General features: G+C 43.5%; 48 protein-coding genes (1 of these 48 running past the window's edge). 17 read left to right on the top strand and 31 right to left on the bottom strand.

The window, feature by feature from the left end:
• On the bottom strand, positions 1-285 hold the 5' portion of the coding sequence (locus K5Q92_RS03825) for an efflux RND transporter periplasmic adaptor subunit (protein WP_220767731.1). The gene continues 1,059 nt to the left of window position 1, outside the view; the window shows 285 of its 1,344 coding nt (coding positions 1-285); it begins with the start codon at positions 283-285; its stop codon lies off the left edge, out of view.
• A 376-nt stretch (positions 286-661) separates the two neighbouring features.
• The gene (gene yqfB / locus K5Q92_RS03820; protein WP_220767730.1) at positions 662-976 is read right to left on the bottom strand and encodes a N(4)-acetylcytidine aminohydrolase; all 315 of its coding nucleotides are present in this window, start codon (positions 974-976) and stop codon (positions 662-664) included.
• A gap of 234 nt (positions 977-1,210) precedes the next feature.
• On the opposite strand from yqfB, the gene K5Q92_RS03815 reads away from it, so the two are divergent.
• A complete protein-coding gene (locus K5Q92_RS03815) occupies positions 1,211-1,447 on the top strand; it encodes a DUF2986 domain-containing protein (protein ID WP_220767729.1) in 237 nt (78 codons plus the stop codon).
• Between the two features lie 27 nt (positions 1,448-1,474).
• On the opposite strand, the gene K5Q92_RS03810 is transcribed toward K5Q92_RS03815, so the two are convergent.
• Both K5Q92_RS03810 and K5Q92_RS03805 read right to left on the bottom strand, forming a co-directional pair.
• Positions 1,475-2,986 carry an MATE family efflux transporter gene (locus K5Q92_RS03810; protein ID WP_220767728.1) on the bottom strand — a complete coding sequence of 504 codons (1,512 nt, stop codon included), beginning with the start codon at positions 2,984-2,986 and terminating at the stop codon, positions 1,475-1,477.
• Positions 2,987-3,029: 43 nt separating this feature from the next.
• Positions 3,030-3,863 (bottom strand): ion transporter, encoded by an 834-nt coding sequence (locus K5Q92_RS03805; protein ID WP_220767727.1) that lies wholly within the window; start codon positions 3,861-3,863, stop codon positions 3,030-3,032.
• Between the two features lie 244 nt (positions 3,864-4,107).
• Between K5Q92_RS03805 and K5Q92_RS03800 the strand changes: the two genes are divergently transcribed.
• Together K5Q92_RS03800 and K5Q92_RS03795 are read left to right on the top strand one after the other, a co-directional pair.
• Positions 4,108-4,590, top strand: coding sequence for a murein L,D-transpeptidase family protein (locus K5Q92_RS03800; RefSeq protein ID WP_259649481.1), 483 nt, complete (start codon positions 4,108-4,110; stop codon positions 4,588-4,590).
• Positions 4,591-4,670: 80 nt separating this feature from the next.
• Positions 4,671-5,231, top strand: coding sequence for a VOC family protein (locus K5Q92_RS03795; RefSeq protein WP_220767725.1), 561 nt, complete (start codon positions 4,671-4,673; stop codon positions 5,229-5,231).
• A 251-nt stretch (positions 5,232-5,482) separates the two neighbouring features.
• On the opposite strand, the gene K5Q92_RS03790 is transcribed toward K5Q92_RS03795, so the two are convergent.
• The gene (locus K5Q92_RS03790) at positions 5,483-5,788 is read right to left on the bottom strand and encodes a monooxygenase (protein WP_220767724.1); all 306 of its coding nucleotides are present in this window, start codon (positions 5,786-5,788) and stop codon (positions 5,483-5,485) included.
• A gap of 154 nt (positions 5,789-5,942) precedes the next feature.
• On the opposite strand from K5Q92_RS03790, the gene K5Q92_RS03785 reads away from it, so the two are divergent.
• Entirely contained in the window at positions 5,943-6,905 is a 963-nt protein-coding gene (locus K5Q92_RS03785) for a LysR family transcriptional regulator (protein WP_220767723.1), read from the top strand.
• A gap of 86 nt (positions 6,906-6,991) precedes the next feature.
• Here the strand turns inward: K5Q92_RS03785 and K5Q92_RS03780 are convergent, their stop codons facing one another.
• The 4 genes from K5Q92_RS03780 to K5Q92_RS03765 all read right to left on the bottom strand — a co-directional run bounded on the left by K5Q92_RS03780 (position 6,992) and on the right by K5Q92_RS03765 (position 10,454).
• Positions 6,992-8,050 (bottom strand): S9 family peptidase, encoded by a 1,059-nt coding sequence (locus K5Q92_RS03780; protein WP_259649477.1) that lies wholly within the window; start codon positions 8,048-8,050, stop codon positions 6,992-6,994.
• 42 nt (positions 8,051-8,092) lie between these two features.
• On the bottom strand, positions 8,093-8,560 hold the full coding sequence (locus tag K5Q92_RS03775) for a hypothetical protein (protein ID WP_220767722.1): 468 nt from the start codon (positions 8,558-8,560) through the stop codon (positions 8,093-8,095).
• A gap of 1 nt (position 8,561) precedes the next feature.
• The gene (locus K5Q92_RS03770; RefSeq protein WP_220767721.1) at positions 8,562-9,104 is read right to left on the bottom strand and encodes a TlpA disulfide reductase family protein; all 543 of its coding nucleotides are present in this window, start codon (positions 9,102-9,104) and stop codon (positions 8,562-8,564) included.
• 435 nt (positions 9,105-9,539) lie between these two features.
• A complete protein-coding gene (locus K5Q92_RS03765; RefSeq protein WP_220767720.1) occupies positions 9,540-10,454 on the bottom strand; it encodes a M14 family metallocarboxypeptidase in 915 nt (304 codons plus the stop codon).
• Positions 10,455-10,681: 227 nt separating this feature from the next.
• Between K5Q92_RS03765 and K5Q92_RS03760 the strand changes: the two genes are divergently transcribed.
• Positions 10,682-11,062, top strand: coding sequence for an STAS/SEC14 domain-containing protein (locus K5Q92_RS03760; protein ID WP_220767719.1), 381 nt, complete (start codon positions 10,682-10,684; stop codon positions 11,060-11,062).
• A gap of 72 nt (positions 11,063-11,134) precedes the next feature.
• Here the strand turns inward: K5Q92_RS03760 and lolE are convergent, their stop codons facing one another.
• The 3 genes from lolE to K5Q92_RS03745 all read right to left on the bottom strand — a co-directional run bounded on the left by lolE (position 11,135) and on the right by K5Q92_RS03745 (position 14,401).
• A complete protein-coding gene (lolE, locus tag K5Q92_RS03755) occupies positions 11,135-12,385 on the bottom strand; it encodes a lipoprotein-releasing ABC transporter permease subunit LolE (protein WP_220767718.1) in 1,251 nt (416 codons plus the stop codon).
• Complete coding sequence (gene lolD / locus K5Q92_RS03750; protein ID WP_220767717.1) at positions 12,382-13,080, bottom strand: lipoprotein-releasing ABC transporter ATP-binding protein LolD; 699 nt, start codon at positions 13,078-13,080, stop codon at positions 12,382-12,384. Before lolD ends, lolE begins: the two co-directional genes overlap by 4 nt.
• A 97-nt stretch (positions 13,081-13,177) precedes the next feature.
• Complete coding sequence (locus K5Q92_RS03745; protein ID WP_220767716.1) at positions 13,178-14,401, bottom strand: lipoprotein-releasing ABC transporter permease subunit; 1,224 nt, start codon at positions 14,399-14,401, stop codon at positions 13,178-13,180.
• Positions 14,402-14,631: 230 nt separating this feature from the next.
• Between K5Q92_RS03745 and K5Q92_RS03740 the strand changes: the two genes are divergently transcribed.
• The 3 genes from K5Q92_RS03740 to K5Q92_RS03730 all read left to right on the top strand — a co-directional run bounded on the left by K5Q92_RS03740 (position 14,632) and on the right by K5Q92_RS03730 (position 19,774).
• On the top strand, positions 14,632-15,216 hold the full coding sequence (locus K5Q92_RS03740) for a hypothetical protein (protein ID WP_220767715.1): 585 nt from the start codon (positions 14,632-14,634) through the stop codon (positions 15,214-15,216).
• Between the two features lie 89 nt (positions 15,217-15,305).
• Entirely contained in the window at positions 15,306-18,779 is a 3,474-nt protein-coding gene (gene mfd, locus K5Q92_RS03735; RefSeq protein ID WP_220767714.1) for a transcription-repair coupling factor, read from the top strand.
• Positions 18,780-18,781: 2 nt separating this feature from the next.
• Positions 18,782-19,774: a peptidoglycan binding protein CsiV gene (locus K5Q92_RS03730; protein WP_220767713.1), complete on the top strand. Its 993-nt coding sequence runs from the start codon at positions 18,782-18,784 to the stop codon at positions 19,772-19,774.
• On the opposite strand, the gene K5Q92_RS03725 is transcribed toward K5Q92_RS03730, so the two are convergent.
• The 3 genes from K5Q92_RS03725 to nagZ form a co-directional block, all read right to left on the bottom strand.
• Entirely contained in the window at positions 19,771-20,046 is a 276-nt protein-coding gene (locus K5Q92_RS03725; RefSeq protein ID WP_220767712.1) for an acylphosphatase, read from the bottom strand. The two genes, K5Q92_RS03730 and K5Q92_RS03725, sit on opposite strands and share 4 nt — an antisense overlap.
• Before the next feature lie 359 nt (positions 20,047-20,405).
• Positions 20,406-20,945: an alpha/beta hydrolase YcfP gene (ycfP, locus tag K5Q92_RS03720; protein ID WP_220767711.1), complete on the bottom strand. Its 540-nt coding sequence runs from the start codon at positions 20,943-20,945 to the stop codon at positions 20,406-20,408.
• A 73-nt stretch (positions 20,946-21,018) separates the two neighbouring features.
• Positions 21,019-22,026: a beta-N-acetylhexosaminidase gene (gene nagZ / locus K5Q92_RS03715; protein WP_220767710.1), complete on the bottom strand. Its 1,008-nt coding sequence runs from the start codon at positions 22,024-22,026 to the stop codon at positions 21,019-21,021.
• A gap of 391 nt (positions 22,027-22,417) precedes the next feature.
• On the opposite strand from nagZ, the gene K5Q92_RS03710 reads away from it, so the two are divergent.
• The gene (locus K5Q92_RS03710) at positions 22,418-23,794 is read left to right on the top strand and encodes an L-serine ammonia-lyase (RefSeq protein ID WP_220767709.1); all 1,377 of its coding nucleotides are present in this window, start codon (positions 22,418-22,420) and stop codon (positions 23,792-23,794) included.
• 85 nt (positions 23,795-23,879) lie between these two features.
• Here the strand turns inward: K5Q92_RS03710 and cysB are convergent, their stop codons facing one another.
• The gene (gene cysB, locus K5Q92_RS03705) at positions 23,880-24,854 is read right to left on the bottom strand and encodes an HTH-type transcriptional regulator CysB (RefSeq protein WP_220767708.1); all 975 of its coding nucleotides are present in this window, start codon (positions 24,852-24,854) and stop codon (positions 23,880-23,882) included.
• A gap of 226 nt (positions 24,855-25,080) precedes the next feature.
• On the opposite strand from cysB, the gene K5Q92_RS03700 reads away from it, so the two are divergent.
• Positions 25,081-25,857, top strand: coding sequence for a hypothetical protein (locus K5Q92_RS03700; RefSeq protein ID WP_220767707.1), 777 nt, complete (start codon positions 25,081-25,083; stop codon positions 25,855-25,857).
• A gap of 110 nt (positions 25,858-25,967) precedes the next feature.
• Here K5Q92_RS03700 and topA read toward each other — a convergent pair whose 3' ends face one another.
• Positions 25,968-28,670 (bottom strand): type I DNA topoisomerase, encoded by a 2,703-nt coding sequence (gene topA, locus K5Q92_RS03695; protein WP_220767706.1) that lies wholly within the window; start codon positions 28,668-28,670, stop codon positions 25,968-25,970.
• 337 nt (positions 28,671-29,007) lie between these two features.
• Between topA and astB the strand changes: the two genes are divergently transcribed.
• Positions 29,008-30,345, top strand: a complete 1,338-nt coding sequence (gene astB, locus K5Q92_RS03690; protein ID WP_220767705.1) for an N-succinylarginine dihydrolase — start codon at positions 29,008-29,010, stop codon at positions 30,343-30,345.
• 71 nt (positions 30,346-30,416) lie between these two features.
• Here the strand turns inward: astB and K5Q92_RS03685 are convergent, their stop codons facing one another.
• Positions 30,417-32,900 carry an Ig-like domain-containing protein gene (locus K5Q92_RS03685; protein WP_220767704.1) on the bottom strand — a complete coding sequence of 828 codons (2,484 nt, stop codon included), beginning with the start codon at positions 32,898-32,900 and terminating at the stop codon, positions 30,417-30,419.
• A 218-nt stretch (positions 32,901-33,118) separates the two neighbouring features.
• On the opposite strand from K5Q92_RS03685, the gene K5Q92_RS03680 reads away from it, so the two are divergent.
• Positions 33,119-34,444, top strand: a complete 1,326-nt coding sequence (locus K5Q92_RS03680; RefSeq protein ID WP_220767703.1) for a dicarboxylate/amino acid:cation symporter — start codon at positions 33,119-33,121, stop codon at positions 34,442-34,444.
• A gap of 155 nt (positions 34,445-34,599) precedes the next feature.
• Here the strand turns inward: K5Q92_RS03680 and K5Q92_RS03675 are convergent, their stop codons facing one another.
• The 9 genes from K5Q92_RS03675 to K5Q92_RS03635 form a co-directional block, all read right to left on the bottom strand.
• On the bottom strand, positions 34,600-35,154 hold the full coding sequence (locus K5Q92_RS03675) for a sugar O-acetyltransferase (protein ID WP_220767702.1): 555 nt from the start codon (positions 35,152-35,154) through the stop codon (positions 34,600-34,602).
• A gap of 112 nt (positions 35,155-35,266) precedes the next feature.
• A complete protein-coding gene (locus K5Q92_RS03670; RefSeq protein WP_220767701.1) occupies positions 35,267-36,571 on the bottom strand; it encodes an inosine/guanosine kinase in 1,305 nt (434 codons plus the stop codon).
• Positions 36,572-36,835: 264 nt separating this feature from the next.
• The gene (gene hemH, locus K5Q92_RS03665; protein WP_220767700.1) at positions 36,836-37,831 is read right to left on the bottom strand and encodes a ferrochelatase; all 996 of its coding nucleotides are present in this window, start codon (positions 37,829-37,831) and stop codon (positions 36,836-36,838) included.
• 151 nt (positions 37,832-37,982) lie between these two features.
• Positions 37,983-38,627, bottom strand: coding sequence for an adenylate kinase (adk, locus tag K5Q92_RS03660; RefSeq protein WP_220767699.1), 645 nt, complete (start codon positions 38,625-38,627; stop codon positions 37,983-37,985).
• 169 nt (positions 38,628-38,796) lie between these two features.
• The gene (locus K5Q92_RS03655; protein ID WP_220767698.1) at positions 38,797-39,642 is read right to left on the bottom strand and encodes a tetratricopeptide repeat protein; all 846 of its coding nucleotides are present in this window, start codon (positions 39,640-39,642) and stop codon (positions 38,797-38,799) included.
• Between the two features lie 74 nt (positions 39,643-39,716).
• Positions 39,717-41,633 (bottom strand): molecular chaperone HtpG, encoded by a 1,917-nt coding sequence (gene htpG / locus K5Q92_RS03650; protein WP_220767697.1) that lies wholly within the window; start codon positions 41,631-41,633, stop codon positions 39,717-39,719.
• A 165-nt stretch (positions 41,634-41,798) separates the two neighbouring features.
• Positions 41,799-42,398, bottom strand: a complete 600-nt coding sequence (gene recR, locus K5Q92_RS03645) for a recombination mediator RecR (RefSeq protein WP_220767696.1) — start codon at positions 42,396-42,398, stop codon at positions 41,799-41,801.
• A gap of 185 nt (positions 42,399-42,583) precedes the next feature.
• Positions 42,584-43,525 (bottom strand): hypothetical protein, encoded by a 942-nt coding sequence (locus tag K5Q92_RS03640; protein ID WP_220767695.1) that lies wholly within the window; start codon positions 43,523-43,525, stop codon positions 42,584-42,586.
• 2 nt (positions 43,526-43,527) lie between these two features.
• A complete protein-coding gene (locus K5Q92_RS03635; protein WP_220767694.1) occupies positions 43,528-44,208 on the bottom strand; it encodes a tetratricopeptide repeat protein in 681 nt (226 codons plus the stop codon).
• Between the two features lie 284 nt (positions 44,209-44,492).
• Between K5Q92_RS03635 and K5Q92_RS03630 the strand changes: the two genes are divergently transcribed.
• From K5Q92_RS03630 to nagB, 5 genes are all read left to right on the top strand, one after another.
• The gene (locus K5Q92_RS03630) at positions 44,493-45,200 is read left to right on the top strand and encodes a transcriptional regulator NanR (RefSeq protein ID WP_220767693.1); all 708 of its coding nucleotides are present in this window, start codon (positions 44,493-44,495) and stop codon (positions 45,198-45,200) included.
• 194 nt (positions 45,201-45,394) lie between these two features.
• Positions 45,395-48,052, top strand: a complete 2,658-nt coding sequence (locus tag K5Q92_RS03625; RefSeq protein WP_220767692.1) for a sodium:solute symporter — start codon at positions 45,395-45,397, stop codon at positions 48,050-48,052.
• A 41-nt stretch (positions 48,053-48,093) separates the two neighbouring features.
• Positions 48,094-48,807: an N-acetylmannosamine-6-phosphate 2-epimerase gene (locus K5Q92_RS03620; RefSeq protein WP_220767691.1), complete on the top strand. Its 714-nt coding sequence runs from the start codon at positions 48,094-48,096 to the stop codon at positions 48,805-48,807.
• A 1-nt stretch (position 48,808) separates the two neighbouring features.
• Complete coding sequence (locus K5Q92_RS03615; protein ID WP_220767690.1) at positions 48,809-49,696, top strand: ROK family protein; 888 nt, start codon at positions 48,809-48,811, stop codon at positions 49,694-49,696.
• Between the two features lie 10 nt (positions 49,697-49,706).
• Positions 49,707-50,516, top strand: coding sequence for a glucosamine-6-phosphate deaminase (gene nagB, locus K5Q92_RS03610; protein WP_220767689.1), 810 nt, complete (start codon positions 49,707-49,709; stop codon positions 50,514-50,516).
• A gap of 77 nt (positions 50,517-50,593) precedes the next feature.
• On the opposite strand, the gene K5Q92_RS03605 is transcribed toward nagB, so the two are convergent.
• The 4 genes from K5Q92_RS03605 to K5Q92_RS03590 form a co-directional block, all read right to left on the bottom strand.
• Complete coding sequence (locus K5Q92_RS03605; RefSeq protein ID WP_220767688.1) at positions 50,594-52,327, bottom strand: sulfatase; 1,734 nt, start codon at positions 52,325-52,327, stop codon at positions 50,594-50,596.
• 404 nt (positions 52,328-52,731) lie between these two features.
• Positions 52,732-53,631: a dihydrodipicolinate synthase family protein gene (locus K5Q92_RS03600; RefSeq protein ID WP_220767687.1), complete on the bottom strand. Its 900-nt coding sequence runs from the start codon at positions 53,629-53,631 to the stop codon at positions 52,732-52,734.
• An 8-nt stretch (positions 53,632-53,639) separates the two neighbouring features.
• Positions 53,640-54,782 carry an N-acetylglucosamine-6-phosphate deacetylase gene (nagA, locus tag K5Q92_RS03595; RefSeq protein ID WP_220767686.1) on the bottom strand — a complete coding sequence of 381 codons (1,143 nt, stop codon included), beginning with the start codon at positions 54,780-54,782 and terminating at the stop codon, positions 53,640-53,642.
• An 84-nt stretch (positions 54,783-54,866) separates the two neighbouring features.
• On the bottom strand, positions 54,867-57,671 hold a 2,805-nt coding region (locus K5Q92_RS03590; protein WP_220767685.1), incomplete at its 5' end, for a TonB-dependent siderophore receptor.

Here is a 57,671-nt window from a genome sequence, read left to right as displayed (position 1 = left end):
TTTTGCTAATATTTTACCAACGGCCAGATCTGGATGTTTATACACCACACGGCCACCGACCTCTGGCAGTAATTGCCACTGAATTTTGGGGCTAACGCGACCGAAGGCATCCACTTGTGCCACTACAGTGCTTTTCTCTAAAGAGATAACCTCAACTAATTTACTCGGCTCCGCCTGCAGCTCTAACGGCGGGTGACTGCGCATTTTGACGACTAACACCAACACCACAAAACCTACCGCGACCGCCGGAAAGAAATACCATCGTTTGCCCTTAAATGCCGACATTATTGCGTACCTCCCATAAAGTTCCTACGAGAGAAGTACAAGGTAATGCTTGGCCAATTGAGTATAAAATTCATCATTGAGTTAATAACCGTGCAGTTTTGCCATTGATAACGGCATGACAAAGGGAAACATCCGAGTTCATTAAGTGAAATAACGGGCAGGGAAAAACGGAACTGGGGTTATTAAGCATGACACCAAACCGCACTATTCACCTAAATAGCGCAGTCTACTGTTTACCCTGTTTTTTTGCATGAAGAATCGTTACTCAAAAACCAGAGTTTTGAATAACTGCACACTACGTTAATTTAACGGGTAAGTTTGTAAAATAATTTTGAACTAAAGCTAAGTTGTTGGATCCACTCGTCAAGAGTAAAAGCTAAACTAATGAGAAGCGGATCATATACATAGAGGTGATCCCTGGGTAAATCTGCCTAATTAAAACTTTAAGCTCCGCAAGACTCATATTCTCTTGTTCAGCGTGACTGTTATTGAGATCGTCATACGCCACTTGTTCAACCGATAGAATGTCTAACTCGCCGTAGCAACGACCATCTTCTAAATTGGATACCCTCACCCGCTGCCCCACCTGATAATAGGACTCTGACTCGTCACGTAGGGTAATGGTCTTCTTGCCCGCTAAAATACCGGCTTCGAAACGGCTAAAAAAAGTGATCTCATTCGGTGGATTCATAATACTTTAACTACTCAATTTAATGCATCGCGATTGATGCTTTTAAGCCATTTTAATTGTATGCGAAACATTGATACATATTTTTCGACGCCACATATTAAAATAGCTAACTGGAACCGACAAACACTATGGTAGCGATAGCCGCCTGTTTAAGGTAAAATTCGCCTCCGATTTCTAGCTTGGCGCAGAATGTGCCACAATTGTCATCATTAATAGGCATATCGTAGAGTAACCATGAACAGAAAACAGAAGATGATCAAAAAGACCGCAAAACGTGCCAAGGCTCGCCTAAACAAGCACACTGCGCCTACGATCAAAAAATACGTGTCTAAGGCTGAGCGTGCAGAGCAGCAGGCTAAACTTGAAGCCGAAGCGGCAGAGCAAGCAACTGCAGCAGTAGAAACAACAGATGCGGCAACTGACTCACCTGTTGTAGAAGCAAACGAAGAAAAAACAGTACCAGCTAACTAAAGAGCAGCCCTTTACGATTAATAGAGCTTATTTGCTAGCGGCGCCGTCCTCTTTAACGCCAATAAGCTCAGCCACTTCGTTGCTCCCCTCACAGTCCTGCTCCTCATTGACGATTGCCATGTTGGCACAAGAGGATGAGAGTGGGCTCTGACCGCTTAAGCTCAGCTCCTCGTCAAACTCAGTTTTATCCTCAGCTTCAACCACAGGCTTAACAGCCGCAGCCCTAACCTTATCAACCAGCCTATATGCCACTAGGACACCCAATACGCCGAAAAGTATCGAGCCAACAGCTTGCCCCATCAGCACACCATAAACCCCTCCAAACTGCGCACCAAAGTACACAAAAGGAATAGTGCCCACTGTCGCTTTACCCACATTAAACAAGGTCGAATACTTGGCCTTACCTAAATTATTGAAAGAGGCGTTGGCGACAAACAAAATACCGGAGAAGATAAAGAACACCGCAATATAGGAACAGAAAAATAAGATCAGCTCAGCCGCATCACCTTTCATATCAAATACGCTGACAATTTGGTTTCGAGTTAAAAATAGCAGCAGTGACACACTCACGACATAGACGGTGCAAAACTGGATAGCCCGAGTCAACGACTCTTTCACCCGCCCAAACTCCATCGCACCATAGTTTTGCCCAACAATGGGCCCAACGGCACCAGAGAGCGCGAAGATCATACCGAACGATACTGGGATAAGCCGTCCAAGCACCGCCCAACCGGCAACATAGCTATCACCAAAGTCTGCAATAGCTCGAGTCACCACCGCATTACCTATGGGCGTAGCCACATTAGTCAGCATCGCGGGGCCCGCAATGGCAAAAATAGGCTTAAGATCTTCCACAAAATGGTCGATGTTAAAGCGCCCAAATAAGTTATGCTTTACCACCACACCGCGAGCTGCAACCGCAAATACCGCAAAACGGGCCATTACCGAGGCAACTGCGGCACCTTCAATCCCCATGGCAAACATAAAGATAAATATCGGGTCGAAGATGGCGTTAACGCCACCACCAATCAAAGTCGATACCATAGACAACTTGGCATCGCCCACCGCCCTCAATGCGCTACCCAGCGCCATAGCAAGACAGATAAGCGGCAAGGACGGCACCAAAATATTGAGGTAGCCCTCGGCAAGCTCAGCCGTTTTGCCCGTAGCCCCCACTAGACTTAACAGCTCAGGAATAAACATATACACGCTAAAGGCGACAAAAAGACTCATCAATAGCGTCACCACTAAGCTGTTGAGTAGCAATCGCTTAGCCTTTTCAGTCTCTTTCGCGCCGATAGAGCGCGATACAAGCGCCCCCAGCGCTATGGATAGGCCAATACCGATTGAGGTGGTAAAAAACGAGATGGTGCCGGCGTAGCCCACCGCAGCTGCTAACTCCTGCTCCCCGAGTAAACTCAAGAAAAAGATATCCAGCAGATCGACCACAAACAACGCCGAAATCCCGACCGCAGCGGTAGAACTCATCACTAATATGTGACGTAGAATCGATCCCTGTACAAACTTGGCTACAGCCATAACACCTCTTTGTCTCTGACTAATCCGTTAACTTTGTCTATGTTTACAACTCGCTCTCTAATTCACTACCGCAATGATCGCAGTAAAGCGCATTATTTTCATGGCCTACTTTCAAGCAGTTACTACAACGCCTTAGGTCTCGCGTGCGGCCAATTTCTTGGGATATCTCCGCAGTTAAAATACCCGTTGGAATGGCAATAATTGAGTAACCCAACAGCATGGTAAATGCTGCAATAGCCTGCCCTAGTGGTGTGCCAGGGGTAATGTCGCCATAGCCCACAGTCGTGATGGTCACAATAGTCCAGTAAATCGACTTGGGAATAGAGGTGAAGCCATTATCCGGCCCTTCAACCACATACATTACGGCACTCAACACCACAACAATCAAACTGACCGAGAAAAAGAAGATAAATACCTTACGACTCGACTGCATCATGGCACGTAGCAGCAGATTACCTTCACTTAGATACCGCAGTAGCTTCAATACTCGGAAAATCCTGAATAGACGCAGGATCCTAATGACCATAGTGAAGCTTGCACCAGGGAAGAACAGCGCTAAATAGGTCGGTAATACCGACAACAAGTCCACTACACCATAAAAGCTTCTGGCGTAACTGAGCGTCTTGGCCGAGCAATAAAGCCTAAGCAGATACTCAATGGTGAAGATAATGGTAAAGCCCCACTCCAAGATGACAATGATGTCACCATACTGCTCATGAACTGAAGCCACGGTATCAAGAAAAACAAGCAACACACTCATCACGATACAGATCATTAAAGTGATATCGAAATAACGCCCCGCTGGAGTATCGGTTCCAAAAATAACTCGGCGTAATTTTAGTTTAAATAAACTTTCTGGCTCTTTCTCTGTTGCCATTGCTACAGCAATTCCTTACAAAAAGTGACGAAGAAATCATCGACTTAAACTGACGAATCAACGTTTTAAAATAGATAATATGAATAGTGTGACACGCATAGGGTAAGAGCTCAAAAATAATCTTTATCTTTGCCGTCAACACCCGTGCCATTTTAGGGTAAGATAAACTCTGTCATTCATCGATATTTAGCTCTTTCGCTCAAGGTTATCCATGCGCTTTATTGTTTTATCACTCAGTTTGTTGATGCTTATCTCTAGCACGCTTTTTTCTACCGCGTCCTTCGCAAGCGCGATGAGCAGCGGTAAAGCCGACCTTGTGGTCGTCACCAAGTCAGAAGCAAGCATGGCTCTATTACGCCAAGGAAAAGTGCTCAAGAAGTATCGTATTGCTATGGGTGATAATCCTATTGGACATAAACTGACAGAAGGCGATCAACGGACCCCCGAGGGCCGTTACCTATTGGACTATAAAAAGTCTGACAGTGCGTACTATCGCGCTATTCGTATCTCTTATCCCAACGATGAAGACCGCCTGCGCGCCGATGCACTCGGTATTAGCCCTGGTGGACAAATCATGATCCACGGTGAAAACCCCAACTCTAGCCTAAGCCCAGAAGAAGCCCAGATGTATAACTGGACCGATGGTTGTATTGCGGTCACCAATGCTGAAATGGATGAGCTTTGGCGAGCGATCGATGAAGGCACACCGATAGAGATCTGGCCCTAAACACTTTTACTCTGTTCCAATTTTACAACCTGATTTAGGGCCTCTTTTTATTAGAGGTTCATTTTGCTATAAGGCGTCCTATGACATACCAAGAATTAATCCGTAGCTGGCCTACATTTAGCCAGCGGATACAAGCATTTGTCCAAGAGTTAGGTCTGGACTCACTCGCGCTCGAATGTGATCACACCGCCCTTCGCGTCAATAGCACAGAGGCGGCTGATGAACTACGTTGTGGATTTGAAAGCACTGGGAAAGTCATTTCAGACAACATGATTAACGGCCGACCGATTTTGATTATCGAGTTACACCAGCCATTAATGATGGGTACAAGCACTATTGAGTGTGTCGAGCTGCCTTATCCAAGTGACAAAGTCTATCCGGTCGAAGGTTGGGAACATATTGAGCTAGTGCTAGATTGCGGCGCTAAAGATTGCGACACACTGAGCCAAGCTCTACTTGAACAAGCACCACAGCTAGCACCAGTGTTAGCCGGCGAGACAGATATAAAAGTTAAACTGAGCTCACCCAAAGGTGATAAAGAGCGTCTTCCAAATCCGACCATTGCCTTTAAGAAACAGGGAATTTGCGTCAAGGTACACGCTCACGGTATTAAAGCGGTTATTGCTTCGGAAACGGAATAAGACGTTAGGTTCTGGGTTCTGGGTTCTAGGTTCTAGGTTCTAGGTTCTAGGTTCTAGGTTCTAGGTTCTAGGTTCTAGGTTCTAGGTTCTAGGTTCTACAAAGTTTAAGTCAATAAAAAAGCGCAGCTATCGAAGCTACGCTTTTTGAGAAATCTAAACTTATTAAAATGCTGTTACCTGCCAACAATAGACTAAAGCAGACTCAAAAATGATTAATTGTACATCTCAGCCTGCCACAGCCTTTGTTTAGCCTAAATCAGGGGAGCTTGGTTAATTTTAGACAACGATTGATTAATATCGAAGATCTGGCCACGGACCTCATTGATGCCCATCTCTTTTAAACGAGCGCTATGCATAGCAAGGTAAGCCTTTGCAGTTTGTTCATCCTCAAATAAATATATGCCGCCACCGAGTTTGTTTGCCGCACTTTCAGTCCAAATCTTCCAGATCAATCCGGGCTCTTGATTAATAGATTGCGCCAGTCCTTGAAGCACCTGTGCCATCTCTTCTCCAAAAGGCCCATTAAACTCAAAATCAACTTGCAGTAACTTATTCATTTTAGCCATCCTATTTTTCCAACCATCTTGTTTATTTATCGAGAAAACACATGGCAAAGGTTCACCTATTTTCTCGGAATTAACGGCATGATACTCTCAATAAATAGACACTAAAGTTCATAATTTTGCGAATTACTGTAGATAGAATAGACCGATGAGACTTAAGACAACCTTAGAACAGTGGCTGACACTATCTGAAATCGATAAAGCAGGTAGCATACAAGCCGCGGCTGCAAGACTTAATAAAAGCCATACCACACTTATCTACGCCGTAAAGAAGCTAGAGGAACAGCTTAGTATCACACTTATCAAGGTTGTTGGGCGCCGCGCGGTACTCACCGACGAAGGCAAATCTCTACTGCGGCGCGCTCAATCTATGCTTGAACAAGCCAAAGCACTGGAGCAGCTTAGCTCTCAAATAGCTCAAGGAGTGGAGTCTCAATTAGTGGTAGCCATAGATCATCTATGCGATCGTGCATGGTTATATCGACCCATGGCCGAATTTTTTGAATTAAACAACGCGACCTCGATACAGATTGTAGAGACCTCACTGTCCAAAACCAGCAGTATGGTGACAGAAGAATTGGCAGATATCTCTATTATCACTCTGCCCATTACTAATTACCCATCAGAAAGCTTTGCCATGGTGGACATGTATCCGGTTGTGGCTAAAGGTCACGCCTTAGCCTCAATAACCAAACCCTGCTTAGCCGATCTCGCCGCAAACAGGCAAATTGTTATTCGCGATTTAGGCAATGATCTTTGCTCAAGCAAGTGTCCTGACTTCGAAACAGCACTCGAAGACGCTGGTAAAAATAGACTCAAGGAGAAAGTCAGCACAAAGCTGAATCAAGATGTCGGTTGGTTAAAATCGAATCAGCGCATCACAGTTGATAACTTTGACCATGCTTGGGACGCAGTAAAGCTAGGAGTGGGCTATAGCCGTTTACCCAAACACGTTATCGATAAGTACAATAATGAGGATGTGGTTATTCTTGATATTGAACATGCTCACAGCTACCAAGTCCCACTGCACCTGACATTACCCAAAGGTGTTAAAACAGGGCCTGCGGCTATGCAGCTGTATCAACTACTGTTAGGAAGTAGAGTGAGCTAACATATAGATAGCCAAGAAAATATAGGTAAATATTCACTAGTCTGAGCTCAGTAATTTTTTGCCACTCCTTGCTGTAACTATAGTCCTTACAAGTGTTGCTTAAACCAAGAAACTATCTCTTGGTTCGCTTGTTCTTTATTGTGGGTTAAGCCATGATCATCCCTATCATAAACCACCAGCTTATGGCTCAAGTTATGCTGTTTCAACTTATCGGCCAAGATGATTGAATGGCTGACATCGACTCGCCTATCATCGCTGCCATGTAGCAACAGGATCGGTACATTAGTGGGTAACTTATCTACCCATTTAATCACCGAGCGTTTTTCAAGTTCGCTAGTTTTATTTTGTTGATAGTTTGGAATACGCTTTTTATATACACGCTCCATATCAGGACGCTGGCTAAGACCAGCTAACAGATCAGAGTTCCCTGCTACCGTCACTACCGCTTTAATATTTTCAACCTGCTTTAACACCAAATAGCTTTGCATTCCCCCTCGGCTCCAACCAAACAGGCCAATACGTTTTGGATCAACCCCCACAATACTTGGGATGTAATCAATTAAACGAATCACATCTTGTATATCTTTACCACCAAACTCATCTTGAGGTTGCTTAGCATAATATCCTTGGAAGCCATATTTCGAGTCAATTTTATCGCTAAATGTGCCACGATATTGGCTACCGAAAATGACAAAACCTTGTTCAGCTATCGGAAATAAGGTCTTAAACATAGATAAAAAACGAACACCACCAAAATTCCCATTGCCACCTCGATTAAAAATAACAACGGGTAATGATCGGGGCATGTGTTTAGGCTTAATAACGTAGCCTTGCACCGGAACACCATCCACGTCATAGCTAAAGGTTCTGCAAGTTAGTTTTTTATAAGTATCGAACTTTTCTTTTGAATAGCGTGATTTAAACAAAGCGAGCGATTTATCAACTGCCGTTTCTGCATGATATGCCTGTTTAAACCGCTGTCGAGTATGCTCCACCCACAAGTCATACTCAGAATATGACTCATGAAAGCAGTCTTGCTCCTGTGTAACTAAGGGGTGCTGTATTAGCATAGAAGGATTTGTACTAAACGGAGCAAGAACAAATAGAGAAAATGTTAATGCTGTAGTTGTTAAAAATAAGCTCACTAAACATTCCTTTTTAGTTAGCGCACAACACAATATCAATGACTAGGAAAAATTCAAAGCACGCTTGTTTTTGCCAAAATAATTAACACTTTGCATCAAGGCATAAATAATCAGCACTGAAGAACAATTAATGATGCTAACCAAGGAGAGCACCACTTCAATTAGGGAAGCGAACTTCATTGAGAAACTATCAACTCGATAGGTTAAATAAATCATAGGTAACTGCATAAAAATCGCTGTCAGCCAATTAAAAGGAAAACGAGGCAATAAACGGCGATAAGCACTGACCACCAGCAATGCTGGTAGCAAAGCGATTAGATTATCTTGAACCAAGAGTAACAACCACTGAGGACTATTCTCAGTTAAGTTCTCAGTGGCAATTAAGAATTGCAAGGTAAATGATAAGCTTGCGGATAACTGAAAAATATAAAACGTGAGTATCGCTAATATCAGGCCAAATGCTAATGCGGGTATGTATTTCACCTGTAAACCCTTTAAGTCAGAAAGCAATTTAATACATACTCTTGATTTGCTCCAAAGAGTGTTCGTTTATCAGCAATGCAGCCCACTGGCTTTCTAAATCCACATTGTAACTAGCCTCAACTAATACGAGTTCTTCATCTAGTACCACCGTATATGGTAAGGCTTGATACGCATTGGCAAAAAAGCGTTCTTGCAAAGGCTTTTCTCCTTCAGTTGCTAGCCAAACAGCCCCTGTAAATCCCGCTCTTTCAATCATTGCCTGCACTGCTGATTTATCATTATCCAACGCTAAAGCAATTAGGTTAACTTTCACCTCATTATTAGCGCTCAACTCTTCTATTTTTTTCAATGAATCGAAACAGGGAGCACACCAAGAAGCAAAGAAATAAATAACCGTTTTTTGCTGTTTTAACTCATCGAAAGACCTGTCATTACCCGTTGAGTCAATCATTTCAATTTGTTGAATAGGCTTGCCTATATAAGCTAGCGAACTTGCAACCTTTTGTTCCCAGCTCTGCGCAGAAATATTACCACTAAGCAATATCAAAAAAATCAATATACAGTGTTTCATTTTTATCTTCCTTGATTGAATTTAAACTCTAAATAATGGCAAAGATAATAACAATGCTTTCCTATCGTGACAGTCTGAGCCTAAATACTAAAAGTTAAACAAACAGACTCACGCCCAAATAGCTTTATGGATAATGGCAGTCTATCTAGATAGTTTTAGTATTTACATTAGGTTTTCATGCCTAGGTAGAAGCTTATTCCGCCAATAACTAACATTATCAGTAAGATAAACTCACCTAAGAGGGTCGCATTGATGCTCATTTGCAAATTCCCTTTTGCCGTTTTTGTTATTATTGTCGTAAACAGGTTAACTGAAATTTGTCTTTGACTTCAAACATATTGTTTAATTACTAGCCAAGATACAGACAAAAAAGCCCCGTCTAAATGACGAGGCCTTGGTAATCGGGGTTTAAAAAATTAATATTCAAACTCGAAATTACAGCGTTAACAAGTAGTCCAATCCACCCGTTATCGCAGCGACCTGCGCCAAAATGCAGTTCTCATCGTCCACCAGCGGACTATCTGGATAAACTTCAGTGGTGGTGACATATTTGGCATCTGTCACGCCCGCGCAAAGGCCTAGCGCTTTGGTAGCATAATTAATCACGCCAAACTGCGCTAAGTCGACACCAATTAACTTACCGTTTTCATCGGCGGGGGCAATATGAGTTACCTGTTCTACCGATTTAATCATTGCCGTTTGAAACGCAGCTTGCGGGTTGATTGTGTCACCAACTAAGTAAAAACCATCTGGAATGTTCCAATTGGTGTGCTCCACTGCGTCACGCGCTGCCAATGCAGGCCTAAATTCGCTGTTATCGGTATCAGTAGTTTCATGCAGATCGATATGGGCAAAAAACTCAACTCCAAGCTTGGCTAATAGCGCCATCAAGGCTGCAGATTCTTCAGCAGGACTGTCTTGATAGAAAGAGCGATTTGGATCGACTGCTTTAGGGTTCCAACGGTTAATGGTCTCAAAGCCCCATGGACTGATACAAGGCGCTACTAAAATATTAAAATGATTTGCATATTCAGCCGCTTTGGTTTCAACGAAGCGAATCGCTCCCTGCACGCCACTGGTTTCGTAGCCATGAACGCCACCTGTAACGAGAATTGTTGGCTTAGTCATATCCCAATTTAGTGACTTAATCGCAAACAACGGATAACGCTCAACATCGTAGGAAAGTGCACCATACTGCTCAACCTCAAAACGCTCCTTTAGCGCGAGGATCTTAGCTACGACTAACTCTTGATAGGAGCGTTTGATCTCTTGAGCATCAAACCATTGGGCCTTTTCGGACTCGCCCCACTTTTGACCCTTTACACCAATTGAATATGCTTGCTGATCCATTATTATTCCTTTTGACTTGGTTTTCGCCCCAAGCTCTTCTATACCTAATAACTAATTATCAACTGCCATCTAACCTTATAGCTAAACAGGCGAAATTTAATTGCCCGAAAGCATAAACGTGATATTCATCGATATCAATGCAGTTGTCTGGATTAGTTTTCATGGCGTTCGTTTTATCAAATTTATAAATACGATATGACGCGCATTACCTAGCAAGGAGAGTTGGTATGACAGCCTTAAGACACGGATTTACCATCGGACTAGAGAGAATGAACGATGAATTCTTTCTCACCCTCAAAGCAAAAGGCAAACTCACCCATAGTGATTACCTCGCCATGACACCAGTAATCGACTCCGCGTTAGCGGAAGTCAAACACCCCAAGATTAAAGCACTTTTCGATGCGACTGAGCTTGAGGGGTGGGAGCTAAGCGCGGCATGGGATGACTTTAAGGTGGGATTAAAGCATGGAAATCAGTTCGTCAAGATTGCGCTTTATGGCAATAAGGGGTGGCAAGAACTTGCCGCAAAAATTGGTAATTGGTTTATCGCTGGGGAGACCCGCTACTTTGACGATGAGTCCAAAGCCCTAGCCTGGCTTAACCAGTAGCGAGGAATCAATCGCATTGAATCAATACCGCAGATAATAAAGCCAGCACCCGCCGGCTTTATTATCAGCAATTTACCGACCCGCTAGTGCTCTGGCTGGCGGGGTCTGGCTAGCTTTCCAAGCCGGATACAGGGTCGCGATAACGCTCATGACAAAGGCTAGCAATATCACAGTCATCACATCACCGCCTTTAAGCTGTGAAGGTAAAAAGTCTATAAAATAGACATCGGCCGATAACAACTGGATACCAAACAGCGACTCTATGCCGCGAGCAATGGCACTTAAATTCAGCGCAGTAATCGTGCCTAACACGCCGCCGATAGCGCAGCCCAACACGCCATTAAACGCTCCCTGAACAATAAAAATTAACATCACTGAGGCTTTTTTCATGCCCATGGTGAGCAAAATCGCGATTTCTGACTGCTTGTCTCTAACCGCCATCACTAAGGTTGAAACGATATTAAAGCAAGCCACGGCAATCACGAGAGCGAGCACTAAGTACATCACCATTCTGACCAACTGAATATCTTGATAAAGATGACCCTGAGTACGAGTCCAATCTGAGATATACACATATTGCTGCTGGCTATAACCTAAATCCCGAATAAGCCTTGGTGCGGCAAACACATCGTCCACTTTAATCCGCACGCCTGACACACTATCACCTAACTTCAAGGCCTTTGCGGCATATTGCATCGGGATATAGGCGGTGCTCATATCAAGCTCTCCCCCTAGCTCAAAAATCCCTGAGACCACAAAACGATAGCTCTTTGCCGCACCTATCTTACTCTGTGACTGGCTGATATTAGGCATATACAGGCTAAGGGACTGACCAACTTTTAAATCGAGACTCTTGGCTAAGCCTTTGCCTAAAACAATATTATTACTGTCTTGTTGAGCAAGGCTATGCCAACTATCAGCCGACATAAATTGCTTAATATTAGAGACTTCTTCCTCACTATCTACATCGACACCGAGTACGGTTATGCCTTGAAAGCCACCAACTTTTTGCACAAGCCCCTGCATACGCACAAATGGCGCTGCGGCTAAGATCCCTGGCACCTTGTTGGCATCATCTACGATAGATTGCCATTGCCGTATAGGTTCATTCACACCAATAAGTTCACCATGGGACACGACCCCTAATAGTCGCTGCTCTAACTCTTTCTCAAAACCGTTCATGGCCGACAGCACCACGATAAGTACCGCCACACCTAAGGCAATTCCTGCCGTTGAAGCGAAGGAGATAAAACTAATAAATCGATTCGATTGGCGGGCAAAATAAAAGCGCCAGCCTACCCACATCGCTAACAACGCTCTCATGCGTTAAGCTCCTCGGCTTGCACTAGACGACCATCTTTCATATGCAACTGCCTATCCATTCGCGCAGCTAAGCTTTGATCATGGGTAACCACCACAAATGCAGTACCAAGTTGAGCTGCAAGCTCGGTGATTAGCTCATAGACGGCTTCACCGCTATTCGCATCAAGGTTCCCCGTCGGCTCATCGGCTAACACCAACTTAGGATCGTTAATCAATGCTCTGGCAATCGCCACACGTTGACGCTCACCACCAGACATCTCTGCCGGAGTATGGCTCAACCTATGACCCAGTCCTACTCGCTCAAGCAGTGATTTGGCTTTAGCTTCTACCTGCTTACGTCGCTGACCTTGAATAAGTGCTGGCATAGAGACGTTTTCAAGGGCTGTAAATTCAGGCAACAAATGGTGAAACTGATAGATAAAGCCCAAGTGCTCATTTCGCACCTGCGCTTGACGCTGACTCGACAGCTTATAAAGATCTTCACCAAGCATAGTGACACTGCCGCTACTAGGGCTGTCTAGCGTCCCCATAATATGCAGTAATGTACTCTTACCTGAGCCAGAGCTGCCAACAATCGCCAACTGTTCGCCTTTAAAGACTTGCAGATCGACATCATTTAAGACCTGAGTATCGACCGAGCCTTCTTGGTAACGCTTGCTCACATGACTGACTTGCAGCAGTAATTCTTGATTCATTTTTAACTCGCTATTCGTATCTTGTTCCTGGCTTACTCATAAAGCCGCATTCTCGCAAAGCCGCTTGCTCGTATCCTTGCCTACTTAATAGAACCGCTTATTCATATCTAAGTGCGGTCGCAGGCTGCACATGGGCGGCTCTTATTGCTGGATAAATGGTGGCAAGCAATGTTATCACTAGCGTGCCGACAACAATCCACGTCAGCTGGCTCACTTCAAGCTGTACAGGTAAGTTTTGACCCGCTCCTAATATTGAGATCCCAAGTGCTTGAGTAATTGTGTTTAAGTTAAGGGTGAGTAAAGTACCAACCACCACACCGGAGATGAGACCGATAACGGCATTTAACGAACCTTGGATCATAAAAATACCCATCACATTCGCTGTCGTTAAGCCTTGGGTCTTAAGCACAGCAACATCTGTGGTCTTATCAACGACCATCATCACTAAGGCCGATACGATATTAAAAGCAGCAACGGCAATAATCAGGCTAAGCATTAAAGACATCATGTTCTTTTCCATCTTCACCGCACCAAAAAGATGCCCATAAGTATCGCGCCAGTCGGTAGTCGTCACAGGCATTGCAAATTGCGCCACCACTTCAGGAGCAATTTTGGCGGCATTAAAAGGATCGTCCAAATATAGACGTAGCTCTTTAACCTCTCCCGCCTTTTGGCGCATCAATCGCTGCGCATCATCATGGTGAACATAGGCCAGAGTCGCATCCACTTGTGAGCCCATCTCAAATACGCCAGCCACGGTGAACTTACGCTGACTCGGCACAGGGCCTAAAGGTGAATAAACTACGCCATCACCGCTGAGGACTCGAATTTTATCACCAGGAGCAACGTCGAGTTTGCGCGCGAGTTCGGCGCCTAAAATTATCCGATATTTACCCGACTCTAGTGCATCAAAGTTGCCTGAATAGACGCGTTTAGTGGTATTGAGCAGGGCTTTTTCTTGATCAGGATAGATACCATAGACTTGAGCAGCACCAATATTGCTCGGAGACTGCACCATAGCTTGGGTCGATATACTCGGCGTTGCACCTTGAACCCCAGGCAATAGGTTTAACTTGTCAACTTGCTTTGACCAATTATCGATTGGCGTTTGCGAATGCACGGTTAATTGTGGCACCGCACCTAAGATCCGCTGTTTAAGCTGACTCTCTAGGCCATTCATCACCGAACTAACAAGGATCAAGGCTGCCACACCGAGTAAAATACCAGAAACGGAAAAAAGAGTGATAAACGACGCAAATGCGTTAGCTTTACGGGAGCGCCAGTAGCGGTAACCAATATAAAACGATAATGAAAAATTCATTAAGAAACCCAAATAAAATCGACTTAAGCTGAGCGCAATAACGATTAATATAACGCCATCGAAGTCACTGCCCTCTCCTGCAAAAACAGGATAAGGATCCACTCAGCAGTTCACAAAAAAGCCTCAATTTCCTCTCGATACTAAGACATTTGTGTGTCTAACCTTGCTAAATCATAAAGATGCGCACGATAATAGGGGTATTAGCCCCCTAAAAACAAGAGGCAATACCCTTGTTAACTGACTCTACCGCCTATTTTAGTATTAATCACCCATTTGATGTCTACTTGAGTCCTTGGGACAGTGCTAAACCTCTGCCGTTAGTCGAGCAGCTCAGCCTTATGCTGCCGACAAGCTTACAGCTGATTAGTGATGTAAAGGCTCTCGAATCAGATTGCCTGTTACAATTGCGCCACCTCGATGACGATGCCAAAACCGTGGTGGAGTTTTTAAAACTGCAATCGCGCAAAATCGATATGGTGTTACAACACATCATGGCGAAAGAGGAGTATGAAGGTACTCACTACATCGGCAAACAGTTTGGTGGCAGTGGCATTACTCTTGTTAGCCCTACTCCCCTAGAGCTAGGACAGGTGTTTCAGGTGACACTGCATATTAAAGAGGAGCTTGTCGCCTTGCTCTGCTTTGCAAAAGTCATAAGTTGCTCACTACTCGAAGCTACGGATACACAATCAACTACGCAATACGCCGTGGAGCTGAGCTTTTGCGTTATCCAAGAGAACGACGTTGAGCAGTTAGTCAAAGCTAGCCTGACTCTACAGCAAAAGCAGCTAAAGCTACGACAGTTATCTCGCTAAGCCAAAAAGAATTTTCACTGGCATGAGCTGAAACAAGCCTCTACAATACTTAGCAAGTTTACTGCTATTGGACTTGTTTCCTCGCCTTAATGAATGCTTTCTCTGTATTGACTCCACCAGCGGTCAAGAGTGCCAAATTGGCACAAACGCTGTGTACACTCGGCGGCGCAGCCCAAGCGCTAACCATCGCAAATATTGCCAAGCAACATTTAGGTGTCACCTTAGTGGTGACAGCTGATACGCCCAGTGCAATCACTCTTGATGCAGAACTAAGTTACCTGCTCAGTGAGCAATCAATACCGATTTGGCTTTTTCCCGATAGAGAAACACTTCCTTACGACAGCTTCTCGCCACATCAAGATCTGGTCTCCCAGCGCTTAGAAGCGTTATCACGTATACCTCAGGCTCAACACGCAGTTGTCATTGTCCCAATCACCACCTTGATGGTGCGCCTACCACCACAATCGTTCCTGACGGGTAACGTATTGATGCTGGAGAAAGGCGATAAGTATCGTCTGTTAGATGTACGCGAGCAGTTAATTAACACAGGCTATCACGTGGTTGAGCAGGTCTATGAACACGGCGAGTTTGCCGTGCGAGGCTCAATTATCGATATTTTTCCTATGGGTTCGAGTCAGCCTTATCGCATCGAGTTATTCGATGATGAAGTCGAAACCATTCGTCATTTTGATCCAGAAACTCAGCGCTCTAGCAAAGAGATCAATGCTATTCGTCTGCTTCCAGCGAAAGAGTTCCCTACCGATGATGCCGCGATAGAAGGCTTTAGGCAAAGGTACCGCCGCCGTTTTGAGGTATTGGTTAAAGAACCTGGCTCGATTTATCAGATGGTCAGTAAGAAAACCATGCCTGCGGGAATTGAAAACTACTTGCCACTGTTTTTTGATGAAACCGCCACCCTTTTTGATTATCTCCCAGATAATACTCAGCTAATCACCTTAGGTGACATTGAAGCGGCCACTCACTCGCACCTTAATGAGGTTGAAGTTCGCTACGAAGACAGGCGCGTAGACCCATTAAGGCCACTACTCACGCCACAAGAATTATATCTACTGACAGAGCAAATCTTCGCATCTTTTAAAGGCTTGCCTCGCTTTGGACTTAAAGATGAAGCCTACACGGGTACAGCATCGCATGCCAAAGCCAGTAAACTGCCAGATCTCTGCGCCAACCATAAGCTCAAACAACCTTTGGTTGAGCTTGAGAAATACGCCACACTCGGCGAGCGTATGCTATTTAGTGCCGAATCTGAGGGGCGCCGAGAGGCGCTGCTAGAGCTGCTTGCTAAGATCAACCTCAAGCCTAAACAGTTTAGCCATTTCGATGAATTTGTCGCCAGCAAGGCAAAACTCGGCCTGATTGTTTCTCCGCTAGCCCATGGCTGCGTGATTGAAAAGAAAACCGGTGGCAAATTTGCTCTTATTTGTGAAACGGAACTATTTGGTCAACGCATCTCTCAACGTCGTCGCCGTGATAAACAGCGCCAGATCAGCTCCGATGCCTTAGTTAAGAACCTTGCCGAGCTAAAAGTAGGCCAACCCATAGTCCATCTAGATCATGGTGTGGCACGCTATCAGGGTCTAGAAACTTTAGACACAGGCGGCTTAGTGGCCGAGTATTTAGTCCTTGAATACTCAGGTGGCGATAAACTCTATGTGCCTGTTGGCTCACTGCATTTAATTAGCCGCTACAGCGTTGGCCCCGATGAGGAGGCAACCCTTAACAAGCTCGGAAATGAAAGCTGGGCCAAGGCGAAGAAAAAAGCGGTTGAGAAAATTCGAGATGTGGCCGCGGAGCTACTCGATGTCTATGCCCGCAGACAGGCTCGTCCCGGTGAGGCTTGTCGAATAGATCAGGAAGAGTACGCACTGTTTGCCAACAGTTTCCCCTATGAGGAAACCGTTGACCAAGAGACAGCCATTGAAGCAGTACTGGAAGATATGCGCTCGCCAACGGCGATGGATAGATTAGTTTGTGGAGATGTGGGCTTCGGTAAGACCGAAGTCGCCATGCGCGCCGCCTTTGTCGCCGTCAATGATGGCAGACAGGTCGCCATCTTAGTACCGACTACTCTGCTCGCTCAGCAGCATTACGAAAACTTTAAAGACCGCTTCGCAGACTGGCCATTTAAAATTGAGGTGATGTCTCGTTTCAAGACTGCGAAAGAACAGACTCAAGTGATGAAAGATCTGCTCGATGGTAAAGTCGATATCGTGATTGGTACCCACAAGCTGCTGCAATCGGAAGCCAAGTTCGAGAATCTCGGCTTGCTCATTATCGACGAAGAACACCGATTTGGCGTAAGACAGAAAGAGAAGATCAAAGCCCTCAGAGCCAATGTCGATATCTTAACCTTAACAGCAACGCCTATTCCGCGAACATTGAATATGGCAATGTCTGGCATGCGCGACCTGTCAATTATCGCCACCCCGCCAGCTAAGCGACTCGCAGTGAAGACCTTTGTCAGAGAGTACGATGAAGCAACCATTCGTGAGGCTTTGCTACGTGAAATATTAAGGGGGGGTCAAGTTTACTTTCTGCACAATAGTGTCGAAACTATAGAGAAGCGTGCAGCAGAGATCAGTGAGCTGCTACCAGAGGCACGCGTGGTGACCGCCCATGGGCAGATGCGTGAACGTGAACTTGAACGAGTGATGTCTGATTTTTATCATCAGCGCTTTAACGTATTAGTCTGTACTACCATCATCGAAACAGGTATCGACGTGCCATCGGCCAATACCATTGTCATTGAACGCGCTGATAACTTTGGTCTGGCTCAGCTACATCAGCTACGCGGCCGCGTGGGACGCTCTCATCACCAAGCCTACGCCTATTTGATGACCCCTCACCCCAAACGTATGACTAAAGATGCCCGTAAACGTCTAGAGGCGATCGGTGCATTAGAAGATCTTGGAGCCGGCTTTATGCTTGCTACCCAAGACTTGGAAATTCGCGGTGCCGGTGAGCTACTTGGCGATGAGCAGAGCGGTCATATCTCCAAGATTGGTTTTACCCTCTATATGGAGATGCTAGAAGATGCAGTGAAGTCGCTTAAGCAGGGAAAAGAGCCGTCGCTAAATCAGATGCTACGACATCAGTGTGAAATTGAACTACGCATTCCTGCGCTACTGCCTGAAGATTACGTTGGCGATGTGAATATTCGTCTCTCGCTGTATAAGCGGATCGCTAACTGTGAAACCGCAAAAGCACTCGATGAGATGAAGGTCGAGTTGATTGATCGCTTCGGTATGTTGCCCGATGCGACCAAAAACTTGATGGAAATGACACTTTATAAGCATTTGGCCACACAGTTAGGCTTAAGAAAAATCGAAATGCACGCTAAAGGTGGTAGTATAGAGTTCGGTGAAAACAATCAGGTTGATCCAACCTTTATCATCGGTTTGCTACAAAGCCAGCCACAAGTATATCGAATGGACGGGCCCAATAAGCTAAAATTTGCTATGCCTTCTGAAACAGCTAAAGATAGGCTCGCATTACTCAAACTGTTAATTGAGCAGTTGTTTCAACATCGTCTTGGAGAATAATCGTGTTAAGACTATCTAAAAACAAGCTAAGCGCAGCTTTAGCTGTTGGCCTTCTATCCAGCTTATCTGTAAGCGTTAATGCTGCAGAAGAGCGTTGGTTTGAGGTTGAGGTCTATATCTTCGAGCGGGACGTTCCAACCGTAGAGCAGTGGCCAACAGCTCCCGCAGAGACTCGCACACGTAAGACAGTCGACTTTATTACCCCTATGGTCAGCACCGATTTAACGGCTGTGAGTATGGGGCTGAACGGCTGCACCTCAAGCGATTGGGCAACCGATAGCGTAAACTGTAATGAGCAACTTAGCAGCGCGAATCATAAAGCCCTAGCCGATGTACCGATGCAGATTGCCGCTCCCGCCCCCGCCACTGCGCACCTTGGCGATGGAGCAGTACTGCTAGCCGAAAGTCAGAGCCAATTTAACGATATTATCGCGACGATATCTCGTGAAAAAGGTACCACCAGCCTCTTGCATATGACATGGCAGCAATCAATGCTGCCTCGCAACAGAGCGATTCCGGTCAAACTGTATTCAGGACACGACTATTCAGATGAATATGAGTTTAACGGTCATCCGATCAAAGTTCAGGAGGCCAGCTCAGAATTTGGCAACTTCGACTTTATGACAAGTCAGTTTGCAAACGACACTAATAAGCCAGTGTGGAAGTTTGATGGTACGATTAATATCTATCTGCAGCACTACCTCTTTATTGAAACAAACTTCACCTTGCGTGAAGAGGGCAACAAGACGGTTACCGTTGCACAAAATGAGCAGCTAACGACTCCAGAGGCAACACAGGCAAGTACGCAAGAGGTTACAACGCCTTACCTCTACGCTATTCCTATGGTGCAAAATCGAAGGGTGCGTAGTGATGAAGTCCACTATTTCGATCACCCTAAAATGGGTATGATCATTCAGATCAGAAAGATGGAGCACCCAAGCGCAAAGGTACCCAAGAGCAATAGCGTTGCCATGGAACCACTAACGACCTATTAAGGCTGCATAATTGAAAAATCGAGGTAGATCTCATCTGCCTCGTCCTCTTCAACAATCACGTCGTCCACCCGAGATGCTGGTGCGCCGATGTAACACCATCCAATGAGCTTGTCGACCGCGACTTCGCTCCCTTGAGCTAAGATTTGCACCGTACCATCGCTTAGATTACTCACATAGCCCGTGACCCCTAAAGTGTTCGCTTGAACAAGTGTATTCTGACGATAAGAAACACCCTGTACCTTCCCCTTCACTTGTATCATGACACGCTTCATAACCTATTCCTTGTACGAAAGACTCCACTCGCTAACCACCGAGTCCAAATAAAAATATTTCAGATTAAAAACAATCTCATTGGTATTAGAAATAACATAGCCTAAAGCACTGTCATGAGCAAAGATAAGCTCATATTTACAATCATATTCATCTACAATCGCCTAATCTCTGCTAGCAAGTTCGATGAATAGCAAAATCATGGCTCCAGCCAGCCGCTTGCAAATGCCACCCAATAAATTATCCCAAAAGTATAGGTATAAAAAACCACCAATAACCTAATGGCTATTGATGGTACTTAGAAAACTTAACCAACGGGACGAGTAGTCTTTAATCGTCTTAATAAGCTTAACCCATGGGACTAACTGTCTTTGAACTTTTTAATAAGCTGAAGCTGGGCCGCTAATGAGATAAACTTGTGCGACTGCTCATCATCCCACTCGACCGTATAGTAATCTTTTAGAGTCGATTCCACCTTCACATTGTCATTAACCTCGTCTTGGCGAGCCAAGATACACAATGCCTTACCTTTATTTAAGGCTCGGAAGTCTTTAACACACTTATTGGCAATATCGGCATACTCTTCAGGTCGGTCAATTTTTCCGGCCATGTTATCTTGAGGAAGCAAATTAGGATTAATCAGCACCGATTTAATGCCATTTAAGAAGCCTATGCGCTCAGCCCAATATCCGCCTAAGCCCACGCCCAAAATCAGCGGTGATTCATCATCTGATGACGCGATCTGCTTGCTGACCTCATTCAAGAGGTACTGCATATCATTTTTAGGATGCAAGGTACTGTAACTGACCAAACGTACGTCATCATCAATAAACTGTAACTGACGCATTTTGTCATGATTACCGGGGCTTGTTGCATCAAACCCATGAAGATAAAGGATCATTATCGTCCTCCAAAAAATTTTATGTATATAATCAACTGCTAACTTAGCAAGCCGAACTGGTATCTATGTTGCGCTAAATCAAGTTTTGAGCAATGGCTTTGGCACGCTCCCAACGCTCATTATCTTCGAGTGCTTTAACCACTCTGGCTTGATCGGGTTTTAATAAATTAGCATTCAGTCGGTTATTATCAGTCGGCCAATCTACACCCTTTAGCACCTCTGTCGCGCCTTTACTGTCGTTACAAACTAAAATCATATTACACCCAGCATCGAGCGCTGCTTGTGCCCTAGCTGTGTATCCGCCAGCTACAGCGGCGCCCTTCATACCGAGATCATCAGAGAAAATTACCCCATTGAAGGCTAGCTGTTTGCGCAGCACTTCTTGCAGCCAAAATGGAGAAAAGCCAGCTGATTTGCTGTCAACCTTAGGATAAATCACGTGCGCAGGCATAATACCCTGTAAACGGTCTTTACCGATTAAGGTCTTAAAGGGCTGCATATCGTTGGCAAAAATCTCATCTTGTGTACGTTCATCAACGGGCTTGGCAATATGAGAGTCCGCTTCTACGCTACCATGCCCAGGAAAGTGCTTACCCACTGCGCACATACCCGCCTGCTCCATGCCATCGATAAAGGCACTCGCCAGCTCGGCAACCTCCTCCTTGTCAGGACTAAAGCTTCTGGTACCTATCACCTGACTGACCCCATTTAAATCCAATACAGGGGCGAAGCTTAAGTCAATATCGACCGCAAGCAGTTCTATCGCCATTAAGTAACCTAGCTCGGTTGCCCAACGCTTGGCCAGTGCCATATCCCCTTTTGCTGCAGGAAGAATATCACCCATGGCAGGTAGGACGGTAAAACCATCTCGAAAACGTTGTACTCTCCCCCCCTCATGGTCTACCGCAATCAGGATATCGGGACGAATCGCACGTATTGACTTAATGAGGGTAATCAATTGAGCCCTACTGACATAATTACGACTAAATAAAATCAAGCCGCCTATCATGGGATGAGTTAACTGCGATGATTCCGTAGCGCTCAGCTCCGTTGACTCAATATCTAACATCAAATAACTCATATAACCCTCTAAATTTTTAATACCTTAAAGATCTCACCTAGCAAAGCTTAAAGAAAGCACTCTATGATTTGAATAGTTAAACCTTAAATAAATGCATGTTAAACAATAACTAGTACTGCTTTAAAAACAAAAAAATATCATTGCTGCAACCAAACTGTAATTAGATTATCTAATGCGTAGAAATTGCATACAAAAAACTAATGATCGAGAAAAAGCTAAAGTATGGGATACTTTTTAACACCAATTAATTCAAACGACTAAGATTAACATCAAGCATAGTATTTTCACGCCCAAGAAGTGAAATATACCAAGATTATGGGCATAGCTCCATTGCAGGCTGTCTTAGTGGGATTGGTCATAACTATAACGACTAGAGCAATAAAGGTTTAGCATGATTAGTGTATTCGACATGTTCAAAATCGGCATCGGGCCGTCAAGTTCTCACACCGTGGGACCAATGAAAGCAGGAAACGTTTTTATTGAGCAACTGCAAGAGTTAGGTCATCTCAACGAGGTTGATGAATTACGTTCTGAACTATTTGGTTCTTTAGGGCAAACAGGAGTTGGGCACGGCACTGGTAAAGCGGTCATTCTAGGCCTGATGGGAGAGGCTCCTGAAACGGTTGACACCGACAGCATCGATGCCATTTTAGAGCAAGTTAAGAATACTGATAAGCTCAAGCTTGCAACCGGGCGTGAAGTGCTCTTTACCCGTGCAAACGGCATTACCTATCACAGGCGTAAAAGCCTACCCGCTCACGCTAATGCGATGACCCTATATGCCTACAAGGACGGTGAATGCATCTATAAGCGTACCTATTATTCGGTCGGTGGTGGCTTCATTCTTGATGAAGATGAAATTCAAGCTCAAGACGCATCACCAGCAGCACCAATTAAGTCTGCCCCTTTTGATTTTAATTCGGCTCAACAACTGCTTGAACAGTGCACCGAAAACGGGTTTAGCATCTCATCACTAATGATGGCTAATGAACTTAGCATTGCCGAGGTCGATGATATCAATGCTCGTTTATGGGAAATTTGGCTGACCATGAAGACCTGTGTCGAACGTGGTTATCAAAAAGAGGGGATTCTTCCCGGTGGGCTAAAGCTTAGACGCCGCGCACCTTCGCTCTATAGACGCTTGAAAGCCGAAGGTAAAAACTGTGTCGATCCACTAACAGCAATGGATTGGGTTGATCTATTTGCTCTTTCCGTTAACGAGCAAAATGCTGCAGGCGATCGCGTAGTTACCGCACCGACTAACGGTGCAGCAGGCATCATCCCTGCCGTTTTATGCTATTACGATATGTTCGTGCAAGAGGTCGACCAAGACGTTTGCACTCGCTACCTACTGACAGCTGCAGCCATTGGTATTCTCTATAAGAAGAACGCCTCAATTTCTGGTGCCGAGGTTGGCTGCCAAGGCGAGGTGGGCGTAGCCTGCTCTATGGCGGCTGCCGGATTAACTGAAATCATGGGCGGCACCGTTGAACATGTTGAGAATGCAGCTGAAATCGGCATGGAACATAACCTAGGTTTAACCTGTGACCCAGTCGGCGGCCTTGTACAGGTGCCTTGTATCGAACGTAATGCCATGGGCGCAGTCAAAGCCATCAATGCCTCACGCATGGCAATGCGCGGTGATGGTAATCATAAGGTATCACTGGATAAGGTGATAAAGACCATGATGGATACGGGTAAAGATATGCGCAGCAAATATAAAGAGACTGCTAAAGGTGGCTTAGCCGTTAATATTGTTGAGTGTTAACCACACATTTTATCGTTACAGGCTAAGCCTCTCGTGATAAAACAAAAAACCTCGCTATTGCGAGGTTTTTTATTGGAAGCAAACTCTACCTTACTGGTAACTCGATATCAGTAAACATGGCCTCAATCAGCTGTGCATCTCTTAACGCTACCGCTTGCTCAACGACCGGACGAGTTAAATGCGGCGCAAAATGTTCGATAAAATCATACATATAAGTACGTAGGAAATTGCCCTTTCTAAAGCCTATCTTAGTCGTGCTATGGGCAAATAAGTGGCTTGCATCGATTGCCACCAAGTCTTTATCCATATGCTCATCAATTGCCATAGAGGCGATAACACCAACTCCCAAACCTAGTCTTACGTAAGTTTTTAATACATCGGCACTGGTCGCACTAAATACCACTCGAGGCTCAAGACCTGCGCGATTAAAAGACTTTTCAATTTCTGAGGCGCGATCAAAACCAAATACATAGGTTACTAATGGAAAACGGCCTAGATCTTCGATGCTAATATTGCTGCGTGAGGCGAGCGGATGGTCGCGCTTAACCACGATTGAGCGATTCCAGTGATAACATGGCAGCATGATTAAATCGCTATAAAGATGCATCGCCTCTGTTGCTATGGCAAAATCGGCTTCACCTCTTGCAGCAAGTTCACTGATCTGTGATGGCGTGCCTTGATGCATATGCAAATTAACTTTAGGGTAACGGTCAATAAAGCCTTGAATAATATTGGGTAACGCGTAACGTGCTTGAGTGTCTGTCGTTGCGATATTCAACTCACCTTGATCTGGCTTGGTATACTCTTCAGCCACTTTCTTGATACTTTCGACTTTACCTAAAATATCATTGGCAATACTAATCACCTGCTGACCTGCGGGCGTTACATGGGTCAAGTGCTTACCACTGCGCCCAAAAATCTGGATCCCTAACTCATCTTCAAGCATACGCACTTGCTTGCTTATACCCGGCTGAGATGTATACAGATTTTCCGCAGTAGCAGAAACATTGAGGTTGTGATTAACGACCTCTGCAATATACCTAAGTTGCTGCAACTTCATCTTATATCCTTCCAATGGGCAGGCTAAAAACCTGTCTAATATATGAGTTATGAACCATTCAAGTATAATTATTGGTTATAGTACAACGCTATAATTAAATCAAATGGAATATAGCATAATTGTCAATCTCTGCGAAGCACTTCTAGCTAATCCATGATGAAGATTACTACCCTAGAATGTTGATTTATAGTAGCATTAGTCGAATTGTAAATTTATTGGTTTTGCTATGATATTTGCTTCCGTCTTGATCTTGCTCGGCACCCTTTTACTGCTAGTAATTGGAATTAGCATCGTTCAGCAACAAAAAGCACGCGTAGAAGCTGAGCGGCGCAATGAACTTGCACGCCATCGGGCTATAATTGATGAAACCGAAGAGGTTTTGTCAAATACGGGCCTATTCCCTTGCTCATCAGATCTCATCCTTATGCTCTACCGAAGAGTTGAAGATGCACTAACTAACGCCCTCCCTATCGCTCGTAATCAGAGTAGCGATTTCGAGCGCCGTTTAATTGATTTGCGAGGCCAGATCCAAGCACTGCAATCTGCGCCTAAACCTGCGCCAGCAATCGAGTTATTTCGCTTACCAGACAGTGATAGACAGATCCTTACTCTTGTACAAACGCTTAAGAAAATGAAAGCGATTTTGCGAGCTGAGCATAATAAAGGCAAAGTTGATCCCAGTATTTTTAGTCAAGAAGAGCAACGTATCGATAGCCTACAACTTCGAATTAACGTTGACTCAATGCTAGGCAGGGGCAGAGCAGCCTGTTTTATGAAGCAGTATGGCTCGGCTAAACAGATGGTGACTAAGGCCCTAGCAACACTACACACAATTAAGGCTCAAACTCCAAATGATCCCTTTATCGCCCTAAAAGTAGAAGAAGCGAAAGCGATGCTTGAGGAGATCACCGGTGCGCAAAAGAGTGCGCATCCTGTTATAACCAAGTCCAAGGCTGAAGATGATGATATCGACGTTTTATTCCAGCCTAAGAAGAAGTGGTAACCAAAGCTCAATTTACTCTAATAAAATGAGTTATTTGCAAACCGTATAGCAGTAGCAATAAAAAAGCCCCGATGATTCGGGGCTTTTTTATTACGGTTTAAAGCTGAAGTCTATGACTCGTCTTTTTTCGCTTTTGGCTTGGCTTTTGGTTTAGCTTTTGGTTTAGCTTTCGCTTTTGGCTTAGCCTTGGCTTTAGCTTCTGTCACCCATTTGCCGTCAACATACTTCGATGTCCAGCCAGTCGCTTTACCATCAACGTCTGTTGCCACATACTGCTCTTTAGTCTTACGACTAAAACGCACTGTAGCAGGGTTACCATCATCATCTTCTGTTGGTGCATCGGCTAGGTACTGATACTTTGGCCATAACAGTTCACGGTACTTAACAAGCTCTTTCACCAACGGGCCACGAGTTTCTCGCGACTTAGGGAAAGTACTGGCAGCAAGGAAGATCCCCGCAGCGCCGTCTCTTAGCACGAAATACGCATCAGACTTAGTACACTTAAGCTCTGGTAAGTGAATTGGATCTTCTTTTGGCGGCGCCGCTTCGCCACTCTTCAGTAGTTTACGGGTGTTCTTACACTCTGAGTTCGTGCAGCCAAAATACTTACCAAAACGACCATTTTTAAGCTCCATATCGTTACCACAACGATCACACTCAATGATTGGCCCTTCGTAACCTTTGATCTTAAATTGTCCCGCTTCGACCTCATAGCCATTACAGGTTGGGTTATTACCGCATACATGTAACTTACGCTTCTCATCGATTAAGTAGCTATCCATCGCTGTGCCACAAATGCCACATCTGTGTTTAGCTCTTAATGCTTCGGTCTCTGCATCTTCACCATGTTCACTTATTGCCTCTTCACCAGGCGTTAAATTAATCGTGGTTTTGCAACGCTCTTTAGGTGGCAATGCATATCCTGAACAACCTAGGAACACGCCAGTTGTACCTGTGCGGATCCCCATTGGACGACCACAAGTCGGACACTTGATGTCATCAGTTATTACCATCTCATTCGGGCGCATACCGCCCTCTTCAGGTGGCAATTCAGCAACCTCTAACTGCTTGGTAAAGTCTTTATAGAAACCATCGAGCACTTTCTTCCATTCAAGCTTACCTTGGGCAACATCATCCAATGTTTGCTCCATGCTCGCCGTGAAGTCATAGCTCATTAGATCTTCGAAACTACCGACTAAACTATCGCTGACAATCTCCCCCATTTTTTCTGCGAAGAAACGACGGTTATCGACTTTGACATAACCACGATCTTGAATCGTAGAAATAATCGTTGCGTAGGTAGATGGGCGGCCAATGCCACGTTTTTCAAGCTCTTTAACTAGAGAAGCTTCACTATAACGCGCTGGCGGCTTAGTGAAGTGCTGCTTAGGTTGCAGCTCTTTTAGCGTAACCGCATCGCCTTGTGCGACGTATGGCAACGTATTGTCTTCTTCGTTTTTCTTCTTGATGGCAGTTTGAACGCGTGTCCAACCATCGAAGCGCAACGTACGACCTGTAGCTTTCAGCTCATAGTCACCCGCTTTTACAGTCAAACGGGTTGCGTCATATTTAGCAGGTGTCATCTGACATGACACAAACTGACGCCAAATAAGCTCATATAGGCGCTGTGCATCACGCTCCATGTCTGAAAGAGAAGCGGCGCTAACTTTTACGTTTGAAGGACGAATCGCTTCGTGAGCCTCTTGAGCGCCCTCTTTGCTACCGTAGCGAATTGGTGATTCAGGTAGGTACTTGTCACCATACTCTTTACCAATCATGTCGCGAACGCTGTCGAGTGCTTCTTGGCTTAAGTTGGTCGAGTCGGTACGCATATAGGTAATATGACCCGCCTCATATAAGCGCTGCGCCATCATCATGGTCTTCTTAACACCAAAGCCTAAACGCGTACTCGCAGCTTGTTGTAGGGTCGATGTGATGTACGGCGCCGATGGCTTGCTTGATGTTGCTCTGTCTTCACGAGCAGCAACCACAAAACTAGACTGAGATAGTTGGCTTACTGCAGTCTGAGCCTCAACTTCATTAACAGGGCTAAATGCTTTGCCTTGAAACTTAACCACCTGCATTTTTAGCAGTTCATCGGTTAAGGTATTTAACTCGGCATGAACATCCCAAAACTCTTCTGGCACAAAGGCTTTAATTTCACTTTCACGCTCAACCACAAGGCGAACGGCTACAGACTGTACACGACCGGCTGACAGGCCACGTGCGACTTTCTTCCATAACAGTGGCGAAGCCATAAAGCCCACGACACGATCGAGGAAACGACGCGCTTGTTGTGCGTTAACCATGTTGGTATCGAGGACCGACGGCTGGCTAAATGCATCTTGAATCGCAGTCTTAGTGATCTCGTTAAACACCACGCGTTGATAGCGAGACTCGTCACCACCAATCACTTGTTGTAGGTGCCAAGCAATTGCCTCCCCCTCTCTATCCAAATCGGTTGCGAGATAGATATGGTCAGCAGACGCTGCCAGGGTTTGCAATTCTTTAACGACTTTCTCTTTGCCTGGTAGGGTTTGGTATTTGGCTTTCCAGCCTTTTTCAGGATCCACCCCCATGCGGGCAACTAAAGCTTGCTTCGCTTTTAAACTCTTATACTCAGCCTTCTCCTCTGGAGACATCAGTTTAAGTTCAGCTGCTGTTTTACTGACAACTTTGGCGTCTGAACTCGATGATGTAGGCAGATCACGGATGTGACCTACGCTCGACTTAACGATGAAATCTTTGCCTAGATATTTATTAATAGTCTTGGCTTTGGCCGGTGATTCGACGATTACTAGCGATTTACCCATAGATTAATTTGCGCCAACGAGTCTCAGAAAACGGAAAATTGGCTCCATATATAGAGGGTTGTGTAAAGAGTTTCAAGCTAATCCCTCTTTTATTTGTACTGGAGTACCAATTTTTAACCATTTTTGAAATAAATGTGAAAAAATATAGTGCGTATTTAAAAATAAATATTTCATTATTAGTCATCAAGCAAGTATTAGTTGTGCATTTCGATGCAAATCTACAGTTTTCATCAATTTTTACTCGCTTGTGAAGCACCAGCTCTTAAGTATACTGGCCGTAATAATTACAACTCAGAGAAAGATATAACACCTGAGCTACCCTTAAGGATAAAGAAGAATGAAGCATTTTGAAGCGAATTTCGACGGACTCGTTGGGCCAACGCATAATTACGCTGGTTTATCATTTGGAAACGTCGCCTCTTTAAATAACGCCGCTGCCACGTCAAGCCCGAAAGATGCGGCTAAGCAAGGTCTCAAAAAAGCCAAAGCCCTAGCCGATCTTGGTCTCGTTCAGGGAATGCTTGCCCCTCAAGAACGCCCAGATCTATATACACTGCGAAGAATTGGTTTTTCGGGTACAGATGCTGAAATCTTAAATAAAGCTGCTAAAGAAGCACCTGCGTTGCTACGTGCCTGTTGTAGTGCCTCCAGTATGTGGACAGCTAACGCCGCAACTGTATCCCCCAGTGCCGATACCCATGACGGCAAGTTACATTTCACTCCGGCTAACTTGGTCGATAAGCTACATCGCAGCATAGAGCCAACGACCACGGGTAATATTCTTCAAGCTACGTTTAACGATAGTCGCTTTTTCAAACATCACCAACATCTACCAGAACATACTAGTTTTGGCGACGAAGGCGCAGCTAACCATACTCGACTTTGCAGCGAATATGGTCATGCAGGTGTCGAGCTCTTTGTCTATGGCCAAGAAGCCACTAATCCACAAGCGCCTAAGCCACAAAAATTCCCTGCTCGCCAGACTCTCGAAGCTTCACAAGCGGTGGCTCGCCTGCATCAATTAGATGATGAGGGCACGGTTTATATTCAGCAAAATCCCGATGTGATTGACCAAGGTGTATTCCATAACGATGTCATTGCAGTGGGTAACCAAAATGTGTTGTTCTACCATGAGCAGGCCTTTTTAAACACACAGGCAAAACTTACTGAAATTAAGAACAAGTTTGGTGACTCAGCCTTACACTTTATTGAAGTTCCTACCTCTAAGGTGGCGATTCAAGATGCGGTAAAGAGTTACTTGTTTAACACGCAAGTTGTCACGTTGCCTTCCGGTGAGATGGCGATTATTGCGCCAACCAACTGTCAAGAAAACCCAGCCGTATTTGCTTACCTTAACGAGCTAGTGACGCTTGATACGCCTATTAAGCAAGTGCTCTATTTTGATGTAAAGCAGAGTATGCAAAATGGTGGTGGCCCAGCATGTTTGCGTCTACGCGTTGCGATGAACCAAGACGAAGTGGCAGCAGTTAATCAGCACACCTTAATGAATGATGCACTGTTTACTCGCCTAAATCAGTGGGTAGACAAACATTATCGCGATCGCCTATCGGTTGAAGATCTTGCCGACCCTCAACTTGTCATTGAGTCGCGCACAGCACTCGATGAGCTAACCCAGATCATGAAGCTGGGCAGTGTTTATCAGTTCCAAAGATAACACTTGTATTAAGTCCGCTTTACAACATAAAAAAAGCCCCGCTATATGCGGGGCTTCTAATTGTTATCTCTTTAGTTAATTGAGATAGGTAATGAAATCACCTGGGTTTTCACTCCGCCTGGCGTTTCAACTGTGACAAGGAAGGTTCCTGAGTTTGGCTCATCTTCACCTTTAATGGTCACACTAAACTCTCGTCCGCCATTATAATTAGTGCTCGGCCAAACGTATTCAGAACCACTCACAACTGAGCCCGCACTCGCCGTAAAACGAACCTTAGAGCCTGCAGGCATCTGCTGATTATGAAGATCTGAGATGGTAAAATATACGGTTCCTGTCGCTTTACCGATAATATCGATACTTTGATCGTAAGAGCCATTATCCCCACTATAACTATCAACAATTAATACGCGAGAAGGGTCTGTTGCTAATGCCGAGCTACCTGACATCACGATAACTAGACTGCCACGAACATAAAGAGACTTAGAGTCACTGACACCATCGGCACAAGCATCATGAACTGGATCAGAGCACAATACGCCATTATATTTGCCATCTTTAAGATCAAAGACACCGTTAGAATTAAAATCAACTAACTCCTCTAACTCGCCACCAGCTTGACCATTGTCCTGCTGTGGGTTAAACAAGCCATCTTCATTATAATCATTAAACGCATCATCTAAATCAAACGGCATGCCACTCACATCGTTCTGTGTTCTAAACGCCGTCACTTCATCAGCATCAAAACGGCCGTTACCATTTAAGTCAGGGAATGATTCTTCACCAATAGCTGTGGCTGTAATAGTCGCTCGTCCACCATACTTTTGACCATAATGGTTACCATATACACCTAACGCTGAGTCAAAAGACAAGGTCGCAATAGGATCGTTAACCATCACACCGGCACCATTGATTAGCTGATAACCTTCAGGTCTCGCCTGCTGACTGGTCCAGATAACGCTACAAGCGCCTTTCTCAGTTTGACAAGCATCTTCAATAGAACCGCCTTCAGTGGTAAATGAAATCGTTGTTCCATCAGGAACAGGGTTATTAAATGCGTCAGCTAAGCGAGCGGTAACAGTGACCTCTGTACCATCAACATCCCATCCTTCTGCATTTAATACTGAAGCAGATAGAGAAAAACTATCTTGATCCGGAATACCCGTAGACACAACTAGCTCACTCGACTGACTCGAAATAACAGGAGTAGAGTCAACGACAGTACCAGTGACACGCACCGATGTTGCTACCGTACCAGTTCTCACCACCGTCTGGGCAATACCTTGATTATTGGTCGTTGCAGTCTCAGGATCTAAGCTAATTTTACCCACTTGAGTATTGAGCTTAAATGAAACTGCTTGATTGCTAACTGGGTTGCTATTTGTATCTAATACCTTGAATTGTATAACCGAAGACTCTACCCCGCCCGTACCTAAAATACTGATATTTTGCGGTGTCGCAGATAGGAATACGATACTCCCGACATCTGCAGGTAATACTTTAATCGTTGCCGTTGCCGCTAAGTTCAGTCCACCTGCATTGGCAGTCACATTAATCGCATCGTCCCCTTTACACCCCTTAGCTAAATAGGTGGTGGTAGCCACACCATTTACCGAAGGAACTGGTGAACTAATTTCAGCTTCTGGACTTGGCTTAGTTGAACAGGTTGAAGAGAAGTTAACATCTACAGGCTGAGTAAACGGGTTACCATTTTCATCTTGAATTGCCACCGAGATTGTTGCCGTGCCGCCAGCAGTTAACTCGTCTACACTGACGTTTGCAACACCTTCTTCAAAAGGCGTACCACTACCCATTACAACATTTGTTGCACCAATAACGACAACAACTTTCCCCTCTTCGCCGCTTGAGAGTGAAGCTGTCACTTCTCCAGCCCCAAGAGAGCTACCAGCATAGATATCTACAGTTGCTTTACCATTGCTATCGGTCACAGCTGACTTAATTGGCAGATCACCTATGGTTGTTGCAAAAGTAACGATAGAAGGCTTATTAATGCCACTTACCGTTGCCGTCACCTTTCCCGGTACGGTTGTGGTAATCGCTTCAACAGGTGCGCCATCTATATCCGTTAACGCAACAACAATAGACGCGCCGCTGCTAACTTCACCGCCATCGCCTTCCATTACAAAAATCAATGGTTCAGAGGTTATATCGCTATAACCGGCTACTTCAACGGTTAATGAGCCCGCTCCGGGGATATTCGAAGTCGCCAATAACACTTTAGCGGTACCATTACCGTCAGTCTTATCGGTGCCGATTCCAGGGATAAAGGTTCCTATCGAACTGTTATCTAACTTAAAAGTAACTAACTTTCCAGCCAAAGGCCCATGGAGAGAACTTGTTACCACAGCCGTAACTTCTGCAGGCTCCTCTGCTTTAATGGATTCAGTGTTTGAAATTGAAAGTGCGACAGTAACTACTTCTGTCGGCTCCGGCGGATTTGGGTTGCCTGGATCGGTCGAAATACTGCCGCCTCCACCACAACCTATGAGGAAAAATGACCATATTAAAGCAAAAAAAACACTATAAGCTGACTTCATTGTCAGACTCCCTGTTACTCAAATTATTATTTTCGGCAATTATACATTCACCTAAAGCCATACATTACACAATTTACCTGCAACTTTTCCACAATAAACAGCTATTTTTTTAAAAGAATCAACCCAAACTTTAACCCAAACCCCATTTCATCAGTGTCACTTTCTTGTTACGCTTTAGTGCGCAAATTGAAAAGCATAAAAATTATACAGGAAGCACTATGTCTGCTACGAAAACCAAAAAACTCGGCCTCACGAGTAAGATTCTGATCGGTATGTTTACCGGTATTATTCTTGGATTATTATTACGCAATCTGTTTCCAGAGAGTGATTTCATAAAAGAGTACATCACCGAAGGCTTTCTAAATGTCATCGGAACCATCTTCATCTCCAGCTTAAAAATGCTCGTTGTTCCCCTAGTTTTTATTTCATTAGTCTGCGGAACCTGCTCCTTGAGTGAACCCTCAAAAGTGGGACGCTTAGGCGGTAAAACCATCGCGTTTTACCTGTTTACAACGGCTATTGCACTTTCAACGGCGATCCTTGTCGCCATCGCCGTCCACCCAGGAAATGCCAGCATGGTGACCGAGGGGATGCAGTTTGATGTTAAACAGGCGCCTAATCTTTCAGATGTCATCATCAATCTAGTCCCCACTAACCCACTGCATGCGATGAGTGAAGGTAATATGCTTCAGATCATCATCTTTGCGGTGATCTTCGGTTTCGCTATCTCACACATTGGCGAGCGTGGTGCACGTGTTGCAGCGCTGTTTAACGACCTTAACGAAGTTATTATGCGTGTTGTTACGCTTATCATGCAGCTTGCTCCTTACGGTGTTTTCGCCCTGATGGCAAAACTGGCACTCACACTGGGTATGGAAACATTTGGAAGTGTTGTTAAATACTTCTTCGTAGTTTTGGGTGTTTTACTTGTCCATGCATTCGTGGTTTACCCTACGCTGCTAAAAGTGTTCTCAGGACTGAATCCATTTACCTTTATCCGCAAGATCCGTGACGTACAGCTATTTGCTTTCAGCACAGCAAGCTCAAACGCGACACTGCCTGTGACCATTGAAACGGCCGAACATCGCATGGGGGTAGACAACAAGATCGCCTCATTCACCCTACCACTAGGTGCAACGATTAATATGGATGGCACCGCGATCATGCAGGGTGTTGCCACGGTATTTATTGCTCAAGTCTTCGGTATCGAGCTAACCATTACCGATTACGCTATGGTAGTTGTAACCGCAACGCTTGCTTCTATCGGTACTGCAGGGGTTCCAGGTGTTGGTCTTATCATGCTTGCTATGGTACTCAACCAAGTCGGCCTGCCTGTTGAAGGTATCGCATTAATTATTGGTGTAGATAGACTGTTAGATATGGTGCGAACAGCGGTTAACGTCACTGGTGATACCGTAGCGACAGTGGTAATTGCCAAGTCTGAAAATGAATTTAACGAAGCGGTATTTAACGACAGCCAAGCCGGTAAAGTTGCGCCTGGTTTCAATGCTCAGGTTCATGCTGAAGAAAATAAACTAAGCTAATTTTCATCGCTACAATGACTCATTAAGCGAGTAATCTACTGGCTTTAAGAGCAGCATTAATCAAAAGGCATCCAGTTGGATGCCTTTTTTGTACCAAATTAGATTAACACCGTAAGACTATATAAGAATAAGTATAAGGATAAGATCGGCGGTAACTATTTAATATTAAGCTTTTTTAGGAGCCTAGCGGGCGTGCCACCAACCATAGAGTCCGCTGGTACGTCTTGGTTAACCACCGAGCCAGCGGCAACAACTGAACGTGCACCAATCGTCACTCCTTGGTTAATCACCACATTACCGCCTATCCAGACGTCGTCTTCAATGGTGATCGGTAGACAAAAGGTTTCCCAGCGACGTCGGCTTAAATAATCTACTTCATGGGATGCGGTATAAAACTGACAGTTTGGCCCGACCATCACATGATTACCTATGCTGATCTTAGCGCCATCAAGCATCACTGCGCCCATATTGATAAAACTGCCGTTTCCAATAGTTATCTGTCTACCAAATTCACAACTAAACGGTTCTCGCACTATAGAGTCTTCACCAATACTATTGAGCAGTTGTTTTATCAAGCACTGTGTTTCACTAAAACCTAAACTATTGCTAATTTGCTTTTGCAATAAATAGGCATTGTCTCGTACTGCTGAAATCTCAGCATCTGCACCATCAAACACTTTGCCATTGAGCATTTTCTCGTATTCAGTCATCGCTTCATTTTTCTTATGTTATTTCAGGGGTAGGTTCAAAAAAGGCATAACTCAGAATGCTAAGTTATGCCTTTCAAAATTATGTCACAGCCAGCCCTTAAGGCTTCTGAGCTTATCTTTCCCAGTATGACTCTTCTAAGCTATCTTCACGTTCTGGTAAGCCACGAGAAAGTCTAGGACTATGCTGCGCAAGTACTTCGTACGCTACACGATTTGCATACTTACAAATTTGTGAGAACGATGAATAACAAAGTCCATCACGCTTATGCTTACTTGAACCTGGTACGTTAGTCTTGTGGAAAGTATTAGACGCTAAATCATGTAGCAACGCCGCCAACGCACCGTCACCAGCACCGTTAGTATTACGAATAATTTCAGGGCCACCCATATAAGGAGAGATATGAGCGTACACCTTTAACGGTGAATCGCAATCAGCCTTTAATTTAGGACGAGAGAATTCGTAGCGGTTAAACTCAGGAATTGAGCCAGGCAATAAGGTATGGCTAGTTTCACGCTTCTCAGAGTCTTCAGTGTAACCCGCAGTGTAAAGTCCTAGAGGACCCGCTGTGGTCAATACCATGTCACACCACTCTAACGCCGCTTCACTTGCCAATAGTGGGTCGCTAAAGCCTGTTAAGGCTTCGCCTTCATCTTCGTTCATTGCCAAAATAGTCACGTGCTCTTTAATGAACTCTTGCCACCACTTTGGATCTTCTTCGATTAAAAAGCGCGTACCTAAGGTTAACACCACAGGCACTTCGGCTTCTTTGGCATAGTTAATCGCTGTCATAGCCGCTTCGGTGATCTGATCATCACCACTGGCACGCATCAAGTATGCCGTCAGGATCAGCGCCGAGCCACCTTGAACAACCTCTTTATCGATGTATTCAGGTGTCAGTTGATCCATAGACCCCTTACTGATCGCAAAAGTACGCTCGCCACACTCAGAAATAAGCGTGAAACAGCGACCAATAGGGCCAGCAACAGGTTGTAAGTAGTTTAGATCCACCTTCGAAGAAGTATTACAAAGGTAGCGATAGGCATAGCTACCCACCTCAATGCTTTGGCTCATCACGCCAAATAGCACTGAGCGATCGTCGGCTAAAATTGAGTAGTTGTGTACCGTGTTACCAATGGTACCGCCAGCAAATTCATCGCTGATCAAATCATTGTTCTTCAGCTCGGTATAAAGTGCATGTGCCTTGTCATCGTCGATCAAGGTTGAGTTGCCTTTAGGCAGCTCATAGCGGCTCAATAACTCATCTTCCACTTTAGCCTCAATATCTACCAACGTCTGGTCGATACCAGAGATGTAGGTTGAAATCGGCAGAGGCTGCTGGATCAACTGCGCAAGCAATGGATCACGATTTTTGACCGGAAAATAATGTTTAGACTTACGCTGACCTGGAAACTTCATATTGAGCTCTCTTTCATTCGGCATCCATGCAAAATATAAATTAAAACGGGTAAGTTATCTCAAGCTGCTTATTTTAATACCAACAAGCAAACTCTGCACTTCAAACAGCTAGCCAGTGTAAAAACTCTCCCTTCACTATTTGTTTAGCTTAGTCATAACTAAGCAAAAATAGTGAACTTAAAGGGCTAGATGCGCGAAAAGGTGGGGGATTTTACCACACCCCACCTCTTTCGCTAGCTGAAATCACTATAGAAGTTAGAAAATTTAATACCAACCTTTTGTTTGCTCTTGAACAAGCTTAGCTAATAGCGCTATATGAGCAGGGGTATCGTTTAAGCAATCAATAAATTCATAGCGCTCACCACCAGCCGATAAGAACTCCGCTTTCCCCTCTTGGGAGATCTCCTCCAAGGTTTCTAAACAGTCAGATGAAAATGCAGGGCACATGATATCCACCGACTTAACTCCTTGTTTAGGTAACGACTCTAACAATTCATCAGTTGCTGGCTTTATCCATTCCTCTTTACCAAACTGGGATTGGAAGCAAATTCGCCACTGCTCTGACGTTAACCCTAATGCCTCAGCTAATAGTTCAGCAGTTGCTTGGCACTGCTCTTGATAAGGGTCACCCTCGGTGATATAGCGAAGCGGTACGCCATGAAACGACATCATCAATACATCGGCTTGACCTTTAGCTTGCCAGTGAGTCTTAACCGACTCAGCGAGCGCTTGAATATAAAGCGGGTGGTCGAAATACTGTTTATTCATACGCAATTCAGGAATATTGCGCTCAGCTTTAAGTAACTCGGCAATCGCATCATAAACAGGGGCAACGGTTGAGCAGGAATACTGGGCGTATAGTGGTAGAACAAAAATCTTTTCAGCCCCTTGGGACTTAAGGCTGTCGATACCCGATTGTAATGATGGATTACCATAACTCATCCCCAGCTCAACCGGAATCGCTTGGGCAAACGACTCATGCAGCTGTTGTTTGAGTTTATCTCGCTGCTTTTGGCTTATCACCATCAACGGCGAACCGTCATCCCACCAGATAGACTGGTAAAGCTTAGCCACTTTAGCGGGGCGGGTATTAAGAATGATGCCATTTAAAATCGGCTTCCAGATCCACGGAGAGAGATCGACAACACGAGGATCACTCAAGAACTGTTTGAGGAATTTTTTAACGTCAGGAGCGGTAGGTGAATCGGGGGTACCTAGGTTTACTAATAACACACCAAATGGTGGGGCTAAGTCACTCACATGAATTCTCTTTTTAGCAAGATATTCGTGTCAGGCTATCATCGCAAAAAGCATAAAAAAAGCCCATTTACATGGGCTTTTTAAAATATGAGAACTAGCTCATAAACACTTTGTTACTTAGCTATATTTGCGCTAAGTCACAAGCGACTGTTTAGCTTAGTGCTGCAACAATTTCTTTGCTAACGCTAGCTACAGACTGAGTACCGTCGAACTTGTTGTAAGTCACGTCACCTTTCGCCGCTACTGCGCCATAGTATTCTACTAGTGGCTTAGTTTGCTCATGGTAGATATCAAGACGCTTACGTACTGTCGCTTCTTCATCATCTGGACGAATCGCTAGGTCTTCACCAGTCACGTCATCTTTACCTTCAACCTTAGGCTGGTTGAAAACAATGTGATACACACGGCCAGAACCTGGGTGAACACGACGACCGCTCATGCGCTTAACGATCTCTTCGTCTGGCACATCGATTTCAATCACGTGATCAAGAGCAATACCGCTTGATGCCATTGCATCTGCTTGTGGGATAGTACGTGGGAAACCGTCTAGTAGGAAACCTTTAGCACAATCATCTTGTGCAACACGCTCTTTTACTAAGCCAATGATCAATTCATCTGAAACCAGTTGACCCGCATCCATTACTTTCTTAGCTTCTAAGCCTAGTGGCGTGCCCGCTTTTACTGCAGCGCGTAGCATGTCGCCAGTTGAAATTTGAGGAATACCGTACTTTTCCATAATGAATTGGGCTTGAGTACCTTTACCGGCACCTGGGGCACCTAATAGCATAATGCGCATCTGAATCTTCCTCTTAATTTCGCACTGTGATCCCCATATCGCTCAAAGGCGTACACCAAAGCCGCCTAGATGATGGGTATTGTTCTGTTTAGGGCGGCGATCTTCGCATAAATGGCCGCTATTTTGAAGTAATTTTCATTCGACTTTAGCATCAGTCAGGATAAAAACATCAGTAAAGCAAAGTGTAGAGTTTGCGACGATACTGATTCGCTAAACTGTTGCCTTGCCCTAACGCCGTCAAAATCTCTAAAAATAGTACCTTTACTTTACCATCCAATGCCGATACATCTTTTTTCAGTGGCATAAATAGCAGCTCAAGAGCTTCATCGTTACGTCCAGCTTGATGTAACGCTTTAGCCAAATCTATTACCAACTCTAAATTATCAGGCGCCTTTTCGACCGCTTGCTGCAAGTTTCGGATCTCAGGGGTATCGGCTGCATCTAGCGCTAATGCAAGCTTTGCCTTAAGGCTTTGATAATAACTGTCTTGATCCGCAAGTCCCACAGAATCAAGTAAGCCTTTAGCGTCTTCAAGTACGCCAAGTGACAGGTAAACATCGGCTAATGCGAGGGCGATTTCAGCGAGTGGATTTTCACTGTAAGCATCTTTTAGTAAAGGCAGTGCTGCGATCGCATTTTGCTCAGCCAGAAATATTCGGGCCTGATTAAGCTTAAGCTGCCACTGTGCTGGCAGGTGCTTTTCAAGCATCTCCATGACTTGAGGTGCCTCTTGTACACCCGCAAAGCCATCGACAGGTTTACCTTCATGCAAAACTAAAGTCGTTGGTAGGCTTTGAATCTGGAAATAGTTGGCTATCTCCATCTCCTGCTCGCAGTTAACTTTAGCTAATACAAAACGGCCTGCCTGCTGCTGCGTAATACCTTCAAGAGTTTGCATCAATGCAAGACTCTCTGGACTTTGAGTCGCCCAGAAGGCCATCACGACGATCTTCTCCATCGAAGCATCGACCACTTGTTGGATATTTTCTTTCGTCAGTTCTAGAATCGATTCCATAACTTTCCTCTAATATTCTAGAGTTCTAATAAAAAAAGAGGCAGATTGACTGCCTCTTTAATCATAGCCTTTGTTTACTTAACGCTAGCTAATAACATCTGGTTCATTAACTTAATAAACGCCGATGGATCCGCAAGGCTGCCCTTTTCAGACAATAACGCTTGCTGTAACAGTAATTCAGACCACTGAGCAAATAATTGCTCATCTTGCTCGTCATTCAAACGCGCAACCAGTGGGTGCTCAGGGTTTAGCTCAAATGTTGGCTTAGACTCAGGCACATCTTGTCCTGCCGCTTGCATCAGCTTGATCATCTGAGTCGACATCTCGCCTTCACCCGCAACCACACAAGCTGGAGTGTCAGTTAGACGTGTCGTGACTTTAACTGCAGACACTTTGTCACCAAGGCTGTCTTTAACACGCTTCACTAGGCCTTCAGATTCTGTTTCTAACTTCTCTTGCGCCTCTTTCTCGCTCGCATCTTCAAGCTCACCTAGCTCAAGATCACCACGAGTCACTGAATGCAATTTCTTGCCATCGAACTCAGTTAAATGGTTGATTAACCACTCATCGATACGCTCAGACATCAATAGTACTTCGATGCCCTTCTTACGCAATAATTCAAGGTGCGGACTATTAGCAGCGGCTTCATGGCTATCGGCAACAATGTAGTAGATCTTAGATTGACCTTCTTTCATGCGCTCGATGTAGTCAGCCAGTGATACGTTTGCTGTCGCTTCGCCAGTATGAGTCGATGCAAAACGCAGTAGACCAGCAACACGCTCTTTGTTAGCGAAGTCTTCTGCTGGGCCTTCTTTTAGCACTTGACCAAATTCAGTCCAGAAAGACTGATATTTTTCAGCATCATTTTTAGCAAGCTTTTCTAACATGCCAAGCACACGCTTAGTCACAGCGGTGCGAAGCGCCGTTGTCACCTTGTTATCTTGTAAGATTTCACGTGATACGTTTAACGGCAGGTCATTCGAGTCAATCAAACCCTGCACAAAACGCAGGTAACTAGGCATGAACTGCTCAGCATCGTCCATCACGAATACACGCTGAACAAATAACTTTAAGCCATGCTTACGGTCGCGGTTCCATAGATCCCAAGGTGCTTTGGCCGGAATATAAAGTAAGCTAGTGTACTCTTGCTTACCTTCTACACGGTTGTGACTCCACAGTAGTGGGTCAGTATAGTCATGAGAGATGTGCTTATAGAACTCTTTGTACTCTTCATCAGACACGTCGCTCTTGTTACGAGTCCAAAGTGCCGTAGCCTTGTTCATCGCCTTCCAGCTACCCTCAGTCGCAGCAACAGCTTCAGTGTCTTCTGTTGCTTCAACAGCTGGCGTGCCCTCTTCATACATCTCAACAGGTACTGAGATATGATCAGAGTACTTAGTGATGATTGAGCGTAGACGGTAGTCATCTGCAAACTCTTTCTCATCTTCACGAAGGTGCAGTGTAATTTCAGTACCACGAGTTTGCTTAGAGATAGTCTCGACCGTGAAGTCTCCTTCACCAGCAGATTCCCATAGTACCGCTTCATCGGCACTATGGCCTGCTGCACGAGTGCGAACGGTTACGCGATCTGCAACGATAAAGGCAGAGTAAAAACCAACACCGAACTGACCAATTAGCTGCGAGTCTTTTGACTCATCGCCTGATAGGTTTTTAAAGAAATCGGCTGTGCCCGATTTCGCGATTGTGCCAAGGTGTTCAATCACACCATCGCGAGTCATACCGATACCGTTATCTTCAATAGTCACGGTACCCTTCTCTTTATCGGCGCTGATACGAACGCGCAGCTCGCCATCACCTTCATAAAGATCATCGTTAGTTAGGGCTTCATAGCGTAGCTTATCGGCAGCATCAGCAGCGTTAGATACTAACTCACGCAAAAAGATCTCTTTGTTAGAGTACAAAGAGTGGATCATCAAATGTAGTAGTTGTTTGACTTCAGTTTGAAAGCCATGGGTCTCTTGTTGTGACATGAAATGTTCCCTTTAAAAAATCAGTTTTAGTAAAGCTTGCTTAAGAGATGGGGCTAGAAAAATACATTTCAAGGGAGAAATTTGGCATAGCCTTCAATTGCACAAAAAAAATCCAGTCCGTGTTCATTCACAGACTGGATTTTATTTATGAAGGCATAACGCTCTTTAGATAGGTAGCCGTCCATTAAAGGAAAGCGCTAAGGTCGTACTATCAACATATTCAAGCTCACCGCCGACTGGCACCCCATGGGCGATACGACTCACAGTTAGGTTATGACGCTTTGCCATATCGGCAATATAATGTGCGGTCGCATCCCCTTCTACCGTTGGGTTCGTTGCTAAAATAAGCTCACTCACATCACCAGATGCCAAATGCTGCTCAAGCAAGGCAAGTCCAAGCTCTTCAGGTCCAACACCATCGAGTGGTGACAAATGGCCTAACAACACAAAATAACGACCAGTAAAGTGCCCCCCAGCTTCAATTGCTAATACATCGGCAGGCGTTTCGACCACACAGATCACCTCTGAGTGACCACGCTTAGTGCTCACACAAATGGGACAGTAAGTTTCTTCGGTGAAAGTACGACATGACTGGCAATGGCCAACATCAGACATAGCTTTAGCCAACGAATCAGCAAGCTTAGTCCCCGCCTTGCGGTCACGCTCTAGAAGCTGAAATGCCATTCTTTGGGCAGACTTAGGCCCAACGCCAGGTAAACAACGAAGTGACTGGATTAGCTCATCAACGAGTGGACTAAATTTCATTTAACATTCCGCTTAGAAAGGCATCTACATGCCCTAGAAAAAAGTCGATGAGCGCTGCCAAACGCGGCGAAAGCCCCGCTAAGACAACTCATCATAAAATTAGCGCCAGATACTAGCATAGAATCTGAAGGTTTTGTCCCTTTCAAGCAATAGGTAATACCTTTACGACTCATCTAGCGCAACAATTAAAGCTCGATTGCTCTCACATCAAAAGCTACTGCCGATAACTTACCCTCTGCCGTTGCCCGCATACCTGGGCTAATAATCTTCCAGTAAGCTCTATCCTCCAAACATATAGCCCCAGAGAACTGCTCGATATTAACCCCTCCTTTGCAGTGTTTTCCCCAATAATCCTTACGCTTATCGGAAAAAGTGATCTCAATCTTAGCTGGCTTAACACTAATAACATGCACAAAGTTACAGCCGCCCGCAACAAGGGCAAAACTTAGCACTAAATTACCGATAATAATTGCGAACACTTGCTTTAGCAGGCTCTGCCCCATTTGCTCAGCCCGTTCTCTGCTATCTGAAGACATGGTTTTCAACAACAAAATAGGAAGGGATATTGCGTAAACAACTCCCCCAGCAATATAAACTGAGCGGAAAAGCTCATCTCGCCAAAGTAAGTCAGAGAAATAGATAAAGGACAGCAACCCTAAAAAGGCGGCACTGATGTAGGTGATTACCGAATAATTAACCAGCTGCTGCAAAGGCGTATTTTTAGGGAAATAATGTTGAATTAACTTTTGCTTACTCATGCTCAAAAGACGCTGTAGGTGTTCCTCCAGCTCCCCAATATCAATAAAGCCAAACTCCTTCTGCTGTTCCCGCCCTCCCTTACTATTCGTATAGAACAGAGCCAGCAAGCCCTCTTCTTTACTTAGCATGTCATAAGTAAGAGTGACCTCAAAGCACTGCAGTTTTGCCTGAACAACTAACATAGGCATAGTCAGAGCACTATTTCCTGCCGCATCAGTGCGATCCGTTTCATTAAGGGAAGACTCTTCAAAGACTACCGCCTCCAAGATCTCTTTGAGTCGCAATTTTAAACTGGCTTGATTCGTCACGGCGCCAAAATTTTGGGTTTGGCCGTTAGCGGATATTAGTGATAGCGAACTTATCTTCATGATTAAAACACCTGCTCTAACAATTCAGAGATCAAGGTCTTATCACTCCATTCATGCTCTATTTGAGTATTTCTGTAATGTTGATCCATATTGGCTTTTTCTGCCAAGGATAACTGCTCAGCGGCTTGTTTGACTAAAGCGCGAGACTGAGAAAAATGATTGCCTCTTGCGTACAGTGCCCATTGATAAGCCATGGGATAGTTACCCAAATTAAAATAGTACACAGCCAAATTATGCTGCGCCGCGGGGAAAGACTGCGCCGCTGATTTCTCAAGCCAAAATAGCGACTTTAATGGACTTTGTGGCACGTAATGACCGAAGTGATACAATAAGCTTAAATAGTATTGAGCAAAGGCATTATCGCTATTTTGGCTAAACCAACGATACGCCAGCTGATAATTGTTAACCGTGGTCAGATCGTAGAAATAGAGTGTAGCCAGTGCCAGCTGGCTACCAATATCGCCCTTCTCTGCCGAGGGTTTAAAGAATGCTCTCGCCTCAGGATATTGTTTGTCTTTAAATAGAATAAAGCCCAGTTCACGAGCCTCTTTAACTGATACTTTTTCGCTGTATTTCTCGATACCACTTAAAGCAATAGGCGGCGCGCCAAACAGTGTATTGAAGATTACGATGACGATAAATATAGCTAGGGATAACCCCAGCCCTTTGAGTTTTTGCTTCACACTTTTTATCCATTTAGGTTAGCTACACACATGAAGTGGACACATAAAACGGCTGGAGTTTGGCATAAACAAATTAGAGCGGCAACAGTATCAGGCAACTACCTTAGTAACATCATTCATCAACACACGTGAGGCTAAACTAAAGTATAAAAAACTGATAAATATGCATGAAGACTTAATATCAGCCAGCTACGAATCGTCAATTAGCATATACATTTAATATACAACTGGTATAATAGCAAAACAGGTGAATCTAGATTTATTCTAATATTGAGATTTAAACTATGCCAATTACCATTAAACGCCCCGTTGAAAGAAAAAAGTTGTCTGAAACTGTAGAAGAAGAATTAGAACTGATGATACGACAAGGTGAAATCGCAGAAGGCGATGCCTTACCATCAGAAAGAGACTTAATGGCGGCCTTTGGCGTTGGTAGACCCTCAATTCGAGATGCGCTTTCAGCTCTTGCTAGAAAAGGCTTAGTAAAAATTAGTAGCGGCGAAAGAACCCGTGTTACTAGACCGTCTGCCGATACAATTATTTCTGAACTATCAGGAATGTCTAAAGACTTCTTATCCCAGCCCAATGGCTTGCAGTATTTCGATCAACTAAGAAAGTTTTTTGAATCAAGTTTAGTAAGATATGCAGCAGAATATGCGACAGAAGAGCAAATTAACGAACTCGAAAAAGCGTTAGAATTAAATGGAAAATCAGTAAAAAATAATAGCCAGTTCAAAAAGACTGATATTTATTTTCATCGAGTTATCGCCTCCATACCTGGTAACCCAATTTTTCTAGCAGTTCATCAAGCACTTGTCGATTGGGTAATAGATGCAAGACCAGTTAAAGGTAATTGTGAAGAGCTTAATATGAAAAGTTTTAAAGATCACACAGAAATATTTAACTGTATCAAAAATCATGATGTTGAGGGTGCTGATAAGAAATCAACACAACATATCGAGTACGTTTTCGATAAATATTACTTATCTTAATCCCCTTTCAAAAAATTAAACTTAATAAAGGCTATCAAATAGATAGCCTTTACCCGCTCCCCCTTACTTGTTCTGCAAGTTTCTAAATTCCCCCTGCTAATACAAGAATAAGCGCATTAACCACTTTTTCACTAGATCTTAACAAAAACAGGTGGTATAACAGGTATACAGTTACAACAACGCATTTGAGCCCCATGATAAATCATTTGTTAAAAATAATAACTAGCGCTACCTTACTATTTCCTCTGTTGTGCAATGCAGATACAAACATTCAATGGCAGGAAGTCAATTCGCCTTTAACAAATGAAATAAAAATTGGTCATGGCGCTTGGGTAACGAAACAGAATGAAGCCTTAATTATCTCTTCAGGAACAACGAAATCAAACAACAATGTTTACCCAGAAACCCCAATTGAAAAAGACTCGAATTCTGCAGCGTTAATAGTCATAACGAAAGATGAGTATAGCCATACGCAGCTAACCGAAGAACAAGGTAATCGAAGTTTCGCCACAACAGTCAATTATCACAATGCAACTATCGTTATAGGTGGAGTTCAGCATAACCAAGCTTCAAATTTAGTCAATTTACTCGTTTGGAAAGCAGAGACACAATCATTAGAAAGCTACCCGTTACCCAAACTACCACAAAGTAACCTTTCGACCTCTGCAGTTATCTTAAATGATACGCTGTTCGTTTTAATAAAAGGCGAAACAGACAGTGATTTCTACTCATTAAACTTAACATCATTCCCCTTTTTAAAAAAGCAATCTGGAAAGACTGATTCTTCAACGAATAGCCTTAAACCAAACTCCCCTCCCGTTTGGACTAAATTAGCAAGCTTGCCTAGTACAGACAATCAATATCCCTATCAAAATGATAGAAAGCTTGTCATACAAAATGATGGTCAAAGTGAAAAAATATTTGCTATAGGTGGCTACCTATCTGCCAATCGAGACGGATATATCGAAGGCCAAACTAAATTAATAGATACTGTTTGGAAATATAATCCCAATCACTTAAGCATAAGTTCTCCTTGGAAGTTACAAGGAAAAATTGATGTAAATGAGCAAGTATTGAGTCAAAAAATCAATACTGTAGCTCCTCTAGGACAGTCACATATTCTGGCGTTTACAGATGAAGGAAAAATCCTTTCTTTTAACGCTATTACTGGCAGTTGGTCTACATTCATTCAGCATCATGTAGAAAACAAACTCACAGATGAGACCGCCTTAATTAGCCAAGCGATTGTAGCGACCCAAGAAGGCATTTATTCATTAAACATTACTAAAAGCAATCCACATACCCTTAGTCTTTGGCAAGCTAAACTTGTTAAAACTGAGAAGAATTTTGGTTTAGTCAACATGCTGGTATTGGTGCTTTACCTTTTATGTGTAGTGCTAGTTGGCTTGTTCTTTGTCTTTAAAAATAGAAACACTGATGACTATTTTCGTGGAGGGCAATCGATTCCGTGGTGGGCAGCAGCCTGCTCAATTTATGCAACAATGTTGAGCTCTTTAACTTATGTTGCTTTACCTGCCATTGTATATCAAACCAATTGGCTTCTGTTGATCGGTATTTGGATGATCATCATCGTTGCGCCTGTGGCCATTTACATTGCAATGCCATTCTTTCGACAGATTGATGCCACAAGTGCTTATGAGTATCTTTCTAAACGCTTCAATATGAATGTCAGGCTATTTGCTAGTGGATTATTTACTTTATTTCACATTGGTCGTATGGGCATTGTTATGGCACTAACGGCCTTAGCACTTTCAGCCGTGACTCCTTTATCAGCAAGCGAAAGTGTATTGATTATGGGAGGGTTATGCTTAATTTATTGTACTTTAGGTGGCATTGAAGCTGTTATATGGACCGACACACTACAAACAATAGTACTAATTCTAGGTGCCCTTATTTGCTTTATAACGATCATTATGGGCCTAGATGGCGGCTTAACTGAATTTATTTCCGTAGGCTTAAGTGATAACAAATTCACAATGGTTAATGCTGACTTTAGTCTAGAAAGCATTACGACATTATCTATATGGGTTATTGTGCTTGGTGGAATAGGCCAAAATATTTCTAGCTATACAGCCGATCAAGCTGTCGTACAAAGGTACATGGTAACATCTGATCCTAAGGAAGCTAAAAAGTCTATTTGGGCAAACGCATTATTAGCAGCCCCTGGCGCTTTACTCTTTTTCTGTATTGGTACCGGACTATATGTTTTTTACCAAACGCACCCCGAAAAACTAGACCCAACAATTCAAATAGATCAAATTTTCCCTACATTTATCGCAACAGAATTGCCTATAGGCATCGCGGGGCTCATCGTCGCAGGTATTTTTGCGGCTGCTCAATCAACAGTATCAACAAGTATGAACTCTATCGCCACAACATTAGTCACTGACTTTGTTAGACCATTTGACCTAGTTAAAACAGAAAAAGCTTATATGAACATAGCCCGCTGGTTGACCTTTATCATGGGGGGACTAGGTACGCTTGCTGGACTGATATTTATCGATCCTGAAATACGTTCACTTATGAACGCCTACTTTAAAGTAATCGGTATGTTTATGGGAGCTCTAGGAGGACTGTTTATCCTTGGCGCACTAACCAAAAAGGCAAACTCTACAGGTGCAATAATCGGTATTCTAACGGGCGTCGTGGCTATGATCTCTGCTTGGCAATTAGGCTGGGCTAACGGTTATCTATACGCCACGATAGGGATTATTTCATGTTTAACAGTTGGTTACCTTTCCAGCCTATTATTCCAAAATAGTGAACACGAAAAAAAGGATTTAGAGCGATTAACGCTGTATACCATGCAGGCATCAACCAATAAAAGATAGCACTCTATTTCTTAATAACACCATGGGTAACGATAAAACTTATGACACCAGTAAATAAAGATTTAGAACAAACATTATTATCCCATTTAAAGCATTCGTTAATCACCTCGTGCCAACCTGTTGATAAAGGCCCAATGGATAAAGTTGAGCATGTTGTTGCCATGGCTTTAGCGGCCGTTGATGGTGGAGCTAAAGGTCTACGTATTGAGGGGATTGAAAACGTACGCGCAGTAGCACAAACGACATCAACCCCCATCGTTGCAATTATAAAAAGAGATTTAGACGACAGCCCCATACGCATCACTCCTTTTATTAAAGATATTGAAGCACTTGCTCAAGCGGGAGCTTCAATTATTGCTTTTGATGCAACCAATAGACATCGCCCTACTCCAATGCTCGACTTACTCGAAGCAATACATGCAAACGATTGTATTGCAATGGCTGATTGTGCCGACTACGAAACGGGAGTGCTATTAGCTAAGCATGGATGTACCTTTATTGGCAGCACTATGTCTGGTTATTTAGATTTACACAATACACCTAATCAACCCGATTATGACTTAGTCAAAAAATGGGCTGAGCAAGGGCTTAATGTAATAGCTGAAGGCCGCTACAACTCTCCAGAAAGAGCAGCAAAAGCAATTGAGCTTGGCGCCTTTTCAGTAACTGTCGGTTCAGCAATAACTCGCGTAGAACATATAACGCAGTGGTTCGTTGAGCGCATTGAAAATGCCAGCAAATTAGGCGCGAATTAAAATGATCATAGCAATAGATATCGGCGGGACCAAAATTTCTGCCGCCTTAATCAGTCATGGCAAAGTCATACAGCAGCGTAAAACTGACTCTATCATTCATAGTAACCTATCCAATTTAGCGTCTCATTTAGCAGAACTTTGTCACGGGTGGAAAGAGCAATCAACTCATGTTGCTGTTGCTTGCACTGGTCAAGTCGGGAACCAATATGTCAATTTTCTTTCAGTAAAACAAAAAATCCCTTTGAAGTCTCTGCTTCATAGTTGCTTCGGTTTGCCAGTAACAATCATAAACGACGCAGCTGCTGCAGCTTGGGCTGAGTATTGGATTGAGCGATGCAATAATAACCAAGTCATTGACGACACGTTAACTTATATAACTGTCTCTACCGGTGTTGGTGGAGGCATGATTCAAAATGGACAGCTCATCACTTCTGCCGATGGCTTTTGCGCCCACTTGGGGCATACGTCAGTACAGCACTTAAAAAATGAACGTATAAGATGTCATTGTGGAAGGGTGAATTGTGCAGAAGCATTAGCATCTGGAACCGCAATAGCGACCCAAGCATCAAAAATTTTAAATAAGACTGTATCTTGTAAGGAGGTTTTTCACAATCACCTCCATGTAGATGAAATATCAACGCTAATTGAAAGTGCCACAAGCGCCATTACTGACTTAATCGCCAATGTAAAAGCAACCACAGGCTGTAACAAAGTAATCTTAGGGGGAAGTGTTGGCTCTGCTCCGTTATTTTTCCAGCAAGTCGTAGAAAAAGTCGCTTTGTTACCAGAAATATACCGAGTCGCAATCATACCGCCTCAGTGCGGTGCCAATGCGGACTTAATCGGCGCATATTATTATGTCCAGCAATATGTTATCCAAAATAACTAGGTATCTATTAATGCAAATAATTATTCATGATAATGCCCAACAAGTTGCGATTAACGCAGCATTGTGGGTACAAACTCTAATTAAAAGTAAAGAGCAACCAGTATTGGGTCTCGCTACAGGCAGTACGCCTATAAAATTATATAAAGAGTTAGTCGAGCAATATAGAGCCGGGCTTTATAGCTTTGCGAACACCACAACATTTAACCTTGATGAATACCATAATATTGATGCAAATAACCCTCAAAGCTATCGCAGTTTCATGTGTAACCATTTGTTTAATCAGGTTGATATTGACCACAACAACACATATTTCCCTACTTGCACTCAAGCTCAAAACCCTCGAGAGCAAGGGAAGCGCTACGAGGATCAAATCAAACAGGCTGGAGGAATTGATCTACAAATATTAGGCATAGGTGCTAATGGTCATATTGGATTTAATGAACCCAGTTCAAGCCTAACATCTAGAACACGGATAAAAACATTAACTCAGCAAACATTAGCGGATAACAGTCGATTGTTCAGTAAGAATGAAATACAACCAACAACAGCCATGACAATGGGAATTGCGACAATCATGGAAGCTCGCTGTGCCTTGCTTATTGCTACAGGCTCAAACAAAGCTAAAGCCGTAAAAGATATGGTCACAGGTCCCGTTTCTGCAAGTTGTCCTGCATCAATATTACAAATGCATGAGAATGCGATTATTCTTCTTGATAAAGAAGCAGCATCAACCCTAGAGAACCAAAGTTATTACATATGGGCTGACAAACAAAATGCACAGCTAAATGAAAACTTTGGTCGTGATATTGGATGGATATAGCTGAAATTATCAACTTTTAATCATTAAGTCATACCTCGTTATATCTGCGTAACGCTACAGCTACGCAACAAGGTGGATTAGTCATTTAAGGTGACGTATCGTTCAGTTATCCCCTGCTCTTTCAGGGCTGTCTTTATTTTCATCACTATATCAGGATGCTGTTTTGATACTTCATCTTGCTCACCGATGCCATTTTTAGGATGTAACATATCGTAGAGAAGAAATTCATTATGTTCGGTGATAATCGCTTTATAACGCTTATATCGAACCAACTGCTTAAAATGGTCATCAACCGGTAACATGGCTCTAAACTGTTTGATTTTACTTTGATAGCTTTCAAGATTGACCAAATTATTCCATTCGTGAGGATCGCCTGATAAATCATATAATTCTTCACTTCCGTCATAAAAGTGAATGAACTTCCAATCTTCAGTTCTTAATGCATAACTCGCACGACCTAACGTAGTAATATGAAAATCTCGAACTTTATCATACTCACCTGTCACAACCTTTTTAAGTGAACGACCTTCTAAGTGTTTAGGAATTGGTAAATTTGCATAGTCAGCAATGGTTGGATAAATATCAAGTAAGCTTACAAAACTAGCCCGAGCCCCCTTTACTATTTGTGAGGACTTAGGTGGTACAATAATAAACGGTACTCTTATCGAGCCCTCCCATGGTGAGTGCTTCCCCCAATGCTCTTTTTCACCAAGCTCCCAACCATGATCGCTCCAAAGCAAAATAAGGGTATTATCCTTATAATCACTTTTATCTAGAGCATCTAAAACTCTACCTATTTGCGCATCCGCAAAGTGGATAGAAGCCAAATAACCTAAAACACCATCTTGCCATACATTGTGTTTTTGTACTCTTTCAAAGCTACCCGACCAAGGAAAGTGCGCGTATTGTTTGCCCGCTTCAGAAACATCAGATAAGTCATTTTCTTGTATTTTTGGTAAAGCTATCACTTCATTTTTAAATGCGTCAAAGTACTTAGTAGGAACATAAAACGGTTGATGCGGGCGATAAAAACCGACACCTAAAAAGAAAGGTTTATTGTATTGTTCGGATAACTTTTCAACTGCCCATTGCGCAATCTGGCCGTCAGGCATTTCGTCATCTTTAACATCCACAGGCCCCCAATCAAAAGTGTTATAGCCATTAAAAGGCCTATCTAAGGTATTATCTATACCATTTAAGGGTAATGTTGCTGACAATGTTCCTCTGCTAATAATCTTGCCAGGATATACATCTGTCACGATGCCACTTTGTGCTTCTAATCGTTTTCCAAGAATGTCTTTCCTCATGACCTTTTTTTGCGGTGTTAAACTAAGTTCCTCCCAAGTAAATGGCCCACCAATAGCTCCAGCGTCTGGGCCATATTCATGATAGTTTTCAGCAACAACCATCCCCATAGCATGATTGATCTTACCCGCCGCCATTACATGGTAACCGTTATCTTTTAAATATTTAGGTAAGGCAACTGCATCAGGAACATAATCTTTGTACATTCCTTTATTATGATAAATCCCTGTTGTTTCAGGCCTCATGCCAGTTAACACGCTTGCTCGAGATGGGCCACATATAGGCGAAACTGTATATGCATTGCTAAAAAATACTCCCCGATTAGCTAGTTCGTCTAAGTTTGGCGTTTTAGCATTTGGATGTCCTCCTAAATAACCGACCCAATCATTTAAATCATCAACGGCTATAAATAAGATATTGGGCCTTATATTGACTTCATCAGCAACCACTTCATAGCAAAGTAAAAAACTAGATATTAGAGTTATTGTGAACAGACACTGCTTCATATCACACCTGCCGTTATCATGAAGTTTTAATTAAATACTAAGAAAGTGAATAAGAACGCTTAAGTAATAATACCAATTAGTATAAAGATTTGGTCGCTCAGCGAGAATTTAGCGGCACTGAGACAAGGTCATTAAGTGCTCCTGCTTTAATGACATTCGCTGCATCCATGCAGCTCGCAGCGAGTGAAGAGCATAGTGATTCTACGTTCAAGCTTGTTAACGCAGTATCAGAGCCGCTAAAACTCGCCATTCTGGAGTGCTTTTGGCGGCCTACTTCTGCGTTGAATAACTTCACAAGGGAGCAACCATTCTTTCAGTTATTCGCCTTGAATTAGTTTGCCAAAATCGCTCTGAGTAGATCAACTTCCTATACTGATTGGTATAATTTATAAGGTGGTCTTAATCTATTTATGTTTTAAAAAACCAGCTCTCTTCATTTTAGCGAGTACCTCTTCTTTCTCTTTAATCGAAAGAGATTTAATAGGAAGCCGAGGATCCCCGACATCAATATCGTGAAGAAGCATGGCAACTTTCCCCGCTGCAACACCTCCATACTCAACTAGAGGCCTAATGAGTTCGATAACCTTATCCATTAACTTTTCAACGGTATCTTGGTCTCCTCGGTTAAACGCATCAATAATATCTAGATAAAGCGGGGCTGCATAATTGTAGGTACTGCCTACGGCACCAACAGCACCAACAGACAGGCCTGCGGGCAAAAACTCATCAACCCCGAACGGAATGTCAAACTTTCCATTGCAAGCACGTATACAACGTTGAAATTCATATAGATCAGAGTGATTAAACTTTATACCAGCTAAATTAGGAATAACTTCATTTGCGTGAATAAGAAACTCTTCCATGTCTAGCATGACACCTGACATTCCTGAGTGATAATAATAAAAAGCCTTGGTTGGAGCTTCTGCCGCAACTATTCGACAATATTCCACTAAACTCTCAACTGAATTAGGCTTAAAAAAACAAGGAGCGATAACCGAAATAGCAAATATATCGAGAGTTTCAGCATGACGAGTCAACTCTATACTATCAACTATTGATAGCGCGCCAGTATGAACAGTAATACTCAACTGACCTCGAGCAGCAGTTACCCACCTCTCAGCTATCGCCTTACGCTCAGCAACAGAACAATTTAAGCCTTCGCCCGTTGTACCGCATATATATACTCCTTTTACCCCCTGCCTAATAAGAAGCTCTGCAATTTTATCAATAACTGGAAGGTTAACTTCGCCATTTTGATTAAATGGCGTGTGAGGGGCGGCAATTAGCCCGGTAAGTTTTTTCATTGTAACCTCTAAATTCTATTAAAAATCGTATTACCGCCAATCCATGTACGCATTACATGATGAGACGAATTTTCTGTGGTAAGTAAAGTCAGGTCTGCATTGGCATCAACAGAAAACTGTCCGCAGCAATGATTTAAATTTAAAAACTCGCTCGGATAATAACTCGCCATCTTTATGGCTTCAGCAATTGATAGGTTCAACATGCTCTGTGCATTATTAATTGCTGTAATCATATCCAGAGCTGAACCTGCTAATTGCCCTGTTTGGCTAGTTAATTTGCCTCCAACCAAGTTAATAGTATGTTGGTCAAACTCTAGTGAAGACTGTTTGCTTCCTATTGTCGACATAGCATCAGTAACTAACATCATTTTGCCGCGAGGCTTTGCTCGCATAGCTAGCATTGCCGTCGCCGGGTGCACATGATGTCCATCCAGAATCAAACCGCACCAACTACTTTCATCCAATATCGCAGCGCCAACCATATTGGGAGCACGCGAGGTTAGAGGCGACATAGCGTTAAATAAATGAGTGAAACCAATTGCCCCAGCAGCCAAGGCTGCTTGAGTTTGTTCATAGCTCGCATTTGAATGTCCCAAACAAACAATGACATTGTTTTCTACCAATATTTTTATTACGTCTAGCTCAATGCTCTCTGGTGCAACAGTCACAACTTTAACCCCGAGATCATCTCTACAATATATATCTAGCTCTTGTTGGCTAATTTTTCGAATAAACTCATCATTATGTATACCTTTTTTGGGTATGCTAATATGCGGCCCCTCAAAATGGACACCTATTACTCCGGGAGTTTTCTCAGCTATTGCTTGGCTTATTACCTCTGCTGCACACGAAAGCGTAGAAATATCACTCGTGATTAATGTAGGCAATAAAGCTGTGGTTCCAAATTGTCCATGAGCCTTCACCATTTTTATTAGTGTTTCAATATTTGTTTGGTGATTAAACAAACAACCGCCACCACCATTAACTTGAACATCAATAAACCCTGGGACTAACATCCCTGGTAACTTAATTTCTTTGGCTCCATTAACTGTATCTAAAGACAATATTTTGCCATCTTTAAAACTAATCGGGCGATTAGTATAAAACTCTTCACCATCAAAAAGTTGTTCTGCAATTAAAGTGGTAATCATAAAGCTCAACTAATATTTAGTTAGTATAAAAAAGGGCTGATTAAACAGCCCACAAAGATGTTTAGACCTCAGTCCTTGTACACTTTAAAAATCCAGCTTTATTCCTGCATAATATCCTCTGCCTACTAAATCAAATGCAGTTCCATTTGTTGTCGTACCTTGTTGTTGATATTTATGATTAGCAGTTAAATGTGGTGGCTGCTCGTCAAATAAATTCTTCACGCCAAAGTAACCGTTAAAGTTTTCAGTAAAGTTATAACTAAATCGAACATCATTATATATACGTGAATCGACTGAATTTAACTCTTCCGTCATGATAGTATTATCATTACGATCTTTAGTTTCGTCCCAATAACGTAATTGCCAGTAAACATTAAAATCATTAATAGTATAAGAAGCATTTATGTTATAGCGTAATTTTGGAAAGAGAACCTCTCCTGCAAGATGTTGAGTATCACCGGTTTCAATACCAGTAATATCATAAGTATCAAGGTAGTTAGCAGCTAAACCTAAATACAGGTCTCCACTTCCAATATCAGTAACATATGAAACATCAAGATCAAACCCACGTGTTTCTATTAAGTTTTCATTACCTGAAGCAGCATTTACATCAAGTGCAGCCCCTGAACGACCATCACGACGAACTAGCCCACCACACTCAGGATCAAACTCACTAGGATCAACGTCATAACAGCGATTCATAATTACTGTTCGGTCTGTTTTAGCAATTGCGTCATCAATACTAATGTCGTAATAATCAAGCGACATTTGTAATCCATCAATGAACTCTGGAATAAAAACTACACCTCCGGTGATCGTATCAGCCTTTTCCTCTTGGACATCAATAGAACCGCTCAATAAGCCAGATGTATTCTGACTTTCAACTTGCGTCAAAATGAAAGCGCCATCACTATCTATACGATTTTGAATTGCTGATATAGAACGACAATTCTCCGCAATATTGCCACTATCAGCATTAGTAACACCATTACACGGATCTGCCACGACAGCAGCTGTTGCTGTGCCACCAGCAAATAAATCGCTCACATTGGGCGCCCGAACAGCTGTTGCAACAGCACCACGAAAACGTACTGAATCAGTCACAGGAGCATCTAATCCAATTGTCCAGTTTGTTGTGCGCCCCACTGAAGAGTAGTCACCGACTCGAACCGCAGCTGATAAACTTAATTGCTCAAATATAGGGACATGTACTTCACCAAAAATATCAACAACATCAAACGAACCTTTTGTTTTAGCAATTGCTTGCCCACGCACAATACCTGCTTGACGTAATGGATCAGGAGTCTCTTCTCCTTTTTCCTCGCGGTATTCAACACCTACTGCAAACCCGATATTGTCGACATCGTTACTAATTGCAAAATCTACTTCGCCCGCCACTACAGTGGTTAGTACAAACTGCTCAATACTACCTACAAGGTTGGTGTCCGCAGCTAAATACTCCACTGCTTCTGGTGAAATACCATCTTCAGAGAATGGATTGAACACAACACAGCCATTGATACGTGCAATATCGTCAGCACATTGATAACCGCCAAAACCATCATCCTCTACATCAAGTGCAAAACGAGCTCGATCTAAATTGATATCGCCATGGTTTGTTTGATTTTGGTCCGTAACACCATAAGTACCACTAACTGTTAGATAAATATCATCTGTAATATCAAACTCATAATCACCAGCTACACGATAAGTGCTGCGTGTATTTTCAGCACCACGGTCACCAAATTCAGCTAAACGACGAAATGTTAAACTGACGTCATCAAGATTAGTGATACCATCTGCCAACAAATTATTCCCTAAAGTTGTTCCGGCAAACCACGGATGAGTAGCAATATCAATTCCTGTTGTTCCCCCCTTCGACAGCTTAAAGATATCGTTACGTGTATCTAAAGGGATTGGTTCAAAGCGTGCACGCGAATCTACCCGAGCGTAATTTGCGGTGAAATTAATTCGAGAACGCTCGTTAAAGTCAAAAGACAGCCCACTTGCAGCAAATTTTCTTTCTAATGGCGCTAACATTGAGCGATAGTCGTGAAAATTGAAGGCATCGGATGTTTCAACGTCAGGCGTTCGCACAAAAGCACTTCCATCACCTTTATAACCACCAATGCGGCCACTTAAAATATGTGATGAACCAACATATTGAGAAGTATCCTTTAAACCGTCACCATCGGTATCAACAGCACTTTTATGTACACGAGAGTAATCTCGGTCAACAGCCATCAAGCCCTCATCATCTGAATACCCAAGTGAAAACCAAGCATTACCTTCATCGAAGTTTTTACCTATTGTTAATTCAAAGTCAGTTGTTCCTTTATCACCCTCTTCGCTTTGTCCCGCTTGTGCTTTAAATGCAACACCATCAAAATTCTTCTTCATAATAATGTTAACAACACCAGCAACAGCATCTGAACCATAAGCAGCAGATTGGCCACCAGTTAGCACTTCAACTTGTTGAATCATAGTGGTAGGGATGGTGTTTAAATCTACCCCATAACCGGAACCTACAGACATGCCTGACACATAACGTTTCCCATCAACCAAAACCAATGTTCTTGATGAGCCTAAGTTACGTAAAGCAACTGTATTCAAACCAGAATCTTGACCACTAATATTTGAACTTGCAGAGGTCGTATCACCTATCACTGCTGGGATCTTACCTAATAAGTCACCAATATTTACGGCCCCAACTCCTTCAATATCATCGGCATCGATGATCTGAATCGGTGACGCTGACTCGAAATCCCCCTTTCTAATATGTGAGCCTGTTACACTTATTTTTTCAATTTCACTGTCAAATTGAGCATTTTCCGTTTCTTCAGAATATGTATAAGTTGACGCAGAAGCGATTCTAACGGCCATTACTGA

The organism is Shewanella sp. MBTL60-007 (genome assembly GCF_019654915.1).
Lineage (GTDB): Bacteria > Pseudomonadota > Gammaproteobacteria > Enterobacterales > Shewanellaceae > Shewanella.
This window is presented reverse-complemented; position numbering and strand designations above follow the sequence as displayed.

Bases quoted from the DNA above. Each gene is read 5' to 3' on its own strand.
- yqfB (WP_220767730.1), bottom strand. From the start codon at position 976: ATGAATCCACCGAATGAGATCACTTTTTTTAGCCGTTTCGAAGCCGGT.
- K5Q92_RS03815 (WP_220767729.1), top strand. From the start codon at position 1,211: ATGAACAGAAAACAGAAGATGATCAAAAAGACCGCAAAACGTGCCAAG.
- K5Q92_RS03810 (WP_220767728.1), bottom strand. From the start codon at position 2,986: ATGGCTGTAGCCAAGTTTGTACAGGGATCGATTCTACGTCACATATTA.
- K5Q92_RS03805 (WP_220767727.1), bottom strand. From the start codon at position 3,863: ATGGCAACAGAGAAAGAGCCAGAAAGTTTATTTAAACTAAAATTACGC.
- K5Q92_RS03800 (WP_259649481.1), top strand. From the start codon at position 4,108: ATGCTTATCTCTAGCACGCTTTTTTCTACCGCGTCCTTCGCAAGCGCG.
- K5Q92_RS03795 (WP_220767725.1), top strand. From the start codon at position 4,671: ATGACATACCAAGAATTAATCCGTAGCTGGCCTACATTTAGCCAGCGG.
- K5Q92_RS03790 (WP_220767724.1), bottom strand. From the start codon at position 5,788: ATGAATAAGTTACTGCAAGTTGATTTTGAGTTTAATGGGCCTTTTGGA.
- K5Q92_RS03785 (WP_220767723.1), top strand. From the start codon at position 5,943: ATGAGACTTAAGACAACCTTAGAACAGTGGCTGACACTATCTGAAATC.
- K5Q92_RS03770 (WP_220767721.1), bottom strand. From the start codon at position 9,104: ATGAAACACTGTATATTGATTTTTTTGATATTGCTTAGTGGTAATATT.
- K5Q92_RS03765 (WP_220767720.1), bottom strand. From the start codon at position 10,454: ATGGATCAGCAAGCATATTCAATTGGTGTAAAGGGTCAAAAGTGGGGC.
- K5Q92_RS03760 (WP_220767719.1), top strand. From the start codon at position 10,682: ATGACAGCCTTAAGACACGGATTTACCATCGGACTAGAGAGAATGAAC.
- lolE (WP_220767718.1), bottom strand. From the start codon at position 12,385: ATGAGAGCGTTGTTAGCGATGTGGGTAGGCTGGCGCTTTTATTTTGCC.
- lolD (WP_220767717.1), bottom strand. From the start codon at position 13,080: ATGAATCAAGAATTACTGCTGCAAGTCAGTCATGTGAGCAAGCGTTAC.
- K5Q92_RS03745 (WP_220767716.1), bottom strand. From the start codon at position 14,401: ATGAATTTTTCATTATCGTTTTATATTGGTTACCGCTACTGGCGCTCC.
- mfd (WP_220767714.1), top strand. From the start codon at position 15,306: ATGAATGCTTTCTCTGTATTGACTCCACCAGCGGTCAAGAGTGCCAAA.
- K5Q92_RS03725 (WP_220767712.1), bottom strand. From the start codon at position 20,046: ATGAAGCGTGTCATGATACAAGTGAAGGGGAAGGTACAGGGTGTTTCT.
- ycfP (WP_220767711.1), bottom strand. From the start codon at position 20,945: ATGATCCTTTATCTTCATGGGTTTGATGCAACAAGCCCCGGTAATCAT.
- nagZ (WP_220767710.1), bottom strand. From the start codon at position 22,026: ATGAGTTATTTGATGTTAGATATTGAGTCAACGGAGCTGAGCGCTACG.
- K5Q92_RS03710 (WP_220767709.1), top strand. From the start codon at position 22,418: ATGATTAGTGTATTCGACATGTTCAAAATCGGCATCGGGCCGTCAAGT.
- cysB (WP_220767708.1), bottom strand. From the start codon at position 24,854: ATGAAGTTGCAGCAACTTAGGTATATTGCAGAGGTCGTTAATCACAAC.
- K5Q92_RS03700 (WP_220767707.1), top strand. From the start codon at position 25,081: ATGATATTTGCTTCCGTCTTGATCTTGCTCGGCACCCTTTTACTGCTA.
- topA (WP_220767706.1), bottom strand. From the start codon at position 28,670: ATGGGTAAATCGCTAGTAATCGTCGAATCACCGGCCAAAGCCAAGACT.
- astB (WP_220767705.1), top strand. From the start codon at position 29,008: ATGAAGCATTTTGAAGCGAATTTCGACGGACTCGTTGGGCCAACGCAT.
- K5Q92_RS03685 (WP_220767704.1), bottom strand. From the start codon at position 32,900: ATGAAGTCAGCTTATAGTGTTTTTTTTGCTTTAATATGGTCATTTTTC.
- K5Q92_RS03680 (WP_220767703.1), top strand. From the start codon at position 33,119: ATGTCTGCTACGAAAACCAAAAAACTCGGCCTCACGAGTAAGATTCTG.
- K5Q92_RS03675 (WP_220767702.1), bottom strand. From the start codon at position 35,154: ATGACTGAATACGAGAAAATGCTCAATGGCAAAGTGTTTGATGGTGCA.
- K5Q92_RS03670 (WP_220767701.1), bottom strand. From the start codon at position 36,571: ATGAAGTTTCCAGGTCAGCGTAAGTCTAAACATTATTTTCCGGTCAAA.
- adk (WP_220767699.1), bottom strand. From the start codon at position 38,627: ATGCGCATTATGCTATTAGGTGCCCCAGGTGCCGGTAAAGGTACTCAA.
- K5Q92_RS03655 (WP_220767698.1), bottom strand. From the start codon at position 39,642: ATGGAATCGATTCTAGAACTGACGAAAGAAAATATCCAACAAGTGGTC.
- htpG (WP_220767697.1), bottom strand. From the start codon at position 41,633: ATGTCACAACAAGAGACCCATGGCTTTCAAACTGAAGTCAAACAACTA.
- recR (WP_220767696.1), bottom strand. From the start codon at position 42,398: ATGAAATTTAGTCCACTCGTTGATGAGCTAATCCAGTCACTTCGTTGT.
- K5Q92_RS03640 (WP_220767695.1), bottom strand. From the start codon at position 43,525: ATGAAGATAAGTTCGCTATCACTAATATCCGCTAACGGCCAAACCCAA.
- K5Q92_RS03630 (WP_220767693.1), top strand. From the start codon at position 44,493: ATGCCAATTACCATTAAACGCCCCGTTGAAAGAAAAAAGTTGTCTGAA.
- K5Q92_RS03625 (WP_220767692.1), top strand. From the start codon at position 45,395: ATGATAAATCATTTGTTAAAAATAATAACTAGCGCTACCTTACTATTT.
- K5Q92_RS03620 (WP_220767691.1), top strand. From the start codon at position 48,094: ATGACACCAGTAAATAAAGATTTAGAACAAACATTATTATCCCATTTA.
- K5Q92_RS03615 (WP_220767690.1), top strand. From the start codon at position 48,809: ATGATCATAGCAATAGATATCGGCGGGACCAAAATTTCTGCCGCCTTA.
- nagB (WP_220767689.1), top strand. From the start codon at position 49,707: ATGCAAATAATTATTCATGATAATGCCCAACAAGTTGCGATTAACGCA.
- K5Q92_RS03605 (WP_220767688.1), bottom strand. From the start codon at position 52,327: ATGAAGCAGTGTCTGTTCACAATAACTCTAATATCTAGTTTTTTACTT.
- K5Q92_RS03600 (WP_220767687.1), bottom strand. From the start codon at position 53,631: ATGAAAAAACTTACCGGGCTAATTGCCGCCCCTCACACGCCATTTAAT.
- nagA (WP_220767686.1), bottom strand. From the start codon at position 54,782: ATGATTACCACTTTAATTGCAGAACAACTTTTTGATGGTGAAGAGTTT.